Consider the following 41,015-nt stretch of genomic DNA (forward strand, 5'->3'; position numbering starts at 1 on the left):
ATAGTTATCCATAGTTATCCCAGTCTTAAAGGCAGGTTACCTACGTGTTACTCACCCGTCCGCCGCTAGCTTATCCCGAAGGATAAACCCGCTCGACTTGCATGTATTAGGCACGCCGCCAGCGTTCGTCCTGAGCCAGGATCAAACTCTCCATAATAGCCAATCCCCAGAAAGTGAAGCGAACCTCCGAAGAGAATTCCGAATACTTTCCGTGGGCCCAGCAAGACAATTGCTTGTCCGTATATCTGAAAGCTTAATTGCTCATTTGAAGCTAGCGAGATTTTGCAATCTCTTTTATAGTCGATTACTCGACTGTGCTTACTCACTCGTTGTTCAGTTTTCAAAGATCAATTTCTTTCGCCCGCTACCGTGTTACCGAAGCAGCGAGTTGTAATATACCATGTTTACTTTTAATGTGCAACTACTTTTTTTCGAGTTAATTTCAGTTACTCTCGCCTGCCTGTCTTGCGGCCGGAGTGATAATATAGCATGGTTTCGACAAAGAATGCAATGTTTTATTTTTCCAATAAGCAAAAAGATTGCCTCCATAAGTAAAACACTCTACTCGATGACAATCCATATATACGTAATGCCCACTAGCTCCGCTCACTCAACGACTGATTCAACTTCGCCTTCATATCCTCATAGCGATCCAATAAAGGCAGCAGCTGCTTACGGGTCAACGACAACAATGTGCATTCCGTTAGCGCCGTAATGTTGGCATTGCGAGGTGCATCCTTCAGCAGCGCAATTTCACCGAAGTGGTCCCCATCCTGAAGAACAGCGACCCTGATGTTCTCCCCTTTGGCATTGCGTTTCGTCACTTCAACTTTACCGCGTGCGATGATATACAGTTTATTGCCCACTTCTCCTTGCCGGAAGACATCTTGAGCGCTAGTCATTTTCTCCGTTGTCAGCAAATCTTTGATTTCATGCAAGAGATCCTCGTTCATATAAGCAAAGAATGGCATCTGTCTTAACCGGTCCACTTCGATAACGACTTCACCATCATGCGATAATTGGAAGCCTTGCTGCTTTTGCCACAGACTGTAGTAAGCACCTTGACACTCCATCAACTCATTATGAGTCCCGTACTCTAGCACTCTACCTTCTTTGATAAAATAAATAAGATCTGCGTGTGAAACGGTTTTTAGTCGATGCGACACGGCTACGATTGTGCGACCTTGATTCATGCGTGAAATGGTTTCATTCAGCGCTATTTCTGACTCTGGATCTAAGGATGCCGCGACTTCGTCCAAGAACGTCAGCTCGTTCGAGCGCAGTAATGCTCGGGCAATCGAAATCCGATGGCGCTGAGAGACGGATAAGTTGGCTCCATCATTTTCAATCCAGGTATCGTAGCCGCTCGACATTTGCATAATGGCCTCGTGAACCTCAACCGCAGCTGTAGCTTTCATAAGCTCTTCTTCTGTTGCATCAGGATGACCCACTAGCAGATTATCACGTATCGTCGCATGGAAGAGATATGGCTCTTGAAAAATAACGCCAGCTTGCGTGAGCAAAGCAGAGAGACGAATCTTACGTATATCCAGATCATCAATTTGGATCGAACCTTGCTGCGGATCATAGAAACGCATAAGCAATTGAAGCAGCGTGCTTTTGCCAGAACCACTTGGACCTACCAAAGCAACATAGCTGCCCACGGGAATCGAGAGCGACAGATCCTGAATGACGGGATGCGCATCCGTGTAACCGAAAGTTACCTTATCAAATTTAATCTCATTGGTAATCGACGGATTATCTATCGCTTCCTCATTATCCTCCAGATCGGGACAGATCTCGAGCACTTCATTAATGCGCCGGATGCCCACTTCACCTTCAATCAGGTCCGGAACGACCTCCATGAATTGAATAACCGAAACACCAACAGTATCGAAAACCGAGTAGAACGCTATTAGATCACCGATCGTCATCGTACCTTGAAAGGTAAAATAGCCCCCCAAGCCAAGGATAATCACGTTAACGACTGACAACACCATAATGGGGAGACGCTCCAGATTGGAGTTAATGAAACTCCTTTTGACCCCTAGTCTAAACCAAACTTGCAACTGCTTATTGAACCTCTTCTTCATCGAGTCTTGCAATTGAAAGCCACGGATCAGCTTAAAAGCCTTCATTTCCTCATCCATATTATTGGAAAATGACTCTACGATGCCCACATACTCCTCGTTATAGTGCTGTGCTCGTTTATTCAATAGTTTTTGCGGGATAAACATAAAAATAATGCCTACAAAAGCTACGAGCGCTAGCTTCCACTCCAAGACAAACAATAGGACTGTACCAACCACAATGCTAAGGCTCGCCAGAATCAGCGTAGAAAACGTCTGCATCATCGCATGCTCCACAGCCGGAATATCCATCGTGAAACGAGCGACAATATCCCCGATCCGATAGCGCGAATAGAAATGGGCGGAAAGCTTTTGCGTCTGTTCGTAGAGATCTTTGCGTAAGCCAATGAGGATCGTTTCATTTAATTTGGACATGGCATAATCCCCGCCGACGCCAATCAGTAAATTCATAACTCCACCAATTAGAAGCGCTAATAATAAGCCAAAGAAGATCGTCATATTCCGAGGCGTAATCGCATCGTCAATTAAGTATTTAATACTAAGGGAGGTAAAGTACTCGAAGGATAGCTCGAATATTAGCGCTAAGAAGAAAAGCGTAAATATTCTTTTGCTATTCGTTAAATAGCCCAGGACAGAACGGTACAAATACAACATAGATAGTTTCAGCGCCTTTTCGTAGAGTCGGTCCGTAGTAGAGTGAGGGCTGTCGGGGAATCGATTCTTGTAGTCTAGGATCTACTCTAAAAGGGAGTGTGCGTGGGTTAGTGATAATTAGCTACATTAACCAGTTTAACATAAACATTTTGCATGAGGGGACGATTTCATTAACCTTATTAATAATAATAAAAACCTAATCCATTGGATAAGGTTTGGGCCATTTCGTAGTTTCTGAATTATAATGGCAGCGTTTCGAGGATTGAAAATAATGCCGCTTGCGTGTTGAGCACTACAACTCGTTTCAAACAAGGAATAACCCTACATCACGATAACGTAGGGTTATTCTTTGTATTGATTATTTCGTTGCACCGATTTGTTTCAACATGCGTACAACAACAGTCGCCACCTGTGCCCGTGTGCTGTTTTGAACTGGTGCAAAGTGAGTATCATCCATGCCGTTTAGAAGTCCTAGCGTTGTTGCAGCTGCTACGTATTGCTTAGCCCAATCGCTGATGTCGCTTGCATCTTCATAGTCTACCGTCTGAGATGTAAGAATATCTCCCAGTTTCTTACCTGTAGCGTTCAAGTACACGTTGACCATCATGACCGCCAGCTGTTCACGCGTAACGCTAGCTTCTGGAGCGAAGGTACTATCGCTTGTGCCGTCAGCAATTTTCGCAGCATAAGCAGCGTATACAGCATCTTTATACCACGAATCAGCAGCTACGTCAGTAAACTGATTACTTCCCGATTGCGTCGGCAGATTCACAGCTTTCTTGAGAATTGTTACAAACTGCGCACGCGTCATGTTATTGTTCGGCTGAAACGAGTTCGCATCCATCCCATCAACAATTTGCTTGCTGATCAGTTGCTCGATATCTTTTTGTGCCCAATGACCTTGAATATCATCGAAAACCTCAGTTTGAGTCGGAGCAATTTTCTCCATAACTACATACTTGGAAAAATGCGGGAGAGATATAGTGATTGTGCCATCCCCATTCACGGTACCACCAATATTAGTCCAAGTATTCGTGGCTTCATCCAGCCAATAGACCCCGAGTGTACTCGGATCTTTTACTTTGGACGAGTCATAGTGGAATATAGCTTGTACTGGGCTATTAAAAGCAGCTATAGTCTTATCTTCTACACTTAAAGTGAACTCCACCATAGGAGAAACTGCATGAAAATTGCTCACTGCCGGAAGGTCACCGCTCAACACCTTGAGTCTTACTGAGTCACTATCTTTTTTAACAACCAAAGCATTTACAGGAAAAGTCAGGTTAACATCGTTCGTTTTGATAACAATAGGCTTACCTTTGTCGGTAGCCATACGAACAATGTCAGCACTAAAGCTTACTGTCGTGATATCGAGTTGTTCCTTAGCCGTTGCATCCAAGACAAGCTGTGGCTTTGCAAGATTAGCAAGATCAATTAGCATATCCACATGAGCCGGCTGGACATCGTAAGTCATCTTACCGTTAGCGTCAAGCGTTGGAGAGCTTTTTCCTCCACCTCCACCGCCACCTCCTCCGCCTCCTCCGCCACCAGCAGGTTCGGCATTATAAGCCTTTTCAAGCTTCAAGCTTGGAATGCCACTGCCATGTTGCACGGAGAAATAAAGACTTCCAGCACCAGTTCCCAACTGCGAAGTGGTAAAGTTGAGTGAAGTTGTGTTAGCCAAAGCTACTTGTTGTAAGAATGAATTAGCTGAGTTGGAATCACGGTACACACGAACGATATCTCCACCACTTACACCAGAGACAGTAATCGTATCGGGGGTTCCAGACTTATTATTGATAATTTGGACTTGATCTGTTCTCAACGACGCACTATAAGTACGATCAAATATATCCTTCGTAGCAGGCGTACTCATTCCCGTTGAGGAAACCGCATAAATGGCAATTTTGGTTGCGCCTAATGGAACTTGTGTATTCATTGGAATACTCATTATATAATCTCTATATTGATTTTTAGGCATACTGATAATAGGTTTGAGCTTTTGCAATTGATCATCAACAAAGTAAGCTTCGTAACGTAACGTATTACTGGAACTGCTATTTGTATAAAAGAATACTTCGCCGCCAATCTCCCCTGCATCTCCATCATCATCCGACTGAAATATGGATGGGATAGGAGTTTGATTATCTGTCGGCATGATAGAAACAGCTTCACCCGCAATGTTATCTGCCAAATAATAAATCCCCAACGTTAACTCATCGTTTTTCGAATTGATTGCCGATAACCGTAGTGCCGTAGCCTCAGCTGGAATTTGCGTATCTTGAAAGGAGAAATTATATTCCTTCTGTCCTGTGCTGACTTGCGCAATAGGGCCACCTATTGAAACTTGCATTGAATCAACAAATTTGAGAAATGTGACAAAATATTTTTTTACACTCGCCTCATCAACGGTAGGAACCCAATGCAATACGCCATTAATATGATTAGCGCGAGTATCCCTATCCTCGACATAATCACTATTGGGATCTGCATCAATGCGGTCCCATACTCCGGAATAATATCCACTTGTACTCTCACCTTGATCGTTTTTACCAAAAATCCCGATTCTTTGAGTCCCAGCTGGGATCACAGTACCTTTAGGCAAAGTAATTTCATAAGTCGGAAGCTGTTGGCCTGGGCGAATAAGACTCTTCCGAGTTACTTCCGCGATGGATTCCAATTTCATATTGTTTCCATCAACGAAATAAAGAGTATAGCTTGTCGCAGCTTCATCTAAAGTAAGGTCATACCACGTTATATAGCCGCCAAAACTTCCACGGGATATATCCGTATCAAAGATATTGAGGGCTAGCAGGTTGGGGGCTGGGATCGCTGGATTTGTACCTACAATGCTTGGGCTGCTCGTAGTTCTATCAAAAATTTGCATGCGGTACACTTCCGAACCTGAATTCCCGAACAAATCTTTCGGTAGTAAATCCAGATAAATGGCTCCTGCAGGCACGCTATTTTCATCAATATCAACATGATAAGTTATACCGCCCGATTCATGCTTTGAGACATTTCCACCACTAAGCTTTCTTCCAGAAGCGTCGACAAAATTTAATTGGTAACCAGAATAATTAATTTCGCTTGGAGTCATCCAGGATACCATAGGATGGATTTTTCCCCGAATGGGATCTTGATCTTCAAATATGTAGTAACCTCCACCGCCGATTCCAGCTCCACCGCCTCCACTGCTAGGTGGCGTAACTGGAGTAGAGACTGTATAATCCGACAGAACAACAGTAGCGGCGGAAGAGCTTTCTCCTTGAGCATTCTTGGCATAAACGCCTAAGTATTTAGCTCCCGTTGGTATATTCATTTGCTGAATGGTGTAGCTATAGCTCGAGCTATTTGCAGAATAAGGAAGTTCTGCAATGCTCGTGCCGATTTTATTTAAATTCTGGTCTAAAAAGTAAAGTGTGTAACTGTTTATAATGGATAACCCCGATGTGCTGTACCAATACATATTACCGCTTATTCTTCCTGCGGTTGAATCGTAATCGCTAAAATTAACATTAGTCACTTGAAGTGAAGGCGGACTGAACTCTGGTGCAAGATCATGAAGAGCCTGCATTGAAGTGAATCTTTGCACTGTTTTTCCATCATCAGAAACCACAACAATTTGACCGTTTGGCAGCGTCAGCACGTTCTTTGCGACGAATGGCAGGTGATACTGCAAGGTGTAGGAATCTCGATTCCAAACCGAATCTTTTGCAAAAATATTTGCTCCGTTAGCAGCAACAATAGCAGCCCCTATATAACCTTGTCCTGCCGGAATCGGAAGAAGCGTATTTTTGTCCAGAAGCTTACTGGCGTAGTATAAGTCGTTTCCGTTCATTGTGATCATGCCTAACGGGTAGCTATAAGCTTGAGACATGGCCTGCTGAGAAAAACTAGTTAGATTTAGTTTAATAGTCTTACTTGTGGAATAGTATCCTAATTCTCCAAAATATAAAGCATTATCAGCTGGACTAAGAATCATACGACCTGAAGTCGAAATATTTGTAGCATAAGTATCCTTGTTTCCAGTAACAGTATCAATTACATGAATACCAGGATAAACATAACCACTCATGGTCAGTGCAGTGTAGATCAGTTGTTGATTGCCATATACAACCTGACTGACAAAGCTGCCGGTATTCCATGATTGGACTGCCCCATTGATACTAGTTCCAGAAAGTGTATCCACACTCGTTATCTGTGTCGCTGAAGCTGAGCTGATATAGAGCTTATCATGATCCATAAATATCGAACTTGGGTTGGATCCTATGGTTCTTGTTTCTTGCACGCTCATATCACTTGTTCGAATTCTCATTAACTGATTGCTTTCCGAAGAAATCGCAAAAAGACTCGTACCATCGCTGTTGTATACGACATCGGTTACTGATTTACCCAATATCAGTTTTTGACCGTCAGAGATTGGAGGATTAGATGTCGCTGGATTCACGTTAATAATTTGTATAACATTCGGAATTGTAGGGTTCCAAGGATCAGATCCTGTATAAGAATAAATACGATTCTGACTATCCATTAAAATTCTCCTGGACGCCACTGGAAGCTCGGCAATTTGCTTAAATCCGTTTCGATCATAAACATAACTATGGGATGGTGCAGCATTTCCGTTATTCACCATTTCAGTGGTGAAAACATAGTTACCAGCAGCATAGATTACTCCAAGTCCATATGTACCTTCAATGGATGTCAAATCCGTTTTGAATCGGCGACCCGAATAAAAGACCTGATTCCCATCAGCAAGTACTTTTCTTCCAGAAATTCCGAATCCGTCTCTTGTTTTCGAAAGTAATTGTAGTGTAGAAGTGCTGTACGTGAAAAGATTGGAACCACCATATCCCGATTCACCTATAAACAAAATATGGTTTACTTCATCAACAGCCAGATCAGGTTGATAAAAATTACCTACAACTCCTGGATCAAGCAATGTCTCTATTTGTGTTGATAAATCGTAAGCTGCAACATGGCACCACTGGTCATATTCGGCATAAAACAGCTTATTTCCATCTATAGCTATATCATATGGCTTTATGGAGGTTGTGATTGAGCCCACTACCGCTTTTTGCGCAATATCTACAATTGCAATGGCGGTTGTTCTTGATTGAGCGACATAAAGCTTGCCACCAGATTGTACTAAATCTGAAGGTGCAGAACTTAGAGCTACTTGCTTCTCTACCTGAAGGTCACTGAGACGAATAAATAGTAAACTATTAGCTGCCTCAGATACAGCATAAATGTACCCCCTCGATTCATCCATAATCCACTCCCTGATCGGATTTTGCAGAGTAATACTTGACGGAGTTGTTCCTGCGTATGCTTTTTTAACATCAATCCCGAAAAGCATAGACGATGAAAGCATCGTTAAAATAATAAACAAAATGATAAATATTCGTTGCTCCTTTACATTCCGCCACTTTCCGGTAAGCATAGATGTTGATCCCCTTTTTTTGATAATTATGGAACTCTATCAATATTATCCTAGTGAGTTGTGGAGAGCAACGAAATTAATAGTTTCTTTATAAAGATATCTAAATAACGATATCTGGATGAAGTTCCGAAACGACAGAAGAATCCCCTAACTGATATAATAAATAAAGATTGGAGTGTGTTTGCGATGACTAAAATCATGGATTACTATATTCGAAATGCAGAAGAGCTGACTTGGGCCAGGAAGGTAGAAGAGCTCGCCTCCCGTTTTGCAAAGAGAGCCGCGCTGCATGACCAAGAGGGATCTTTTCCATTTGAAAATTTCGCGGATTTGCATGAGGCTGGGTACTTAAAGCTAACTGTCCCACAAGAATTCGGCGGGGATGGCATCTCGCTTTATGAGCTCGTTATGCTGCAGGAGCGGCTGGCTTATGGGGATGGTTCGACCGCATTAGCCGTAGGCTGGCACATAGGACAGGTCTTACATCTTAGAACAACTCGAAAATGGCCAGAAGCTATTTTCACTGATTTGTGCTGCTCCGTCGTGAGTGATGGGACTATGATCAATACTTTTGCTAGTGAAGCTGCCTCCGGTAGTCCCAGTCGAGGCGGCAAGCCCGAGACAACAGCGGTTCCTACACCTGGCGGATGGTTGATTACGGGACGAAAAACATTTAGCACCCTTTCACCGATCCTAGATCGTTTTGTGGTATCGGCTTTTATCCCGGATGAAGATGGAACAGCGGACTTCCTGGTTCATCGAACAGACCAGGTAACGATCGTGGAAACTTGGGATACACTCGGGATGCGAGCGACAGGCAGTCATGATGTGGTTTTGGATGGGGTTTTCGTGGATAAAACCATGAGGCTTTCTGGAAAAGGCGTGGATGATGGCGGCGGCTGGCTTTTACATATTCCGGCTTGTTACTTGGGCATTGCCATGGCGGCACGTGATTATGCCCTTGAATTCGCTCATACCTATCGACCGAACCATATGAACGAACCGATCTCTTCACTCCCTTCTGTCCAGCATACCATCGGCGAGATGGAAATCGAGCTACGAACGGCACGTGCACTCCTTTATGCAACGGCGGATCGTTGGGATCAAGAGAAGGTCAACCGACCAGCATTAAAACCAGAGCTAGGCTTGGCCAAGTATGTTGCTAGCAACAATGCGATCAAAGTCGTGGATCTCGCGATGAGAATCGTCGGTGCCGCTAGTTTGTCCCGCAAGCTGCCTTTGGAAAGGTACTATCGGGATGTTCGCGCAGGCCTGCACAATCCACCAATGGATAGTACAGTGCTTCATAACTTAGCCAGTGCTGCCCTAGTCGAGAAATCCTTGTGAATCGAGGGAACTGAAGAAATACTAGAACAAATCATCGAGTTTCTTAGCCGAAGCCTCCCTGTCCGCTTTCAAAAAATATTCATATCTGCCGAATTTCGCTAACGCCTCATGGTCTGGCAGCCATACCCACTCATCAATTTCCGTCTGGCATCGGTGAGCCCGGAACGCTGCCAGTTTAGCTTCCAAATGAGCTTCTACATCAATTTTCATGACATCCTTATGGGAATACCCAAACCGTTCCGGACGCTCCATGGCATTACCAAACGTTATGAAATATAACGAGTCCAGATGTCCTGTTCGTTGACATGCAGCCGTCGTAGCCTTCCCAATAGCGCAATGATCGGGGTGTCCGCCTAACGTTTCGTGAAACGTGAGCACGACATCGGGATTCACATCACGGATTAGAGCCTCAACTCTTGAAGTCAGGCTTTCCTCATCGATAAACTCAACCGTCTTGTCGCGGATATCGAAAAATAGGAGCTGTTGGATGCCCAAGCATTTGCAAGCATCTCGCAATTCAATTTCACGAGCAGCCGCCATCGTTTCCCGATTGAGATAAGGTGGATTACCCATTCGGCGTCCCATATCACCGCGAGTGGCACTCACCAGCGTAATGTCGACTCCTTCACTAGCGTATTTGGCTAGTGTCCCTCCACAAATAAATGACTCGTCATCAGGATGCGCAAATACGGCAAGTAGCTTGTTCACTGTGCCTCTATTGGTCGTATTCATTCTGGAAACGGCTCCTTTCCAATATGCAGCGCAACGTTCATCCGACCTCGATCATCATATCCGGCCAGTAAAAGACAGTCGTTCTCATCAATTTCATAATGCGTGAGCGCCTCCATGCGCAGCCAGCCATGCCCATCGAATCGAAGTGCTGTACGAAATGGTCCTTCCCCTGCTATAAAAGCATGGGTAACCTTGATCTTAAAATTACGAACGAAGACAAACGAAGTCGCTTCGCTATGGATATAAGCGTCAATCCCGATGAAGGACTGAAGTTTAGCTTCAACTTTTGACTTGACTATTGGGATCATCTTGTTTATCTCTCTTTTCTGAAAGGGATTATACCCACTTTTATTTCGCCGCTTGCTCTCCAATTCGCTCCCAATCCAATGGCGTATAGTTGCCCATATACCATAAGGAAACAGCATTCAGATCATAGAATTTGGCGAGCCAAATCTTCTTAGCTATGCTCTGAGAATCTTCGTAATACAATACATGGCTGCCCCGCTCGTCCGCAAACGTAGCTTTCTTCAAGAAATACGGCATGTCCCACGTGGTATTCACTCCTGGCATCGCCAGCCTTTTCTCAACATCCGCAATGGCTGGTTTAAGGGCAGGTCCGGTTATGCCAGCTTGGGTGATCCACTGGTTAGCCTGTTTGGAAATACCAAGGACAAGCTTCTCCTTCGGTATCGCTTGCAGCGCAGTTAGCACCGTATCGTTCACTAATGGCAGTGGTGCTGACGGCAATACACTTTCATTATGTGTAAAGTCATAAGCCATAAGGATCACCGTATTTGCTAGTTTCCCAATTTCTTTTAATTCATAACCCTTGTAATAATAAATCGGCGGAACGGCTACCGACAATGTAAGCGAACCTAACTGACTTTTCAACTCCTGCAGAAATTGGGTATAGTCATGTGCACTTCCCGCTTCTTTCAATCCTTCAAAATCAATACTTACCMCCGTGAACGAGTAGGCTGGATCTTTTAACGTACTGAGCAATGATGCGATAAAGGACTTTTTGGCAGACTCATCTTGAAGGAAGTCTTTTAAATTAGCACCATCATAGAAAACCATCAGTTCCTTTGTAATGTGGGCAGCATCCGCAGTTGCAATGACCTCTTCATAACCAATTGGAACCCGATATTCCGAAGACTTAATATTCAATGAAGCCATTCCAGCACCGCTATATGCCAGGTTAGACCAACCAAGAATCACATGAGAAAGCTTACTCATTTGCTTAATCGCAGGGTAGGATGTGAGAGCATAATACCCTGTGAAATCGATTTTTTGCTCGGCGATCCGCTTATCAATCAACCGATAGATAACAGCTGCTGCCTGCTTACGAATCAAAGACTCTTTCGGGTTAAATCCTGCCTGATCTCCCTCCATAATACCTCGATGCGCTGCGTAATATACATAAGGTTTCATTGCCTCATTCATAGTTGAATTATCCTTAAAACCTCTAACAACCTGCTCTTTCTTCCAATCCGTGGTTAACCATTGTTGACGAGCCGTTTCACTTTCAGACTCCAGCAACGATTTCCCTACGAGCATCGCAACTTCTTCTCTCGTAATCGTCTGCGAAGGATGAAGCAAGCCCTCCTGATCTAGTAAACTATCAAGCCATTTCCGTTCATACACAGCAGCAATATAAGATGCGGACCAACGGTCCTTCGCTACATCTACGGGAGTACTCCCAAGTGCCGTTTTATTCTCTATTTTACCTGCCATAACGAGCAACTTAATGAAAGCCTCTCTAGACAAGTCATCATTAGGACGATAAGTTTGGTCTTCATAGCCGTTAATAATGCCTAATGCGGATAAGGTGTAAATCGGATCCTTGGCATAGTCTTGTTCCTCATCTTTGAAGGGCTGGAGTTGAACATCGTAGGCAAAAGCGGTATTTGCAAACAGTAGAACAAACAGCGTGCCGAATAAGATTGTCTTTTTCATCATAAACCTCGTCTTCCCTCTCCTTCTATATCTGCGATTACTAGAATGAGTATTCCTAGCAACATAGTAATAGACGCATTGGGCTAGTGATTAGTTACGTTAAAATGAAAAACCGTCCTATCACCTGTGGTGTGATTGTGGACGGCTTGCTTATGGATCTCAACAAGAATGGCACTTCTACTTTTCCTCGGACAATCTGTTGCTTTCCTGAAAATAAAGCACATGATTAAATAACAGCGAAAGTAATTTTCGCATTGATTTGATGCCTGCTTTGTTCATTATATTAGCAAGATGAATCTTGACCGTTTTTTCGCTGATTCTACAACGTTCGGCAATTTCGTGATTGGAAAAACCATAGATAGCGACCATCAGGAAAATTTCCGACTCTCGCTTCGTAATTTGATACCTATTCGAAAATACATCCATCGAGTTACCTGTTTCCTGAATTAGAAACTCATTCATACGCTCGTAATCCGTGCTACATGAGGCATGCATGTCCCCATTGTTCTTATCAAGCAAGTCTTCTTTCAAATCGTACTCCCTCCTACTCAGGGTTACGTTCCAATAATTCTTTCAGCGGAAAATATAAACTTAAGATTAGAAGAATGCCACCTAGTACGTTCCATAAAATCATCAACATCTGGACATGCCTCCTTGAAATTCCATCATTCCTCTATCTATATTATAGATGCTACTAAAGGCCTATCCAAGATGAAGAAGTTCACTAGAAATGCAACTTTCTCGACACTTTATGCGTTCTATGTATGACTTAAGTCATGTTTATGGTAAAATAAGTAGTAAATAAAGCTTTGTTTGAGGGTAAAGATATGGATGTACATTTAAATAAAAACATGACTCTCACCTTGAATATCATCGTGATGGGCGCAACACTCTCACTATTGTTTCATACGAGTAAATTTTCGGTAGGACTTCTGCTGCTAGCATGCAGCTATGTGACTGCCGTCCTTATGCGGGATTACATCTTAAAGATTGCTCTGCATAGTAGGAGTGGTTTTCAGTTTTTGTACGCTCAACTCGCTTTGGCGCTTGTTATCTGTGTATGGTCGGAAAGTTATCTTTCACAAATTTACCTCTTAATTCTCATTGGTGAATTTACCTTTCATCACGGCAGGAAGCATGCCATTCTCTTTACGATCGTAACTTATGTTTGCATTCTATTAGGAGTCATGGTCTATCGTCAGTTTCCACCTTTTGAACAAATCTATTTAATTATTCCTAGAGTGATTGATTTCTTTGCGATCTACGGGATGAGCTTGCTTGCTAGGATTGCGTTTCAACAAAAGAATCAATTAGCTATCGACAATGAACATCTGCGAATTGCCTCTATTGCGCTGGAGCAGAAGGCCAAATTACAAGAACGGACGCGAATTTCCCGCGATATTCATGATTCGGTTGGACACACGCTGACATCTGCGTTAACCGGGTTACAAACTGCCGCACATGCGTTAGAGAAACATCGATATCCCCTTGCCCAAGAGATGATCGATAGAACGAGAGAAAGTATTCTCAGAGGGCTCGATGACGTGCGGAGCTCTGTGCATGTTTTGCGCGAAAACTTCCCAGATCACTCTTTCATACCCGAGCTTATCAGGTTGATCGATGATACGAAAAAGCAAACTAACGTGGACATTACCTACACCATTGATACCACGACGCCTGATCTGACACCCATTATCGAGCTCACGATTTACCGTGCACTACAAGAAGGTTTGACGAATGGCATTCGCCATGGCCTAAGTACCTATTTCCACTTCTCATTGACGTATCATGAGGAAGTCCTTCGATTCGTTTTATCCGATAATGGTCATCCACCACTCGAAATTGTGTATGGCTACGGACTAAATGCGATGAAAGAACGCGTGGAAGATGTTGGAGGAACGTTTTCAATACGTAATCATGGTGGATCTGGCGGAGTAACGCTGGATATAGCCATACCCTTCAGTCGAAAATGATCGGAAGGAGTGATCGAATTGTCTCAAACAACCATTCTTATCGCAGACGATCAACCCCTCATCCGCGATGGATTAGCAGCTATTCTAGGCATGGAAGAAGGATATAAAGTCGTAGCTACAACGGGAGATGGAATAGCCACCATAGAACAAGTACAGCTGCATCGGCCTCAGCTCGTTATGATGGATATCCACATGCCCAAGCTTGACGGCTTAGAGGCTACCAAACGAATCAAAGCCGAATTCCCAGAGATTAAGGTACTTATTTTGACCTCATTTGAAGATGAAGCTTACATATGGGAAGCGATACGTCACGGTGCCAGCGGTTATTTAGTGAAAGGCGTCGAGACGAAAAAAATACTCTCAACCATTCAGGTCTGCTTAGATGGTGGCATTACATACCCGCTAAGTATTCAGCCGCGCCTTGTCCAAGCACTACGTTCCTCAGAGGCACAGGAAGAAAAGGCATTGGAAGAAAACCTACAACCGATTGAAACCCAACCACAAGATAACAAGCTGTCTGGTCTATCTGTTCAGGAACGGAACATTCTGAGGAATTTGAAACAAGGGAAGTCGAATCAAGCTATCGCCTCTGACATGTTTCTGACCACGGGGACTGTGAAGAATTATTTGAGTGCTATTTATAAGAAGCTGAATGTCTCTGGACGGTCGGAGACCATTGCTTATTTGCATGAGAATGATTTGTAGGAATCGTGGAGGGTACGCACTGAAAAAGGAGTAAGGTTCGATGAACCTTGCTCCTTTTTGTTGTCTTATGTTATAGCGTCATCGCCTGTCCGTACCGAGCTAGGAAAGCTTCCTTCTCTTTATACTCTGGCATTATGCTGCCTACACGTCGCCAGAAGGAGCGATCATGATTCATATGCAGGAGATGGCATAACTCGTGAACGATGACATAGTCAATGACCTCCACTGGCGCCATGGCTAGGCGATAATTAAAGGTTAGCTTTTTGTCCGAGCTGCAGCTCCCCCACTTCGTTCTCGACTCATCGATCTCGATCGTCTTGGGTTTGACTTTCAGCTGGGTTTGATAGGCTTTGATTCGTTCCGCTACAACCTTCTTGCAGCTCGCGAAATAGAACTTCTTCAGGTTGATTTTCAACTCGTCCTGCGTGAGGCCATTCGTTTCAATTAACTCGTGAAGGAAATAATATTTCCCGAGATGAAGGAACTTGCCTTCTTCTTCGTATTCTCAGACTTTGGGGATGGGCTGCTTCGCTTTGGTGATCGCGTTTAGCTTGTCTAGGATCGACTTGCTGTGTTGTTGCACTGCGTGAATGATTTGCTCCTGACTGGTGCCGTTGGGAGCTTTGACCGTGATGAAGCCCGTGTCATCGATGTGGATGTAGAGCTTCTTACGGATGGCGTATTGGACGTTGACGTCTATGGTTGTGCTGTTGAGTTCAATTTTCATGGGTATCATCGTTTCTGTAGAGATTTTGTGTAAGGGATAAAAGAAGGAGAAGTCCTTTCTTCACGTTTACCTATTGTATCAATTATGGTTTGGTTTTGGTAGGTGCGTCACGTGTGCATATAAAGAAAAGCACCCGAAAATTGGGTGCTTCTGCGTATGATAAATCTTCTATTCCACTTCAATCCTCACAACCGTACTCCTCAAATCCACTCAATGTTGAATATTAACTTCAAATACACTCTTAATCCTAATTTTCTGAATAATATAACTCATCGTCTCTCGAGATATCATCATTATCCTCGTTAGTTCGCTTCACATCATCCCATATCTCTCTTGGCATTTCGTCGTTTAGAGTCCATAAATACTTATCAATAACTCTTTCGTTACCATCTGTTCCAAGTGCCCAATAAACATTTTTTAATTCTAAAGTTTTTTTATGTACAAAACCATAATATACTTGCAAGGATTCTTGGTTCAAGTCGGCTCCCATTTGAATCATTTTGTTACGAGACTCACTTATAATATTTTGTAAATCATTCAACTCTTCATAACTAAAAATTTCATTTCGAAAATCATTTTGTTTTTCCAATAATGATGCCATTTGATTAAAACTCTTACTTTGTCTCTTAAATGCAACTTTGTAGTATTCATCAGATGGACATTCTAATTCTTCATCCTCTTGATCATCTTCTCTTTTTGTATTCATGATTCCCCAGAAGTTTTTAGTATAAAGATCATCCGGAATATCATATATATCCTTTATATTTGAGAGGTATAATCCAAATACATCTGCTTCATTTGTATCGATTTTTCTTGATTTCTCTTGTATTCCTTCCCTATGACTCGGTATAAAAGTATGCCCCCCAGCAGCCCCAACATGACTGTACCATGCTTGTATAACAAACTTATATCCTGGATTAAAATTCTTTTCCGTTAAAAACTTATCTGTGTCCTCTACCTGTAAGACAATAAATCCGATATATCCCCAACTTCTATTATCCCATACATTAACAAATTTGGTTTTCATCCTTCTATACCCCAATACCTAATTTATTCTTTATAACTTTTTTATAATCGTCATAAATAATCAGACTTGTGGTATAGTCATCAACATATTTATGTTTTAAAAATGTTTTTGTTGCAGAATACAACCCTTTTCGCAAATCTCCCACCAACACATTAAACATCTGTGCTAGCTCGACATCTGTAATATTATCATGATTAACAATCTTTATAATCCATTCCCTATTACTTTCTGTGATAGAAGACTGAATCTGATACCACAATCTTTTTTGCATTTCCTGGACTGCAACATCTTCTAAGACTTTATAATCCCTATCTTTCCATTTATTTTCCAATACCTCCAATAACAAGGACAAGTAGTCTGCCAAACTAATCATTATATAAGAGTAAATATTTTCATCAGTATGATTATTTCGTAGTCCCATTGCTCCTAATGCTAAGTAGTATTTGGGATCCTTATCCTCATAACAATAAATACAATCAATAATTAATTGCATTCTTTCTGAAAAAAGCAAATTTATTCTATTAGCAAAATCCGTAGCAATATATTGAATATAAAAATGTAATGCATGCAATCCGTTATCGAATTTTTGCTTTGTAACATTTTCAATTTTATCTTTAGCAATTTGACTTAATACTTTTTGAATTTTGAAAACAACATTTTCTAAATTTTCAGCTTGTAAAGCATCTGCTTGCAAGTACTTCTTTAATAGTTTCTCGCCAGTATTCTGCTCAATTATTACGAAAATCATATTCAGTAAACCAACAATCGATTCACTGTATTTTGGAGCTTTATAAACATTTGAATTGAATATTTCTTCCTTTATACTATCAATATTGTTATTCACAGTTTCAACGAATTTTGCATAATTTGATATTTCAAGATTTACGTTACTAACTTGTTCACTTAATTGATTCACTTTTTTCACAATGAACTTTTCGCCTTCTGTTAGCGATTTGCTTATATATTTTTCAATCTCATTAATATAATCATACAAAATATTAGTAATGGTATCTCGATATATAATCAAGTCGTTATTATTTTCAAAAAAAGCTCTAACATACTTTTCTTTTTCATCTGTCGAGAACACTTGGCTAAGATTAACACTTTTAAAAGAACGAGCATGCTTTGTTATATACTCATCTAAATGTTCTTTTAAATACTCATTGTTTCCTTTTAATCGATTTAACTTTATTTCCACATCAATATTTTCTATTCTTTTCACCATCTCATTTTGTTTATATTGAGAGACAGCTTCTCTTAGCCTTGTTTCTATAGTAGCAATTGTTCCAATTGTACTCAATATCATGTTCAGATCCATGATTATCGCCCTCTCCTAACTCTATGAACATAATAATAATATCCTAATTCAGCTATAATTCCCAGGAAAACCCTACAATTTTCAAGCGATAGACCCTGCAAGTAGCAGAGGTTCAACAATTATATAGATCCACACCTAAATAGGATCAGAATCCATCCACCATCGAAAGTTCTATGAGATAACCTTTATGAGGTAAAAAATGAAAGGACTCAAGCATACGCTATGCTTGAGCCCCCACATGACTTGAGTGCGTAATCCTGCGACATGACCAAAAACTAATTCAATCGATGTACCAATTCATATTTATTTCTTACTTATCCATCTGCTCTTCATCATTTACAGTGCTTGTTTTCTGCCTGATGACGCTCAGAACGTCTTCCCAATACTGCTTCATTTGTTCCCTCGTGATCGGATTATCCAAATTCTCTTGATGGAAGCTGATCGTTGTTCGATCAGGATGATTAGATAACAGCCGGATTTGCAACGTTGACGGCTTCTCCCAATCCTTCTTACCCCACTTTAAGCGAAGCTGCCTGTAAGGCTTGATTATCCGGAGTTGGCCCGAAATCCCCTCATCGGATGTAAAGATCTCTCCCTCATTGAATGCGAAAGGTGATACGTTTCCAAGCCACAATTTCATCCCTTCCTGAGAGGTTAGAAACGACCAAACCTGCTCCGGCGAGATGGGAAACGTCCTCCTAACACCGACTTGAAAACCTACAGATACCGTTTGACCAACAATCTTGGGCGATTCAATATTCTGATGTTTAATAGTAGCACCCCGCTAAATTGTTTGTTTGCACTAACCAACACATTATTATAATAAGGGTAAACAGATAATATATAAATATCTTAATAGAATCATCGCACGATTAATAAAAAAAAATCCCTACTTCACTATTCACAGTGATGTAGGGATTTTTGTTCAAAGACAAACACGCGTTATGTTCCCATTAAAAATTAAGAAATTGTCCGACACTACTCTCATTGATTAAATATTTGATAATTCGTTTCACGACAACATTTGCAGCTTCTTCGGTTGTAGACTTACTTATATCAACTACAATTTCCGGATTCCCAGGTATGTTAGTTGTGCTCGTGCTGCCTGCCACATAAACTTCAAAATACTCTTTACCAATGATCCCACGCGCAGTTTCTTGGTCGTTACCATTTAAGGAGTCACTCGATACCAATGCAATCAGTCCAGCATCGTTCATCAATTTGGCAACCTCTGCTAATGACTGCAGCGATTTACCTTGGCCATTCCCCAGTAACATCGTATGGTGGCCTGTCGATACCAAACGTTTTTCGACTTCCTTCGCAAGAGCCGATTGATTCGAAAGCGAACCCGTGAACCAAAGGGTCAAAGGATTCTGACCTTTTTGCTGAGCACGAACATCTCGGGTGATTTCCGTATCTAACTGTACAGAAAGGTCAGAGCTTTGAAGGACTTGCTCAATCACTCCGCAAGCAGATGTCATATTCGTGACACGATCAATCAGAATGAAGCCGCCAATGCTTTTGTTTTGTTCAAAAGAATCAATAACAATACTGTCGGATAACGAAAACTCACATGTTGCCAATTCATTTTTGACAATATGATCAGTTGGAACCGTTTTTCCCGTATTAATTTCGATTTTATGCTTAATCGCCGTTACGGTACCTGGCAGGACTTTCGTTCCTACTTTGACCAGATAGTTTTTGCCTGGCGTCAGCACAGAATCATCCATCCAAAGAATCGTAGCTGAGAAACTGTCCGCTTCTTGAATCTGACTATCCTTCGTGAATACACAGCCCCGCGACACGTCGACTTCCCGATCCAGTTGAATGGTTACGGGCTGTCCCGTGTAGGCATAATCGCGATCTTGGTCTCCCACGAGGATCCGTTTCACTTTCGCCTTCTCATGACTAGGCAACGTTGTCAGCTCATCGCCAACCGCGATACGTCCCGCCTCAATTTGGCCTTGGAAACCGCGGAATGTATGATCCGGACGGCAGACACGCTGAATCGGCATCATAAATTGCTTCGTATTGTCGTTCTGATGAACGTCCACATTTTCTAGATATGGCAACAAGGCAAGGCCTTCGTACCAAGGGGTATTTGGCGATTTTTTCGTAATGTTATCCCCTTCTGTGGCCGAAACAGGGATCACTTGAATGCTATCAAAGTGAAATTCAGCGGTCAATTGCAAGAATTCTTGCCTAATCGCATTAAATATCTTAGGATCAAAACCAACTAAATCCATTTTATTCACAGCTAAAACGAGATGTTTAATGCCCATAAGTGCGCAAATCCGAGTGTGGCGCTTGGTTTGGGTGATAACCCCTTTCTTAGCATCCACAAGAATGATAGCCAAATCCGCAAAAGATGCTCCTACAGCCATGTTACGCGTATATTCTTCGTGTCCAGGTGTATCCGCTACAATGAAAGAACGGTGGTCCGTCGTAAAATACCGATAAGCCACATCAATCGTAATCCCTTGTTCGCGCTCCGCCAGTAACCCATCAAGAAGCAAGGAATAGTCAATTTTGCCGCCGCGGCTGCCCAGTTTACTATCTAGCTCCAATGCTCTTTCTTGGTCGGCGAATAAAAGCTTGGCCTCATACAGCATATGTCCGATTAAGGTGGATTTTCCGTCGTCTACACTTCCGCAAGTAATAAATTTCAGCAGACTTTTCATTTTAGAAATAACCCTCCCGTTTACGTCTTTCCATACTTCCCGCCGCTTCTTGGTCAATTACCCGTGTTGTCCGTTCGGATGAGACCGCACCAAGCGTTTCTTCAATAATGGTATCAATCGTATCCGCCTCCGACTCCGCTCCCCCTGTAAGTGGATAGCAGCCTAGTGTGCGGAACCGCATCTTCTTCATTTCAATTTTCTCATGGGGCTCAAGCTTCATGCGTTCATCGTCCACCATAATGAGATGTCCGTCGCGTTCAAGTACAGGTCTTTCTTTGGCAAAATAAAGAGGCACAATATCAATGTTTTCTCTACGAATGTATTGCCAGATGTCTTTTTCCGTCCAGTTGGAAATTGGGAAAACACGGATACTTTCGCCCTTATTGATTCTTGTGTTAAAAAGTTTCCACATTTCCGGCCGTTGGTTTTTCGGATCCCAGGCATGATTCTTATTCCGGAACGAGAAAATCCGCTCCTTCGCACGCGACTTCTCCTCGTCACGTCTTCCGCCGCCGAACGCAGCCGTAAATCCGTATTTGTCCAATCCTTCTTTCAAGGCTTGGGTTTTCATAATATCCGTATACGCGGAACCATGATCGAACGGGTTGATCCCTTGATCAATCCCTTCCTGATTGGAGTGAACAATCATGTTAATTCCGAATTCTTTGGCTTTACGATCGCGGAATTCAATCATTTCTTTGAACTTCCACGTCGTATCAATATGCATGAAAGAAAATGGCGGCTTCTCCGGATAAAAAGCTTTCAGCGCCAAATGCAGCATCACGGAACTATCCTTACCGATCGAATACAGCATCACGGGATTTTCACATTCCGCCGCTACTTCTCGAATAATATAAATCGCTTCAGCCTCGAGTTGATCTAGATGCGTCATTTCATCTATAGAATCAAGCATCAGTTTTTCCATGGAAAGGTGCCTCCTTTTAATTCTTACTAAACTTATCGCCTTTCTTTATATACTATCAGATTCTGGCTTTTATGCAAAGTGGAAGAAAGTATTTTTCTCTAAATTTCTAACTTTTAGGTCGAATATTGTCGTGCTAATCCTGCATGCATCACATTCTTTAACGTACTAGTCACTATATGACACTAAAGTCCGTTTTGTCACGCCTAGATGGAAAGGGTTCAAAAGAATGTGGGGAGTCGGGCCTTTGTTCATTTTAACCATGTGAAGGTTAGATATTCTATTCGTAATGAATTAAAGTTCCTTAGAATATTCTTGGGACGGGGCAAAGTATGGTGAGATTTGGTTGGGATATCGTAAGTAAGAGTGAATAAAAGAAACCCTAGAAGCTAGTGCTTCTAAGGTTTGCTTTACTTACCGATAATATCAAATTTGAATCCTATTCATGCCAAGTCACGTTACTGCAGCTATGTACTTTTGCAAACTAACTTCAACACAGTCGGCAATTAATTGCACGAATGGCTTTAAATCATTTCCCATACTTGCTAACTCTAAAGTCTCATAATACTTCATTCGTGCATCGTTTGCTGCTTTTACAATGGCTGGTGGAAATCCATATTTCATTAAGACTACATTCATTAAAAGCCGTGCTGTCCGTCCATTACCATCCGAAAAAGGATGAATGTAAACGAAACGGAAATGAAATTCCGAGGCTAGTTCAACTGGGTGTAATTTATCTTTGTGTTCATTATACCATTGTATCAACTGTTCCATTTTTTCCGAGAGCACTGAGAAGTTTGGAGGGGTATGTTCAGAGCCTGATATCAAAACGTTGATCATCCGATATCGCCCTGCGTTCTCATCGTCAATGTTTTTAAGTACTAGATGATGAATTGATTTTATGACATACTCAGTCAATTCCATGTTTCTATGTACTACATCTTGTACGTAATAAATTGCTTCTGAATGGTTAACAACTTCAAAATGTTCACGTAGCTTTTTACCACCAATTGTTAAACCTTCTTCAAGAACCAATTTCGTTTCTAAAAGTGTTAGTGTATTACCTTCAATCGCATTAGAATTGTATGTCCATTCGACCCGATACACTTGTTCTAAATTTCTTACAGCAGCCGCTGGTAAAGGGCGTAATTTATCTAATTCATTTTTTAAAAAATCTATTTTATCAAATGTCATTTTGCCCCTCCCTTCTTAACTTTTATTACCATTATATCACAGCTATCCATAATTTCTCAGGGTTGGATAAACGTACTGCATGGTAGAAAAAAATTCGGAGCATTTAAAAAAAGAGAACCGCAGAAAAGGAACCTCCCTTCTCTGCGGTCTTTCTATCGATAGGTGGATATGAGCTATCCAACAACAGCTAAATTTACCAACGGTTGCACATGCGGACGGCTGTCATAAAGCGGAATTCTGACCTCAAAGACGCTTCCGATCCCAAGCTCGCTTCGCACCCGAATGCTTCCATTATGAAGCTCGACAAGCTCTCGCACAATGGCGAGCCCCAAACCGGATGAGCCTTTATGCTTCACGGGTCTGCCTCTCTCCACTTTGAAGAAGCGCTCCCAGATAAGCCCTTGATCCTCCGGTGTTATCCCGATGCCCGTATCGGTTACTGTGATGAGGACACACCCTTCCGATGGAACCGCCATCGCCTTCAATTCGATCGTTCCATTCTCGGTGAACTTAACAGCGTTTTTGATCAAATTGTTTAAAATTTGTTCCAGTCGATCCGGATCGGCGTGAGCCTGTGGCGAATTTTCATCCAGCAGGCAGTGAATAACCGTCCCGCGAAGTTCTGCCTCCTGTTGGAATTTAAAGGCCAGCTTGGCCATCATCGCTTGAACATCGACCGCCAACCACACAAGATCGATTTCCTTATTTTCCAGCTTCATTAAATCGGTAATATCATCGACTAGCCGGTTCATATGTAGGGTTTCGTTATACATGATCTCGTAATATTTATCCCGCGATCCTTCTTCAATTAAATCATCCTGAAGCGCCTCCAGAAAACCCCGCATCGCGGTAAGCGGTGTTCGCAGCTCATGGGATACATTTGCCAAAAAGTCATGCCGCAGCTGATTCAACTGCCTCTTTTCCAGATCAACGCGCGCAAGCTGCTCCACCATGTGATTAATGGTCGTTGCCAGATCACCAATCTCATCCTTGGAATCGATTTGAATTCTCTCGCTATAGTCTCCGATGGCAATCTTGGCTGCCGCCTTGTCGATCTGTTGGATAGGTCGGCTAATGGACCAGGATAAATAGAAGGATACACCAAATGAAAAGAAGATACCGAGCAGGGTCACCCAAAGGATGGTTTCTCTAAGCTGAGCAATCGTCTCATTCATCCCTTTAAGTGGCGAATGCAGCACAATACCACCGTATACGTCGTTATCTTTTCCCCATGGGACGGCAACCGAAAGTACACCTTCCTTAAAATCTTCGGATTGATTCCATATGGTTGGTTCACCATTCAAGACTTGGTTTACCACGTCCGTGCTGATGACCTTGCCTACGTTCACCTCATCTTTTGAAGATGTAGTAACGATGTTTCCATTCAAGTCAAATATCCAAATACGTGAATCAAATGCTTCATCAAAAAAGCGCAGCTGCTCCTTAAATCGATCACTCGGTCCCGTCTGATTTTGAATGGCGAGATTCACCTGCTTGGCTTGCCGGATCATCTCATTGCTTTTGGAGTCGACGATATAATCCTTGGCAAACAACGAAATAACGAGCCCCACCGCACATAACCCAAGAAGCACTGTAACGATGGAGCTGGTCAACATTTTGCGAAGTATGCTTTTATTTGCATTTAGGAACATGCGGCTACCTCAAATTTATAGCCCACTCCCCAGACCGTATGAATGCAAACATGATGACACGGGCTTAATCTTTCACGAAGTTTTTTGATATGAACGTCCACTGTTCTCATATCGCCTAAAAAATCATATCCCCACACCTGCTCCAGCAGCTGTTCTCTCGTAAACACATCGCCCGGAGATTTCGCGAAAAATGCGAGCAGTTCAAACTCCTTGGGGCGCATGTCAATTTTCATATTCCCTGCGAGCACCTCGCGGCGGGTCACATGGATGACTAAATTATCAAACTCATATTGGACGGGTTCCACCTCAATAACCGGCTGTCCCTTCTGCATTCTGCGAAAAATCGCTTTAATCCGCGCCACTAGCTCCCTCGGACTGAAGGGCTTGGTCATATAATCGTCGGCGCCAAGCTCAAGGCCAAGCACCCGATCAAACTCATCGTTCTTCGCCGTCAGCATAATGACCGGCACATCAGAACGCTTGGTAATCTCCCGGCACGTTTCATACCCGTCGAGCCCGGGCATCATCACATCTAGTATCACGATATCAGGCTTTACTTCTGCTAACATGGTCAGGGCCGAGACGCCGTCATGGGCTTCGATTACTTCGATGAGCTGCTGACGGAAATACAGTCGGATGATTTCTCTCACATTCGGGTCATCATCCGCAACCAACACTTTCCAAGTCACAAGCGGTTCACACCTTTCTATGATCCTCTCATAGATTTCTGCAACTTTTTCCATTTTAAGGGGGTATACGAACTTGTGTTGCCTATATTACACAATAGGAATTGCATGACACCGCTTACAAAAAGTGACAAAAATCAGCTTCAGAAGCGTGTTGGCTGCCGCTAGATCCCGCGTCATACAAGGCATTTTCCGCTTATCTATCAGAAAAAGAAGCTATCTCAAAAGTCAGTTTAGACTTTTGAAACAGCCTCTTTTTTCGTTAATGACCGGAAAGGTAATAAACTTGCCTCCCTCGCATTTTAACTGGATTTTCTCCATCTATTTGAAGCGGATTTCTCGAATTCGAAAGATTAACTGTATTTCCTGTAGTTAAATTCCTTCGATTTGCTCATTTCTCCAAATTTCATACAAATTAAATGTACTTTTTCCATCTAATCACGAAAATACGTCAGATTCGAGCAAATTAGCTGTAGTTTATACATTTAAACGCGAATCGGCAGTCAGATAACTCCTTTATGGAGTTATTTTACCACGAAGAAAGTGCCGTTCTCTTCCAAGTATTAGGTGCCACACAAACATAGACATAACCGTCATCCCACGCCATCTCCCCCACTTCTCCAGGGGCTGTAGACGAGGCTGGTGTCATCGATTTCCGGATGCGGATGCTGTCATCACTGACGTCCAGCTTGGTCTTGGCATCGGAGTTTCCAATACCAATATTGCCGCTGCTGCGGTTAATGGTTAACGGATTGTCCAGTGCTTTACCGTCATCCGAATATCGGATAATTTGTAGATTGGAGCCGGCATTTCCTCCGGTTTCCTCGGAGGTATCTGCACGCATTGCCCAGCGTGGCGTCGTCACGTTCCCAGCATCCGCTTTGGCCCAAGTCAGATCACGATTGACACCGCCGGTTCCGGCAATCCTTAAAATCCCATCCATCACATTGAAATTAGAGGAATGCGTCCGAATTTCAGCCACATCCTGGTCAAATGGAATTTCCAGACGCGTAAACAGCTCATTCGCGTTTTTGCCATCAGGCGCCATCGTCGTTTCAAACGACATATGATTATGATCGTGCTGCTCTGGGTTATTCGCTTTGGCGTGAGCGACGATAGCCGCCTTGTCTTTTCCCTTCTCATCCAACCAAGAGATGGCCGGCTTCGCTCGGTCTTTCGTCCACTGCAGTCGAATGAGATCCGACAAGTGGCCTTCCGAGGAGATCCACTGCTTATCGGTAGAAAGATGAATCCGATCATTATGAGGGACCTCAAGCCCTCCACCCGGTAAAGACGATTCCTGAAAGGTTCCTGCCGTTCCAGCCGTCTCATGGCCGCCTGCTGCAGCGAAAGCCATTCCTGAGACACCGATCGCGGCACCAGCCAACAGAGAGATTACCAAACCTGTTTTTTTCATTTTGCATCCTCCTCCTTCTTATTCATCAAATCCGCTCAGCGATTAGCGTTCAATAGTTCGATCCATCTCACGTAATCATGGATAGCGATGCCGATATAGCTCGGATAAAGGGAGAGGCTTTCCTTGACCTGTTTCAATTCCGACTCCATAAGCGAAGAATTAGACTTATAGAAGGTTGTATAATCGGCTTCCTTACTTGGCAACGTATCCACGGCAATGACGGCCTTTTTCTTCAACGTAGCTGCTTCTAAAATAATAGATTTGGCGCTGGCAATAATACCGTTGCTGCCGAGTGCCGTATTCCGATAGGCCATAATGACAACACTGTCCGCCTTTTCCAGCAGCCACGCGCTAAAGGAGTAACTGGATCCCGGAACGGTAAGGCTGTTGATCCAAAAGGGAATATCGAAAACCATCGTCATGCTGCGGTCCGAGTTTTTCACTTCCGATTCTATGAATCTGATTGTATCCATCCATCGTTCGAGCACCCAGGTCTGATTCGTCTTCCACATGCCCAATGTGTAGGGTTCAATATCAAAATGAAAGCCTTGGAAGCGTTCTAGCGCACCTGCCGAAGCGTTATATTGCGTAACCGCTGCAATCCATTGCCGGATATAGATATGGTTATTGTCATAGATCCAATCCGATTGGCCGGCCAACGCCTCAACCTTGATGCCCAGATCATTCGCTCTGCGGATGAAATTCCGGTACACGTCTTGACCCGGATACGCTGCATAGCGCAGATAAATGGCCGTCAGTTTTTGGTTTGCCGCAAACGCGAGGATGCTATCACCATCGGTCGCAATCAGCTTGCTGTCCCAGATCCAAGTGGACTTTTGCGCTTTGTCCACCGAAGTTATCAGTACCAAATTCCGTTCTCCCGCCCAATCGACATCGGCCCCGAGGCTCTCACTAACCGCTCTCAGTGGAACCATGGTTCGGTCATTTTTAAGGACGGCCGGAGCGTCTAATTCCACCTGCTTGCCGTCAACCGAAGCAATTTTTTGACCTATGGTTAATAATGATGTAGCATACTGACTGCGAAAGGTTACTTGTTCCAAAGAACGATCCCATGCTACTTCAGCACCCAGTTTTTCGGCAATTTCTCTTGCCGGCACCATCGTACTACCCGTCTTTTCATCGATGTATGGCTGGGTATCCGTAAAGGTGATCTTCTCCCCGTTGACCTGTACCCCAAGCTCCGTTTTAAGAGAGTACACCGGGAAAAATAAAGGAATACTTGTTAACATTTGAATAAGAACCAAGCAAACAATCGTCTTTCTCAATGGGACTTTCATAGGAACTAACGGATTAAACCACGCTATATTCAAGCTCTTCCTTTACCACCTCTACAATGCCGTCAACATAACCGGACAACTCCCTTTCATCCGGTCCTTCCGCCATCACACGCACCAGGGCCTCCGTGCCAGAAGGCCGCACCAATACACGCCCGCGGCCGGCCATCTCACTTTCCACCCGACGGATGACGGCATCGATTCGACGATTGCCTTCCAGCTTGTATTTATGGATTACTCGTACATTAACCATCAACTGAGGGTATTTGACCATTGGGGACACGAGCTCGGACAGAGGCTTCCCTTCTTGCAGCATGACTTGCAGCAGCTGAACGGCCGATAACAGGCCATCCCCTGTCGTCGAATGATCCAGGAAAATGATATGTCCGGAAGACTCACCGCCCAAGTTGTACCCACCACTGCGCATCACTTCCATGACATGCCGGTCTCCGACCTTGCTTTTTAACGAATCGAGACCGATGGTTTGCAGCGCTTGATGAAAGCCAAGATTGCTCATGACGGTAGAAACGACGGTGTTATGACTCAGCTGTCCCTGCTTGGCCATATGAGCGGCAAGGATATAGAGGATGTGATCCCCGTCCAGAATCTCGCCCCGTTCATCAACCGCAATCAGCCGGTCCGCATCACCGTCGAACGAAAGTCCCGCATGGGCACGATGTTCCAGCACAGCCTTACGAAGATGCTCCGGATGTGTTGAGCMGCAATCCTGATTAATATTTAAACCATCCGGCTGATGAGACAATAGAATAGTCTCCGCACCCAATTCGGCGAATAGCTGCGGAGCTAGCATGGAAGCCGCCCCGTTCGCACAATCGAGCACGATCTTGCAACCTGACAGCGATGTCGCAGCCGTCGACTTCAAGTAGCTCACATAGTCCTGTGCGCCCTTCAGATCATCACGCAAGGTACCAATACCCGCTCCCGTAGGGCGGGAAATCCGATGCTCGTCACTCTGCAAGCGGCTCTCTACTTCCGCTTCCCATGCATCCGGCATTTTGAAGCCGTCTCTGCCAAAAAACTTAATTCCGTTGTCCTCCACCGGATTATGAGATGCGGAGATCATTACCCCTGCATCTATGCCCGAGTGCCGTGTAACATAAGCCACACCCGGCGTCGGTAATACGCCTAGCCTTACAGCATCCGCCCCGGCGGATAACAACCCGGCAGCCAAAGCTGCTTCTAGCATGTGCCCGGAGATGCGGGTATCCCGTCCGATGACGACGGTTGGCCGTTTGCCTTCACAGCTGCGCGTCAGCATGCAACCAACAATAAGCCCTAATTCAAAAGCCAACTCTGGCGTCAACTCGCGATTGGCAACCCCTCTAACGCCATCCGTACCAAAAATAGCTCCCATATCAACACTCCTCCCTATCGCTTTTTATGCAAATATCCCCATGTGCTCGTAAAAGGCCCGATTCGCCTCCTCCAATTGTTCAGGGGTATTAATCCCCATCACCTCAGTCGGATCGTCGAGAATCATCGCCTCGAATTTCTTCTGGCCACCGGAAATACCAGTCTGTCGCATCACCTTCACGATATCGGTCAAGTAGTACTCCTGCTGCGCATTGTCATTGGTAATACCAGGGAGCGCTTGAAACAAGCTTTCATTATCGAAACAGAAAATCCCCGTGTTAATTTCGTTAATCCTTTTCTGTTCAGGCGTTGCGTCTTTCTCTTCAATGATATCGACAACTTCGCCGCTTGCAGAATCTCGGATAATTCTTCCATAGCCGGTTGGATCTCCAAGCGTCGCGGTCAACACCACACCAGCGCTTGTATTTGCCCGCTGGGCCGCCAGCAGCATTTCAATGGTGGATTGCCTAATGAGAGGCGTATCGCCCGTAAGCACCAAGGTCGATCCGCTGCGGTTACGGAGCAGAGGCTCCGTTTGATGAACGGCGTGTGCCGTTCCAAGCTGATTCTCCTGCTGGACGTAGGTAACCCGCGTCCCCAAGCACTTCTTCACCAGCTCTCCCCGATGCCCGATCACGGCCACAATCCGAGTGATCGGCATCGCTTCCAGTTTGCCCACCAAACGGCCGATCATCGGTACGCCTCCAACGGGATGAAGCACTTTGGGCAGCTCCGACTTCATCCGTGTGCCTTTCCCTGCAGCTAACAAAATAGCGAATGCTTCCATGTGTGGTCAGCTCCCCTCTGGATAGTTATTCAACCGTCACGCTTTTGGCCAAGTTGCGCGGTTTATCAATATCGTTATCCAGGGCCAGGGAAGCGTAATAGGAGATTAACTGAAGCGGCACGACGGCCAATATCGGTGCCAAAAGCTGAAGGGACGACGGGATGAAGCAGATTTCATCAACGCTATTCAGCAGCCCCACGTTGCCTTCCACCGTAATCCCCATGACATGTGCGCCACGGGCCTTAACTTCTTTAATATTGCTAACTGTTTTCTCGTACAGATCCATCTGTGTAGCCAGCGCAATTACCGGCGTATCCTTCTCGATCAGCGCCAATGTGCCGTGCTTTAGCTCTCCGGCTGCATAAGCCTCCGAATGAATATAAGAGATTTCCTTCAATTTGAGAGAGCCCTCCAGCGCAACGGCATGGTCCAAGCCCCTGCCAATAAAGAATAGGCTGTCCGCATCTTTGATTGATTCCGCATACAGCTTGACTTCGTTGGCGTTTTCCAGCACCTTCTCCACCTGAATCGGAAGTGCCTTCAAACCTTTGACCAGCTCCGTATGAAGCTCGGTGGACAGCGTCTGTCTTTCCTGGGCCAAGTAAATGCTGAACAAATAGAAGGCGAGCAGCTGAGCGGTATACGCTTTGGTCGATGCCACGGCAATTTCCGGGCCAGCCTTCGTTGCGATGACATAGTCCGCATCTCGCGCAACTGAACTGGTTGGCACATTCGTAATGGCCAATACTTTAGCGCCTTGCCTTCTGCTCTCTTGCAGGGCAGCAAGCGTATCCGCCGTTTCCCCCGATTGGCTCACGACGATGACGAGTGTTCGGTCAGTGATGATCGGGTCCCGATATCTGAATTCCGATGCGATATCGCACTGCACCGGGATTCGCGTTAGCTTCTCAATGACCGTACTGCCGACAAGTCCGGCATGATAGGCTGTGCCGCAAGCTACGATAAAAATTTTATCCACATGTTGAAACGCGCCTGCTGCGTGCGCTAATTCCGGGAAACTGACTTGGTCCTGGTCGTTGATGCGCCCGAGCATCGTATTGCGCAGTGTTAACGGTTGTTCGTGAATTTCCTTCAGCATGAAGTGCTCAAACGGTCCTTTTTCTACCTGATCTGCGTCCCAATCGATATGCAGCAGCTTGCACGCCACCGGTTCCCCTGTCTCGACTTTCGTGATGGAGATCCCCTCCTGTGTAAGGATGGCCAAATCTCCATCCTCCAAAATATACACCTCACGAGTATGCTCAATAAGCGCAGAGATGTCCGAAGCCATGAAGTATTCGCCCTGACCCGCACCAATAACAAGCGGACTCGCTTGTCTGACCGCGATAAGTTTATCCGGCTCATACTCCGTCATGACACCAAGGGAATAAGCCCCTTGCAGTCTCTGAATGACCGCAAGCATGGCGGTGTAGATGTCGCCTTCATAATGCTCGGCAAGCAAATGAGCAATCACCTCGGTGTCGGTCTCGGAAGCAAAGATGACGCCATTATCCTCCAGCTCTTTCTTCAGTTCCATGTAGTTTTCCACGATGCCGTTATGCACGACAGTAAATTTACCCGACATATCCGTATGCGGATGGGAGTTTACATCCGACGGTCTGCCGTGCGTAGCCCAGCGCGTATGCCCGATACCCATCGATCCTTTCAACGGCTGCTTATCCAGTTGAAGCGTTAAGTTGGCCAGGCGTCCTTCCGCCTTGCTAATCTTGACCTGATCCTGCACCAGCACCGCGATCCCCGCGGAATCATACCCTCTGTACTCCAGCTTGCTTAATCCGTTCAGCAGAATCGGCTGTACATCTCGCCCTCCAATATATCCTACAATGCCACACATCGTTGTTTTCTCCTCTCTCTTCTAAAATGCGTTTATACGCCTACGGCAAGCCTCACTTCTCGCTTGCGAATCCCCGTACCCAATCTATAAATATTGTCTCCTTGAATGTCTACAAAAGCGTTGCGCGTATCTATGATTGGCACGCCTAGCTCAGCGAGTTCACGGTTGTTGAAGCAGCGGTGATTCGTGATCAACACCATGCCGTCATATTCGGCAAAAGCACACAGATCATAATTCACAGATTTTACCATATCCCCTTCTTTATCAAGGAAGGAAACGGCATGCGGATCGTAATAGTCCACTTTAGCTCCGCTCTCCCGAAGAAGCTCGTACAACTCCAGCCCCGGCGATTCACGGAGATCATCCACATCCGGCTTATACGCCATACCTAGAATAAGAATCTTCGAATTGCGGATGGATTTCGCATACATATTGAGAATCTGCGAAGCTTTATATCGGACATACTCCGGCATATTATCATTGATGGATTGCGCCAGCTCGATGAACTTGCTGTAGAAACGGAACTCCTTGGCTTTCCACGATAAATACATCGGATCCAGCGGGATGCAGTGACCGCCGATACCAGGCCCCGGATGGAACGGCATAAAGCCAAACGGCTTCGTCGACGCAGCCTTAATGACTTCCCACACGTCAATGTCCATTTTGTCGCACATCATGGCCATTTCGTTAATGAACGCAATGTTAATACTGCGAAACGTATTCTCTAGCAGCTTGGACATCTCCGCTACTTTCGGCGAGGAGACAGGTACGACATCCTTCACCACATGGCCGTAAAGGGTTACGCCGAGGTCGATGCACGCTTCCGTCGTACCGCCGATAACCTTTGGCGTATTAAAGGTGTTGAATTTAGGATTCCCCGGATCGACCCGCTCCGGCGAGAAGCAGAGGAAGAAATCCTTGCCTACCTTGAGTCCTTGCGCTTCCAGCTCGAACTGGATAAGCTCCTCCGTCGTTCCCGGATAGGTGGTGCTCTCCAAGATAATCAAAGCTCCGCGCTTGAGATTCTTCTTGATTTCCCGGACGACACTCTGAATATAAGAGGTATCCGGATCTTGGTTCTCACTGAGTGGCGTCGGTACACAGATGGAGATCGCATCCAGCCTTTGAACCGTATGGTAGTCGTCGGTCGGAATAAAGCGGCCGGACTCGACCGCGTTCATTACTTCTTCGTTCGGAACGTCTTGAATATACGATTGGCCGCTTTGAAGTGATTCTATCTTTCGGAAATCGAGATCGATGCCGTATACCGTAAACCCGCCTTTTGCCATCTCCATACATAAAGGCAGCCCTACATAGCCGAGACCGATGACCCCGATTTCGGCCGTTTTGGTCTGAAATTTATATTTTAACTGGTTATATGCGTTCATTATGATTCCACCCTCTCGTGTTTCTCGTTTATTAGTTCAGACGGGAACTCAGTTTTTTGATTCTCCACTCCAGCTCCGAAATGGAGAAGGGCTTCGTCACATAATCGGATGCGCCCAATTCAAAGGCACGGTCCATACTTTTCGGCAGCTGCTTATCCGTAAGAACGATGACTTGTCCTTCGCCGGCATAATCCCTCTTGATTTTGTCAATCAACTGGTACCCGTCAAGAATCGGCAGGTTCAGCTCCGTGATCACCAAGTTCGGCATTGTTTTCTCAAATTTCTCGAGCGCTTCACTCCCGTCCTTGGCCTCTTCAACCTTGTAACCGTTGATCTCAAGCCGCAGCTTAACAAACTCTCTGCTCACCTCGTCCGGATCGGCGATGAGAATCGATGTAATTCCCTGTTGAACCCCATGATTCATGAACAGGTGAATATCTCTGCCCTCCCCTTTCCCTTGCAGCGTCGTTTGGAGCAACTGTGACATGGACTGTTCCGTCAACTCCCCACTCTCTGGGAAGCTGGCGACGACTGTCTGACCTTCGAGCAAACTTTGCTGCTCCAGGAACTCTTTGAGCACGAGCGATGCATAATGGGTATCGATAAGCTTTTGCCCAGACTGAACGATTCCTAGAAGGCCACTTTGATCCAAGTAGAAGCAATGAAGAGGTGCCTCCGGCTCAAAGCCGCTCACATAGGACTGCATTTGTTCCAGTACCTTCTGGCCCACCGCTGCGCATGGCGCAAGGATCATCCCGTAGGGAGCACCCTTTTCATAGGAAGCCTGAACTCTTTCTGCTAATTGCAAAATTGCTTCTTGAATCGGATCATGAACTAGTACCGCCATCTTCTCCACTCCTCTTATCTTTGTATAGGATTGCTATTTATTAAAATTGGTACGGACCATCGTTCCCCATGAGTTATTATTACGCAGGAATTGGACATGTCCGCTTAACCTCCACCAAACACCAATTTGCCGATAACCCGCAAACATCAAGAGCGAATATAAGAGCATTTTGTTCAGGTCACGCAACTTGGGATATCTGCTGAAGGCCGCCTCTTCAATAAATAAGGCCCCCAGGCTTAAGGTAAAGCAGGAAAATAAATTGACTAACGAAAAGATAACGACCGTGTGCCAATCCGTCATATTCAGCATCCAGTAACCCAATATGGCTAACAGGCCGCTGAGGCGGAAATATGGATTCAGTGTTTCAAACACAATGTTATAGGGAAGTGTCAGCAGCCCGAATATTTTGTATTTCGGACGCAGCACCATGTGAATACCTTCTTCAATCATATTTTTCAGATTTCCACGCCCCCAGCGCTTGCGCTGGCTGCTCAAGATCCGGTACGAATCTGGTGCTTGTGTCCAACACACGGCATCTGGGCAAAATGCTACCCGGTATGGGATTTTATTGTCTAAACAGTAACGGTGAAGCTTAATGACAATGTTCATATCCTCACCAGGGTAGCCACCACGGTAACCGCCGACGGCGATGATCTTTTCCTTTTGAAACACACCGAAGGCTCCTGAAATAATAATGAGTCCATTAACGGCGCTCCAGCCGATCCTGCCGCCGAGGAAAGCTTTCGTATATTCGACGTGTTGCAGTGCCGGCAGCAGCTTACGAGGAAATTGAACATCCTTCACAATGCCATCTTCCACCGTGCAGCTGTTGACGATTCGAACATTGCCCCCAACGGCGACCGTCTCTTCGGGGTTTTCCATGTATACCCGGGCAATCCGCGTTAAGGCGTCCTTCTCAAGCAAAGAGTCTGCATCAATTGTTGAGATTAACGCATAGTGGGAAAGGTTGATGCCCGCGTTTAACGAATCCGCCTTCCCTCCATTCTCCTTATCTACCAAATAAAGATTGGGATACTCGGAATTATGGTACACCCCTCTGACTTTTCCGGTCTTAATGGAGCTGGAAAGCACCGGATGAAGGAGCTCCAGATTGAATTCTTCAATCATGCACTTCAAGGTCCCATCCTGTGAACCGTCGTTGACGACGATCACCTCATATTCCACATAATTGAGCGCTAACAGCGACCTGACGTTCTCAATAATGGTTAACTCCTCGTTATAGGCCGGTACCAACAGGGAAACTGGCGGGAGCTGACTGGAACTGGATAGCTTATTGATCCGATTGTACTGAATTCCCCGCTTAATCGAGAAAATATGCCGAATCGAGAATCCGAAGATGAAATAATAGAGCAGTGTGACGAGAATAACGTAAAAGATCGCGACATAGCTGTAATAGAGCAAAAACTCTCTTAACCCGTGCAGGAATGAATCCAACACTACTTGATATCCGAAAACCCACATGTTTACGCAACCCTCCTATACGACACGATAGATACGCTTAGACCTGTGAAATACTTTGTCATAGGTGTACATCAGTGTGTTATATTGCATGAGCTTATCCCAATTGTGCAGCTGCATAGACAGATGCTTAATCTCATCATCAATCAGCTGCTGCATGAACTGCCCGCGTTCATTGCCTTGAACCGCTGCTGCACGCTCACAAAGCGCCACCATGCCTTCTTCTCCCATACGGAGCAGCCCTTTGGCCGACGCATACACGATTCGCTGATCGGCGTCGCTCAGACTGGTTGTCATCAGCTCGATGTAAGCCGTACTTTTGATGTCGGCCAAAGCCTCTATCGTCAATCGGCGAATGCCCAGATTGGGATGACTTAGTAACTTGCTAACAACGTTTCTAGGCAGCAAGCGGGAGCTTTTCAGATACAAATCCACCGCTTTGATCTGAATGTCTTCATGCTTGGAATCCATGAGACGATAAACCGCAGAAGCTGCTGCTGGATCGATGTAGACATTGAGCCCAATCAGCCCAATCCGGACGTAAGCTGGATCCTGACGACTCACATAGCCCGTGTACAAGGAACCGGCATCTATGTCCGAATCGGCGATCATATCCACAATCAGTTCGTAGCATTTCTTGTTGTGCTGAAGCAGCGTCTGAACCATGGCTCCGAGCTCCTGCTGGCTGCGGGCACACTTGGCGATAGCTCGAGCTACCACAAACAGAGACGAATTGAGCGGATGCACCTTTAACATGTCCAGTAATACCGGTACCGCCTCCTTCACCCGCATGCATCCCAAGTGATAAGCGGCATCCAACTTCACCGGATAAGATCGGCTGTTCAAGCGCTCTATATGGTGCTGCACGAGCCCCAAATCTACGCAAAGCTGGACCAGCTTATGCCGCTGTTCGCCGGAGAAGATTTCCATCATATCATTCAGCTTCTCCTGCATCGCTTCCCTCTCCACCGGGTTCATCGGCCAGGGAGGGACTCTTAACGGCTCTGTCCCATCCAGATTCGCTTGCACATACGTCAGGTAATCCTTAAACTTCGTTTGGAATCGGTCGTTCAGCTTTCTCCTTCTTATACTTCGCATCTTGATGGCATAAATGATGACCACACAAACCAGATTAAAAGCCAAAATGACATATAACGCTTGTATGGCTGCATTAAGATTGGTGTACACACCTGCACTCTCCTCTTCTTTAACTGCTCGATGGAACGGTACTGGTAACGGGTCCGTTGATCTTATGCAACGCTTCTTTCATGATGTAGTAACTTTGTTTCGGCCGTTCCACATATTTCACCTTATCTTCCCAGCCCTGCCATGTGTATAGCGGCATCGCGGACACTTGAACCGGCTGCGCCGCAGCCGAGTTGTCCCGACCAACGACCTGTTCATTCTTCACAATCCACGGAACAAAGCGAACACCTTTCACGTGCGTCATTTCAAATTTATTCTTGCTCGGCTGGTTGTAGTTGATAACGCTCAGCGAGCTTGGATCACTGAATCCCAGCAGCATCCACGGTATTCGTATTTCGAGCACCTGCCCTTGCACTTGCCACATCGCCTTCGAATTGTATTCGGCACGCGACGGATCACTGTAGCCTCTCTCTAAAAGGCCAACCTCTACATCCCCGAAGGGGTGGTCCACCCGGGAGTCGGGATGCTCCAGCAGATAATTGACGGCCAGCTTCCAAGGCTTGAAAATGCCCGAGTCATCCTGCTTTTCCTTCGGATCGATGTTCGGCAGCCCGGAACGTTCATACATGCGGGCATGGATATCGTAATTAGAGGCGATCGTCAAACGGCTTTTATTTTCATCCGACAGCTCGATTAATGTTTCCAATCCCTCATCAAGTGTCATGCCATGAAGCTCTGGTCCATGACGATTGCCACCGGGCAGCGTATCTGCCCCGAAATAGATACTTTCCTTGGACGGGTCAAATGGCTCAGATAGCTTGGCCTGTACATAAAGGTAGCCTTCGTCATGCGTGGCCCAAATCTCCTCAAAGCCAGGAGCTTGCACATCGAGCTTCGTCTTATCCTTCAACTTGTTCCAATCCGAGGCGTCCCCATCGATGTGAATCGCTTCGTCTTTGCCTGGGAACATCCCGAGTACCCCGAAGAACGACTCATTCGTCAACGTGTTATACCAGTACGCCCGGCGATCCGCTTCATCATAGCGTTGCGTGTTCCACGTCTTCTTAAACCATTCATCCTGCCACGTGAACAAAATCGCCCCAGAGTAGCCGGACCCGTGAATCTGCTGCAGTAAATCTGTATCGATCTCTCCCTGCTGTTTCTCGCTATGACCGCCCTGATTGCGGCCGAGCGTGCCCAAGTGGGCTACACCCAAGGAAGCCGGCACGCCATACTCCGTAATCATGACCGGCAGATTGGGATGCGCTCCTTTTAATTTATTCAGATACGTGTAGTAACTATCGATTTCACCCTTACTATTGGTCTTTTCCTGAAACGACTTATCAAATGCAAAGAAATCCGGATAATACGGATACACATGATACGAGGCAAAATAGCCCGCCTCCCAATTCGCCGCCTCAATATGCGTCGGATCGACACTAACCAGATCCTCTTCAACCAACGGCTCGCCCGGATGCGTAAGCGGATCCGTCGTCACCCAATTAGCGAAGGCCATGGGATGCTGCCAGCCATACTGAATTTCCGTTTGCGCTGCCGTGTCGACCATTAGGGCCAGCCACTTCTCAAAAGCGTTCGCTCCCGGTTTATTACGGAAATATTTCCCCACATAATCTGCGGTGTCCGCGTGCAAATCATTGGTCCCCTTCACCATCTTCGGATCCCATTCCGTCCCGATAATCCAGCCCATGAGATAAGGACCTGCATTATAGGTATAGGTACCTCCTGCTTTTCCCGAATGCGGCTCAGGCGTGAGTGTCGTTTTGCCATAGACCGCCGAAACCGCGTCCTTAATCTCTTGCTCGAACTTCGTCTTGATCTTGGAATCGAAGGCATCCTGCCCTTCAATCAGTTGTTCCTCGGGGCTCCATACGCCCTGAAGGAAGAAAAGCGGATCTTTCTGATGTTTCATGTTGTATTTGGCAAGCGCCTCGTAAAACTCGGGCATCATGATCGTATACACCCGAATCACATTCGCCCCCATGTCCTGAATCATGCCAAACCATCTCTCATACTCGTCCTCTGAGATGACCAGTTCACCAGGAAAATGTCCAGGGATCGTCGCCCCCATATTAATTCCCTTGGCAAAATAGGGCTGCCAGGCTTCATTCGTGTATTCTTCTACATTCGTTCCTTGTGTCTTAAACTTCACATGTATGCCGCTAGCCAGCGTCGTGCTTTCGATTCTGACCAAAAGCGGACGCAGCCAATAATAAAGCGCACCGGCTACAATCACGAGCACAAGACCTAATCTCACCAACAATTTGAGGCACTTGCTCATCCTATTCACCTTCGATTATTTGCTGAGTTCATCTGTCTATTGCCATGGTACGACAGGAAAGTGCAATTGTCTGTTTTCAAAGTGTTAAACATTATGATCAATTGAAGATGATTGTGTTCGTTATCGGAACTTTGTTATCGGATGTTTAAAAGATTGTTAGAGAACTATTAAAATGGAATAATTTTGTGTAAATGGGAGAGATATAGGGAAATAAGGGGTGAATTTGACGGATGTTGGGGGAGTGTGGATAATGGCAAGTTAGCAGTAGATACAAAAAAACGAGGAGCTCAGCGAGAACAGGCCGCTTAGCTCCTCAGTTTTTATTGAATGTGATCTTTTTTTGTTACTGAGATGTTCCAAAGGTTACTTTGGGGACAGCCTCTTGCTTTACTAAACAACAACATCACCTAAGTTGCGGACTTATCTGACTCAACAACTCTTCGACATCCTGTTGTCTCAAACTAACTGAACTTGAAATGATCATCATAACATCCAAGATGTCTAGAACTCCATCCTGATTAACATCAATTAGCTCATTCAGCTTGGCTGGTTCACGGTTCACGTAGATTTCATAATTATTGGTCGTTCCATCCTGAGCAATAACTTTAATTTGAATCCCGTTCATGCCTACAAGTAGGCTCGGCACCACATAAGAATACACATCGTTCGTCACTGTGCTATAAACTGCACCTGTAACTACAATTGTTTCTGTTGGGTCTGCTTTAGTAAAGAAAAGTGTAAGACTCGAAATGTTCGTTGGTACAATTACTGTATGCGCCAGTTGCGATGGCGGGAGCTCAGTTGCAAATTCCCCTTGGACCATATATAAGCTGGACAACATTGCATTGCTGCTAAGTGGTGCATTTACGATGACGGTGTAAGTTACACGCGTTACTCCATCTTCCGCTGTAACGATAATCACACAGCCTGTAACTAACGTCGTTGCTTCTGTATGACCATCCGCTTCATAAATTTGATAAGTTGCATTTGCTGCAGGCGTGATCGCAGCTTTCAATGCATCCAACGTAGTCCCATACGTAATATTCGTTACCGTTTCGATCGCTGTGCCGCCTGTACTAACTTGGCCAAGGTAGGAACTAATGGTAGCTGATGTGCTTAACCATTTGGCGTAGAGCATTGTATCGCCTAGTACTTTATCGGTGCCGAAGTGCCACAGCGTCGTAAATGAAGTTTCTTTATACCAGCCGGCGAAAGTGTAATTTGCTTTCGTTGGATTGGGTGGTACTGTGATCGTTGAATCATAGTCCGCATTTACTTTTGATACTAAGCTTCCTCCATTAGCATTGAAATTCACAATGTAGGTATTCGGCGTCCATTTTGCATACAGTATCATATCACCCTGCACTTTTTCGGAATCAAAGCTCCAGAGGGTCGTCGCCGCGGCTTCTTTATACCAACCTGCAAACGTGTAATTCGGTTTCGTTGGCGTAGTAGGAGCGGTGATTATTGTATCATAGGCTGCATTCACTTTTGTTACTAAGTCTCCTCCATTTGATTGGAAGTTCACGATGTACATCACTGGTGTCCACTTCGCATACAATGTCATATCGCCTAGCAATTTATCTGATCCAAAAACCCATAGAGTCTCTAAATCTTCTTTATACCAGCCTTCAAACGTGTAATTCTCTTTCGTTGGCACAGTCGGTGCAGTGATGACTGTATCGTAGGCTGCTTGTTTACCCTCTATTTCAGTTCCATTATTAACCACGAAGCTTACTGTATAGTTAATCGGATTCCACTTCGCATAGAGTGTTGTATCGCCTAACACTTTATCTGTTCCAAAAACCCAAAGATTCGTTAACTGAGCTTCTTTATACCAGCCTGCAAACGTGTAATTCTCTTTCGTTGGCACAGTCGGCGCGGTGATGACTGTATCGTAGTCTGCTTGTTTGCCTTCTATTTCAATGCCATTATTCACCACGAAGCTTACTGTGTAATTAATCGGCGTCCACTTCGCGTAGAGTGTTGTATTGCCTAATACTTTATCTGTCCCAAAAACC

General features: G+C 44.9%; 28 protein-coding genes, 1 rRNA gene and 1 pseudogene. 3 read left to right on the forward strand and 27 right to left on the reverse strand.

Going from position 1 to position 41,015, the window contains the following annotated elements; genetic code table 11:
- The 3 genes from AB4114_RS31890 to AB4114_RS31900 all read right to left on the reverse strand — a co-directional run.
- Positions 1–157 (reverse strand): 16S ribosomal RNA (locus AB4114_RS31890); the annotation flags it as partial.
- Between the two features lie 439 nt (positions 158–596).
- The gene (locus AB4114_RS31895; RefSeq protein ID WP_441992015.1) at positions 597–2,744 is read right to left on the reverse strand and encodes an ABC transporter transmembrane domain-containing protein; all 2,148 of its coding nucleotides are present in this window, start codon (positions 2,742–2,744) and stop codon (positions 597–599) included.
- A 358-nt stretch (positions 2,745–3,102) separates the two neighbouring features.
- Positions 3,103–8,187, reverse strand: a complete 5,085-nt coding sequence (locus AB4114_RS31900) for an S-layer homology domain-containing protein (RefSeq protein ID WP_441992016.1) — start codon at positions 8,185–8,187, stop codon at positions 3,103–3,105.
- Between the two features lie 186 nt (positions 8,188–8,373).
- On the opposite strand from AB4114_RS31900, the gene AB4114_RS31905 reads away from it, so the two are divergent.
- On the forward strand, positions 8,374–9,534 hold the full coding sequence (locus AB4114_RS31905) for an acyl-CoA dehydrogenase family protein (RefSeq protein WP_441992017.1): 1,161 nt from the start codon (positions 8,374–8,376) through the stop codon (positions 9,532–9,534).
- Between the two features lie 21 nt (positions 9,535–9,555).
- Here the strand turns inward: AB4114_RS31905 and AB4114_RS31910 are convergent, their stop codons facing one another.
- The 4 genes from AB4114_RS31910 to AB4114_RS31925 form a co-directional block, all read right to left on the reverse strand.
- A complete protein-coding gene (locus AB4114_RS31910; RefSeq protein WP_441992018.1) occupies positions 9,556–10,266 on the reverse strand; it encodes a PIG-L family deacetylase in 711 nt (236 codons plus the stop codon).
- The gene (locus AB4114_RS31915) at positions 10,263–10,574 is read right to left on the reverse strand and encodes a DUF1806 family protein (RefSeq protein WP_441992019.1); all 312 of its coding nucleotides are present in this window, start codon (positions 10,572–10,574) and stop codon (positions 10,263–10,265) included. Before AB4114_RS31915 ends, AB4114_RS31910 begins: the two co-directional genes overlap by 4 nt.
- Positions 10,575–10,614: 40 nt before the next feature.
- Positions 10,615–12,225: a glycosyl hydrolase family 18 protein gene (locus AB4114_RS31920; RefSeq protein WP_441992020.1), complete on the reverse strand. Its 1,611-nt coding sequence runs from the start codon at positions 12,223–12,225 to the stop codon at positions 10,615–10,617.
- Positions 12,226–12,399: 174 nt separating this feature from the next.
- Positions 12,400–12,753 (reverse strand): helix-turn-helix transcriptional regulator, encoded by a 354-nt coding sequence (locus tag AB4114_RS31925; RefSeq protein WP_441992021.1) that lies wholly within the window; start codon positions 12,751–12,753, stop codon positions 12,400–12,402.
- 296 nt (positions 12,754–13,049) lie between these two features.
- Between AB4114_RS31925 and AB4114_RS31930 the strand changes: the two genes are divergently transcribed.
- The gene (locus tag AB4114_RS31930) at positions 13,050–14,195 is read left to right on the forward strand and encodes a sensor histidine kinase (protein WP_441992022.1); all 1,146 of its coding nucleotides are present in this window, start codon (positions 13,050–13,052) and stop codon (positions 14,193–14,195) included.
- A gap of 18 nt (positions 14,196–14,213) precedes the next feature.
- Positions 14,214–14,900, forward strand: coding sequence for a response regulator (locus AB4114_RS31935; RefSeq protein WP_441992023.1), 687 nt, complete (start codon positions 14,214–14,216; stop codon positions 14,898–14,900).
- 70 nt (positions 14,901–14,970) lie between these two features.
- Here AB4114_RS31935 and AB4114_RS31940 read toward each other — a convergent pair.
- The 20 genes and pseudogenes from AB4114_RS31940 to AB4114_RS32035 all read right to left on the reverse strand — a co-directional run.
- A pseudogene (locus tag AB4114_RS31940) lies at positions 14,971–15,627 on the reverse strand (M48 family metallopeptidase).
- Between the two features lie 247 nt (positions 15,628–15,874).
- On the reverse strand, positions 15,875–16,654 hold the full coding sequence (locus AB4114_RS31945; protein ID WP_441992024.1) for a hypothetical protein: 780 nt from the start codon (positions 16,652–16,654) through the stop codon (positions 15,875–15,877).
- 4 nt (positions 16,655–16,658) lie between these two features.
- Positions 16,659–17,972: a hypothetical protein gene (locus AB4114_RS31950; protein ID WP_441992025.1), complete on the reverse strand. Its 1,314-nt coding sequence runs from the start codon at positions 17,970–17,972 to the stop codon at positions 16,659–16,661.
- 310 nt (positions 17,973–18,282) lie between these two features.
- Positions 18,283–18,714: an SRPBCC family protein gene (locus tag AB4114_RS31955; protein WP_441992042.1), complete on the reverse strand. Its 432-nt coding sequence runs from the start codon at positions 18,712–18,714 to the stop codon at positions 18,283–18,285.
- Between the two features lie 211 nt (positions 18,715–18,925).
- On the reverse strand, positions 18,926–20,653 hold the full coding sequence (locus AB4114_RS31960) for a GTP-binding protein (protein ID WP_441992026.1): 1,728 nt from the start codon (positions 20,651–20,653) through the stop codon (positions 18,926–18,928).
- A gap of 1 nt (position 20,654) precedes the next feature.
- Complete coding sequence (gene cysD, locus AB4114_RS31965; RefSeq protein WP_441992027.1) at positions 20,655–21,578, reverse strand: sulfate adenylyltransferase subunit CysD; 924 nt, start codon at positions 21,576–21,578, stop codon at positions 20,655–20,657.
- Positions 21,579–22,028: 450 nt separating this feature from the next.
- Positions 22,029–22,769 (reverse strand): Fic family protein, encoded by a 741-nt coding sequence (locus AB4114_RS31970; RefSeq protein WP_441992028.1) that lies wholly within the window; start codon positions 22,767–22,769, stop codon positions 22,029–22,031.
- Positions 22,770–22,942: 173 nt separating this feature from the next.
- Positions 22,943–24,421: an ATP-binding protein gene (locus tag AB4114_RS31975; protein ID WP_441992029.1), complete on the reverse strand. Its 1,479-nt coding sequence runs from the start codon at positions 24,419–24,421 to the stop codon at positions 22,943–22,945.
- The gene (locus AB4114_RS31980; RefSeq protein ID WP_441992030.1) at positions 24,412–25,164 is read right to left on the reverse strand and encodes a response regulator transcription factor; all 753 of its coding nucleotides are present in this window, start codon (positions 25,162–25,164) and stop codon (positions 24,412–24,414) included. Before AB4114_RS31980 ends, AB4114_RS31975 begins: the two co-directional genes overlap by 10 nt.
- 472 nt (positions 25,165–25,636) lie before the next feature.
- On the reverse strand, positions 25,637–26,524 hold the full coding sequence (locus AB4114_RS31985; protein ID WP_441992031.1) for a hypothetical protein: 888 nt from the start codon (positions 26,522–26,524) through the stop codon (positions 25,637–25,639).
- 35 nt (positions 26,525–26,559) lie between these two features.
- Complete coding sequence (locus tag AB4114_RS31990) at positions 26,560–27,855, reverse strand: copper amine oxidase N-terminal domain-containing protein (protein ID WP_441992032.1); 1,296 nt, start codon at positions 27,853–27,855, stop codon at positions 26,560–26,562.
- Entirely contained in the window at positions 27,836–29,194 is a 1,359-nt protein-coding gene (glmM, locus tag AB4114_RS31995; RefSeq protein ID WP_441992033.1) for a phosphoglucosamine mutase, read from the reverse strand. Before glmM ends, AB4114_RS31990 begins: the two co-directional genes overlap by 20 nt.
- A gap of 24 nt (positions 29,195–29,218) precedes the next feature.
- Positions 29,219–29,980: an NTP transferase domain-containing protein gene (locus AB4114_RS32000; RefSeq protein WP_441992034.1), complete on the reverse strand. Its 762-nt coding sequence runs from the start codon at positions 29,978–29,980 to the stop codon at positions 29,219–29,221.
- A 25-nt stretch (positions 29,981–30,005) separates the two neighbouring features.
- Complete coding sequence (gene glmS, locus AB4114_RS32005; RefSeq protein WP_441992035.1) at positions 30,006–31,835, reverse strand: glutamine--fructose-6-phosphate transaminase (isomerizing); 1,830 nt, start codon at positions 31,833–31,835, stop codon at positions 30,006–30,008.
- A gap of 32 nt (positions 31,836–31,867) precedes the next feature.
- Positions 31,868–33,223, reverse strand: coding sequence for a nucleotide sugar dehydrogenase (locus AB4114_RS32010; protein ID WP_441992036.1), 1,356 nt, complete (start codon positions 33,221–33,223; stop codon positions 31,868–31,870).
- Between the two features lie 31 nt (positions 33,224–33,254).
- A complete protein-coding gene (locus tag AB4114_RS32015) occupies positions 33,255–34,070 on the reverse strand; it encodes a response regulator (protein WP_441992037.1) in 816 nt (271 codons plus the stop codon).
- A gap of 33 nt (positions 34,071–34,103) precedes the next feature.
- The gene (locus tag AB4114_RS32020; protein WP_441992038.1) at positions 34,104–35,552 is read right to left on the reverse strand and encodes a glycosyltransferase family 2 protein; all 1,449 of its coding nucleotides are present in this window, start codon (positions 35,550–35,552) and stop codon (positions 34,104–34,106) included.
- A 15-nt stretch (positions 35,553–35,567) separates the two neighbouring features.
- Positions 35,568–36,737 carry a HEAT repeat domain-containing protein gene (locus tag AB4114_RS32025; protein WP_441992039.1) on the reverse strand — a complete coding sequence of 390 codons (1,170 nt, stop codon included), beginning with the start codon at positions 36,735–36,737 and terminating at the stop codon, positions 35,568–35,570.
- A gap of 19 nt (positions 36,738–36,756) precedes the next feature.
- The gene (locus AB4114_RS32030; RefSeq protein ID WP_441992040.1) at positions 36,757–38,994 is read right to left on the reverse strand and encodes a hypothetical protein; all 2,238 of its coding nucleotides are present in this window, start codon (positions 38,992–38,994) and stop codon (positions 36,757–36,759) included.
- Positions 38,995–39,397: 403 nt separating this feature from the next.
- Positions 39,398–41,015: InlB B-repeat-containing protein (locus tag AB4114_RS32035; RefSeq protein ID WP_441992041.1), on the reverse strand; the 1,618-nt coding region annotated here is incomplete at its 5' end.

Source organism: Paenibacillus sp. 2RAB27, from assembly GCF_052115445.1.
GTDB lineage: Bacteria > Bacillota > Bacilli > Paenibacillales > NBRC-103111 > Paenibacillus_E.

What these genes read in the sequence shown, in the direction of transcription:
- AB4114_RS32020 (WP_441992038.1), bottom strand. Translation starts at nt 35,552, where the DNA reads ATGTGGGTTTTCGGATATCAAGTAGTGTTGGATTCATTCCTGCACGGG.
- AB4114_RS31985 (WP_441992031.1), bottom strand. Translation starts at nt 26,524, where the DNA reads ATGAAAAAAACAGGTTTGGTAATCTCTCTGTTGGCTGGTGCCGCGATC.
- AB4114_RS32010 (WP_441992036.1), bottom strand. Translation starts at nt 33,223, where the DNA reads ATGAACGCATATAACCAGTTAAAATATAAATTTCAGACCAAAACGGCC.
- AB4114_RS31970 (WP_441992028.1), bottom strand. Translation starts at nt 22,769, where the DNA reads ATGACATTTGATAAAATAGATTTTTTAAAAAATGAATTAGATAAATTA.
- AB4114_RS31910 (WP_441992018.1), bottom strand. Translation starts at nt 10,266, where the DNA reads ATGAATACGACCAATAGAGGCACAGTGAACAAGCTACTTGCCGTATTT.
- AB4114_RS31950 (WP_441992025.1), bottom strand. Translation starts at nt 17,972, where the DNA reads ATGGATCTGAACATGATATTGAGTACAATTGGAACAATTGCTACTATA.
- AB4114_RS31915 (WP_441992019.1), bottom strand. Translation starts at nt 10,574, where the DNA reads ATGATCCCAATAGTCAAGTCAAAAGTTGAAGCTAAACTTCAGTCCTTC.
- AB4114_RS32015 (WP_441992037.1), bottom strand. Translation starts at nt 34,070, where the DNA reads ATGGCGGTACTAGTTCATGATCCGATTCAAGAAGCAATTTTGCAATTA.
- AB4114_RS32000 (WP_441992034.1), bottom strand. Translation starts at nt 29,980, where the DNA reads ATGGAAGCATTCGCTATTTTGTTAGCTGCAGGGAAAGGCACACGGATG.
- AB4114_RS31960 (WP_441992026.1), bottom strand. Translation starts at nt 20,653, where the DNA reads ATGAAAAGTCTGCTGAAATTTATTACTTGCGGAAGTGTAGACGACGGA.
- AB4114_RS31900 (WP_441992016.1), bottom strand. Translation starts at nt 8,187, where the DNA reads ATGCTTACCGGAAAGTGGCGGAATGTAAAGGAGCAACGAATATTTATC.
- cysD (WP_441992027.1), bottom strand. Translation starts at nt 21,578, where the DNA reads ATGGAAAAACTGATGCTTGATTCTATAGATGAAATGACGCATCTAGAT.
- AB4114_RS32030 (WP_441992040.1), bottom strand. Translation starts at nt 38,994, where the DNA reads ATGAGCAAGTGCCTCAAATTGTTGGTGAGATTAGGTCTTGTGCTCGTG.
- AB4114_RS31905 (WP_441992017.1), top strand. Translation starts at nt 8,374, where the DNA reads ATGACTAAAATCATGGATTACTATATTCGAAATGCAGAAGAGCTGACT.
- AB4114_RS31930 (WP_441992022.1), top strand. Translation starts at nt 13,050, where the DNA reads ATGGATGTACATTTAAATAAAAACATGACTCTCACCTTGAATATCATC.
- AB4114_RS31945 (WP_441992024.1), bottom strand. Translation starts at nt 16,654, where the DNA reads ATGAAAACCAAATTTGTTAATGTATGGGATAATAGAAGTTGGGGATAT.
- AB4114_RS31895 (WP_441992015.1), bottom strand. Translation starts at nt 2,744, where the DNA reads ATGTTGTATTTGTACCGTTCTGTCCTGGGCTATTTAACGAATAGCAAA.
- AB4114_RS31980 (WP_441992030.1), bottom strand. Translation starts at nt 25,164, where the DNA reads ATGGAAAAAGTTGCAGAAATCTATGAGAGGATCATAGAAAGGTGTGAA.
- AB4114_RS31975 (WP_441992029.1), bottom strand. Translation starts at nt 24,421, where the DNA reads ATGTTCCTAAATGCAAATAAAAGCATACTTCGCAAAATGTTGACCAGC.
- glmS (WP_441992035.1), bottom strand. Translation starts at nt 31,835, where the DNA reads ATGTGTGGCATTGTAGGATATATTGGAGGGCGAGATGTACAGCCGATT.